We start from the raw sequence: 56,836 nt of genomic DNA on the forward strand, positions 1-56,836 counted from the left end.
CAGCGCTGGACAAAAATGCCGGAGACAATCAGCGAGTCGGAATCGACTACGAGGCCTTGATCACAGACAGCCGCCCAGACGACATTCTGTTACTCGATGACGGGCGAATCGAGTTGAAGGTTCTGAAAGTCGAAGCGACTCAATTGATCTGCGAAGTCCTGATAAGCGGGCCGCTGTCCAACAACAAGGGGATCAATCGCAAAGGCGGTGGACTGTCGGCATCGGCGCTGACCGAAAAAGATTTCGCCGATATCAAGACAGCTGCACACATGCAGGTGGACTACCTGGCTGTTTCGTTTCCACGCGACGCCTCGGATATGCACCTGGCTCGTCGCCTGATGCAGGAGGCGGGAGGGCAGGCCGGCCTGATTGCCAAGATTGAACGCGCAGAAACCGTCAATGACCTGCGAATTCTCGATGAGATCATCGAAGCATCTGAAGGCGTGATGGTGGCCCGGGGTGACCTGGGGGTGGAAATTGGTGACGCGGAACTGGTCGCCGTTCAAAAGCTGATTATCGAACGTGCCCGCACGCTGAATCGTGTGGTGATCACTGCCACTCAGATGATGGAGTCGATGATCACGCAGTCAATGCCGACTCGTGCAGAAGTGTTCGACGTTGCCAACGCAGTGCTTGATGGCACCGACGCCGTGATGCTCTCCGCCGAAACCGCGGCGGGTGCCTATCCCATCGAAACGATCGAGGCCATGCACCGGATCATCATCGGCGCAGAAAAGCATCCTCAGTCCCATCGTTCCAAACATCGCGTCGACCAGGTGTTCCACAAGATCGACGAGTCCATCGCGATGTCCGCCATGTACGCGGCCAACCATCTGCACGGTGTCAAAGCCATCATCTGCATGACGGAAAGCGGCGATACGCCTCGCTTGATGTCGCGCATTCGCTCGCACCTCCCGATCTTTGCGTTCTCTCGCAATCTGGCCACTCAGAATCGCGTCACGTTGTTCCGTGGTGTCGCGACCATTCCGTTCGACAGTGACGACTTCGCTCCTGAAATGGTGAATGAGAAAGCGGTTGAAGAGTTGACCCGACGCGGTGTGGTGAAGGCCGGTGATCACGTTCTGATTACCAAAGGCGATTACGCCAACGCCCAAGGTGGGACCAATTCCCTTCGAGTCGTGTGCGTTGGCGAAGCCATTCGCTGAGTGAGGATGCTCTGATGAGTGAAACCCGTTCAACTGATCACGAAGCCGCGGATAACCACGATTTTGAGTCGTGGCCACGCGATTTCGATTTTCGAGCGCAGTACGCAGAACAGCAGGAGCTGCTGACGCCGCAAGGCGAAGAGGTAACGGCAGTGAACCATTCGAAGGGGACAAATCATGCTTAACAAGAACAGCCGTATCCAACACATCCTTGCCCGTGAAATTCTGGACTCGCGAGGCAACCCCACCGTCGAAGCGGTTGTGACCCTCGCGTGTGGCGTCAGTGCAACGGCCAGCGTTCCCTCCGGTGCGTCCACGGGTTCCCGTGAAGCGCTCGAGCTGAGAGACAATGCATCGCGTTACATGGGCAAAGGCGTGATGCGCGCGGTCGAGAATGTGAACAACCCGATTCGTGAATGCCTGATCGGACTGGATGCCCTGAATCAGCGCGAAATCGACAATGCGATGATTGCCCTGGATGGTACCGAGAGCAAGAGCATTCTGGGGGCCAATGCGATCCTCGCGGTGTCCCTGGCCACCGCCAAGGCTGCGGCTGCGGTCAAGGGTGTTCCGCTGTACGAACACTTGGCTGCGCTGTATGGCTCACCGGGCAAATTCAGCATGCCCGTTCCGATGATGAACATCATCAACGGCGGCGAGCACGCCGATAACAACATCGATATTCAAGAATTCATGATCCAGCCAGTCGGAGCCTCGTCGTTTCGCGAAGGCCTGCGCATGGGCGCCGAGGTGTTCCACTCCTTGAAGAAGGTTTTGTCGGAACGCGGCCTGAGCACCGCGGTGGGGGATGAGGGTGGGTTTGCTCCTTCACTTGCCTCCAATGAAGAAGCATTGATTGTTATCAAGGAAGCCGTAAGTCGAGCGGGTTATGAGCTGGGCAAGGACATCACGCTGGCGCTGGATTGTGCTGCCTCCGAATTTTACGAGGACGGCAATTATGTACTCGCCGGCGAAGACCAGTCATTCAATTCGGCTGGTTTCGCCGATTACCTGGCGATGCTTTGCGACAAGTACCCGATCATTTCCATCGAAGACGGGATGGATGAAAGCGATTGGGATGGCTGGGCGGGACTGACTCAGAAGCTCGGCCACGTGCAACTGGTGGGCGACGACTTGTTTGTGACCAACACCAAAATTCTGCGCGAAGGCATTCAGAAAGGGATCGGTAATTCGATCCTGATCAAGTTCAACCAGATCGGCACACTCAGCGAGACGCTGGACGCCATCCGCATGGCGCAAGATGCCGGTTACACAGCAGTTATTTCCCATCGTTCGGGTGAGACCGAGGACACCACCATTGCCGACCTCGCCGTTGCCACTTGCGCGGGGCAGATTAAGACAGGCTCTCTGAGCCGCTCGGATCGTGTGGGTAAATACAACCGATTGTTGCGTATAGAAGAGGCCTTGCAAGAGCGAGCGCCTTACAACACGGCCGCGCTTCTGAACAGGAAAGCCTGAATCATGCAGACCTCTTCTCACAAAAAGAAACTGGTTATCGGCAATTGGAAAATGAACGGCAGTAGCGTGGCCAATGCATCGTTGCTGCGCAGCTTACTTCCGGTGATTTCACGCTTTGAAAGCGTTGAAACGGCAATTTGCCCACCGTTTCCCTACCTGACGACCGTAGCCGATCTGCTGGATGATTCTGATGTTTCGCTGGGAGCCCAGAATCTCAGCACCCATCTGTCAGGCGCACATACCGGAGAAGTCAGTGCTTCGATGCTCCAGGACATCGGCTGCCGCTATGTGCTCGTGGGGCATTCGGAGCGCCGTGCGCTTTATGCAGAAGATGATGAGCTTGTGGCAAAGAAGTTTGCTACCGCGCTTCGTGCCGGACTCATCCCGGTTTTGTGTGTTGGTGAAACACTTGCTCAACGTCAGGGGGGTGAAACAGAGGCAGTCGTCACCCAACAATTGAGTGCAGTACTGAAGGCAGTGGGCATTCAGGACCTGGTCAAGAGTGTGATTGCCTATGAACCTGTATGGGCCATTGGTACTGGCGAAACCGCGACGCCAGAGCAGGCTCAAGCTGTTCATCGGCACATCCGGGAATGGCTGGCTGAACAGGATCGCCCGGCCGCCACCGATTGCCGGATTCTGTACGGCGGGAGCGTGAAGGCCGAGAACGCCAAGCAATTGTTCGATCAACCGGACATCGACGGTGGCCTGATCGGCGGAGCTTCGCTGGATGCGATGTCCTTTGCTGCCATCTGCTGGGCGGCTCAAACGGCGCCGGCTGCCGAACCCATCGCGATCTGAATTCTATTTGAACGTGCAAAGCACCATGTGCCCGGTTTTTTCTCTCCCGGCACTGCACAGTGTGCACAGAGGTATGAAAAATGACGTTGAACAACCGACTTGAAACTCTCTTCCCGAGCGCGGACGAAATCCCTGCTGCGTTCCGTCCAGGACCTTCCATTGAACAGCGCGAATATCTGGTCAATGGCGAGCTGCGGTTGTGGGACGGCGCGCTCGCTCCCGTCCGCAGCCCTGTATGCCTGAAAAAGGAATCGGGTCATGAGTCCGTAATTTTGGGCAGTACCCCACTTCTGGACGCGCAAACGGCCATGACCGCACTGGATGCAGCGGTGCAGGCCTATGACCGTGGCCAAGGCGTCTGGCCAACCCTGCGTGTGGTTGAGCGTATTCGGCACGTGGAGTCTTTCCTCAGCCGCATGCGTGAACAACGTGAAGCGGTAGTGAAATTGTTGATGTGGGAGATTGGCAAGAATCTCAAAGACTCGGAGAAAGAGTTCGATCGCACCTGCGACTACATCGTTGACACGATCAATGCTCTCAAGGAACTGGATCGTCGTTCCAGCCGTTTCGAGCTCGAACAAGACACCCTGGGCCAGATCCGCCGCGTTCCGCTGGGCGTAACGCTGTGCATGGGGCCTTATAACTATCCTCTGAACGAGACGTTCACGACCTTGATCCCTGCGTTGATCATGGGCAATACCGTCGTGTTCAAACCGGCCAAATTCGGTGTACTGCTGATTCGACCTTTGCTTGAGGCATTCCGTGACAGCTTCCCGGCCGGGGTTATCAACATCATCTACGGCAGCGGCCGGGAAACCGTCAGCGCTTTAATGGCCAGCGGCAAGATCGATGTTTTTGCGTTCATCGGAACCAACAAGGCTGCCAGCGACCTGAAAAAGCTACACCCTAAGCCACACCGTCTGCGTGCCGCGCTGGGCCTGGATGCGAAAAACCCGGGCATCATCCTGCCCGATGTCGATCTGGATAACGCCGTTTCCGAGGCTGTTACCGGCTCGCTCTCGTTTAACGGGCAACGCTGCACTGCGCTGAAAATCCTGTTCGTTCATGAAAACGTCGTTGACGCTTTCCTCGACAAGTTCCAGGCGAAGTTGGCTCAGCTGAAACCGGGTATGCCGTGGGAGTCAGGTGTCGCTTTAACGCCCCTGCCAGAGCCAGGCAAGACTGACTTTCTGACCGGGCTTGTGGCCGATGCTGTCAGCAAAGGCGCCAACGTCGTCAACGCCGGCGGGGGAGAAGTCTGTGAGACGTTCTTCTACCCAGCGGTGCTGTACCCGGTGACTTCCGACATGCGTGTGTACCACGAAGAACAGTTCGGGCCGGTTGTACCTGTGGTGGTTTACCGTGATCTGGAAACAGTCATCGAATACGTCCTCGATTCCGATTTCGGCCAGCAGCTCAGTATTTTCGGCAAGGATTCCGCGCAAGTGGGTCGTTTGGTCGATGCCTTCGCCAATCAGGTGGGGCGTATCAACATCAACGCGCAATGCCAGCGCGGCCCAGACAGCTTTCCATTCAACGGTCGCAAAAACTCTGCCGAAGGGACGCTGTCCGTGCATGACGCCTTGCGCGTGTTCTCCATTCGCACGCTCGTCGCCACCAAGTTCCAGGAAAGCAACAAGGAACTGGTCAGCGACATCATTCGCAATCGCGAGTCGAGCTTCTTGACCACTGACTACATCTTCTAGGGGGCACGATGACTACGCGCTCTTTGATTATTCTTGATGGTGTCGGTATTCGGCAGGCTACTGAATCGAATGCTTTCGCCGCAGCGAGAAAGCCGACGTTTGATGCGTTGCTCAAGCGTTTCGCCCACAGCGAAATCGAAACGTCAGGTCTTGCTGTTGGACTGCCAGAAGGTCAGATGGGGAACTCCGAGGTTGGCCACATGAACCTCGGTGCGGGGCGGGTGGTGTACCAGAGCCTGACCCGAATTGATAAAGCACTCGCGGACGGAGAGTTCTCACACAACCCGGCACTACAGTTGTTGCTCCAAGGGGTAAAGAGTCGCGATGGTGCCGTGCACGTGATGGGCCTCCTTTCTCCGGGCGGCGTGCATAGTCATATCGATCAGATTATCGCGGCTTGTGGTTGCCTGGTTGAGCAGGGTGTCGAGAAAGTTTATGTGCATGGCTTTCTCGATGGCCGAGACACGCCGCCCAAGAGCGCTTTAGCCTCGCTTGAGGCTTTGGAAAACGCGTTTGCGAGACTGGGCGCCGGACGCATTGTTTCGCTGGTCGGTCGCTACTATGCAATGGATCGCGACAACCGCTGGGGTCGCGTGGAATCGGCCTACCGATTGATTGTCGGCGGCGAAGCCGAACATCAGGCTGAAACGGCGTCCGTAGCGTTGTCTGCCGCTTACGAACGTGGGGAGTCGGACGAATTCGTCAAGCCAACCACGATTGGGCAGTCCGTCAGTGTCGGTGCGGATGACGCCATGATCTTCATGAACTTTCGCCCCGATCGGGCGCGGGAGTTGACCCAGGCGTTGATCCAACCGGATTTCACGACCTTCGAGCGGCCGTTTGTGGTGGCCAAGGATCGCTTGCTCACATTGACGCAGTATTCCGAAGAGCTGAGTTGTCTGTGTGCATTCCCTCCCGAAGCTATTCACAACAGCTTGGGGGAACACTTGGCCAGACTTGGGAAAACGCAATTGCGCATTGCCGAAACCGAGAAGTACGCCCACGTGACGTTCTTTTTCAACGGCGGTAGAGAGCAGCCTTTTGAGGGTGAGGAGCGAATCCTGATTCCGTCGCCTGACGTTGCTTCCTACGATCTGCAGCCTGAGATGAGCGCCCCCCTGTTGACTGACGAACTGGTCAACGCGATCGCTGGCGGCAGATTCGATCTGATCGTTTGCAACTATGCCAACGGCGATATGGTAGGTCATACCGGCTCCTTCGATGCTGCCGTCAAGGCGGTCGAGGTGCTCGATGAATGCCTGCGTCGCGTAGTTGAAGCAACCCTCGCAGCTGGTGGTGAATGTTTGATTACCGCCGACCACGGCAACGTTGAGCAAATGCTCGATGCGACGTCTGGCCAGGCCCACACGGCGCATACCTTGAATCCGGTGCCGCTGATTCTGGTCAGTGAGCAACCAGGGCGACACGGTCTGAAGAATGGCCGGTTGTGCGATATCGCTCCAACCCTGTTGCAGATGCTGAGTTTGCCGATTCCGTCTGAGATGGATGGCAACTCGCTTCTCACCGTCTGATTGGCTGACAGGTGCCATCAGTGCATCGCCGCACCGACGATTGGTTTGGTCGCCCCCGTCGAGGCGATGTGGCTTACCACGACTCGCTCATTTGAGCATGCGGGCATCACCGATTTTGGTGATGCCTTTTTTTCTGGGCAATCGAGAGTTTTGACGTTATGGAATGGTTTCTCAATCCGGAAATCTGGATCGCGTTTTTTACCCTGACAGTGTTGGAAATCGTTTTGGGTATCGACAACATCATCATGATTTCGATTTTGGTCAGCCGCATGCCCAAAGCCATGCAGCCCAAAACCCGCTTCTTCGGTTTGGCACTGGCCATGGTTACGCGCATTCTTCTGCTGCTGTCCATCACGTGGATCATGCAACTGACTGCCGATCTGTTTAATGTCTTCGATCAAGGGATTTCGGGGCGTGACCTGATTCTGTTCTTCGGAGGATTGTTCTTGCTGTGGAAAAGCAGCAGCGAAATCTTCCAGGAACTGGAAGGTGGCGAGGAGGGGGAGTCAGAGTTTGGTAAAAAAGGTGCGGGCTTTCTGAGCACCATCATTCAGATTGCGATCATCGATATCGTCTTCTCGCTGGACTCGGTGATCACAGCTGTCGGAATGGTTTCTCATGTACCGGTGATGGTTGCCGCTATCGTCGTGGCTGTACTGATCATGATGCTTGCAGCCGGGGCGATCAGTGCGTTCATTGACAAGCATCCGAGCCTGAAAATGCTGGCCCTGGCATTCCTGATTGTCGTGGGCGTCGTGCTGATTGCCGATGCAATGGGGATGCACGTACCGAAGGGCTACGTCTATTTTGCAATGGCGTTCTCGCTAGCGGTCGAGGCATTGAACATTCGCTTCAGGACGCTGAAGGCTGCGTGAGTCCGTCGCAGACGGGGCAAGGACGCCCCGCTGCGGCAATTTTTTTTCAGATACAGACAGGACAGTCGCCAACGCGTGGCCATCACCTCGACGAAGAGGTTGCACCGTTGGTAGGGTCGCCTTCAGAAAGCATCTGTTTCATGCGTTCACGTTCATCGACGCCGGGCAGTACCCCCGTGGTTGTTGCCTTCAGCACGATGACACCCTGTGCGTTGGAAGCACTGATTTCGGCTTTTGCGTGACCGCGCTCATCGATGTTCACAATAAGCCAGTGACAGCTGATCTGTTCTCCTGGGTAAACCGGTCGTTTGAACTCAAAACTCATTCCTTTGGCCAGCCAACCAATTTGTCCGCCGATTTCGGTAACGAGGCTGGCGGTCAGTAGGCCGTGTGCTACAGGTGCCTTGAACCCGCGAATCGATGCGTAACGCGCGTCGCAGTGAACAGGATTGTAGTCCCGAGAGATCTGCGCGAATCGGCGGACATCCTCTTCCGAAAAACAACGATCGATGGTGAAGCGGTCTCCGACCTGAAGACCCTCGGCAGCACGTTCTCTGAGGCTTTTCATAGCGGATCCTTGGGCTAGAAAGTGTGCTCGGGGCCGGGAAAAGTGCCAGCACCTACATCCAGTGCAAAATCCCTCGCTGCGTTGTGAAGAGCCGAGCGAAGATCGGCGTATTGCTTGACGAAACGCGGCATGCGACCGGTGCGCAGTCCGGCCATGTCCTGCCAGACGAGGACTTGGGCATCGCATTGGTTTCCCGCGCCGATACCAACAGTTGGAATCGAAACCGCTTCGGTAATCGCTCGACCCACATCGCCCGGCACCATCTCGATCAAAATCGCAAACGCGCCTGCGGCTTCAAACGCTTTGGCACTGTCGATCAAGCGCTGTGCATCTTCGCCCCGGCCCTGGACACGAAAGCCGCCCAATTGATGTTCGAACTGTGGCGTGAAGCCGATGTGGGCCATGACCGGTATGCCTGAACTTGTCAGTTTCTCGACCTGGGGCAGCATCTCGATGCCACCTTCCAGTTTGACTGCGTGGGCACCGGCTTCTTTCATGAAGCGCACGGCGGTATGGAAACATTGCTCGGCCGAGGCCTGATAAGAACCGAAAGGCAGATCGGCAATCACCAGGGCTCGCTGAGTGGAGCGACTGACCGCCCGAACCAGCGGAATCAGTTCATCAACGGTTACCGATAGCGTGGACTCATTGCCGTAGACGTTGTTGGAGGCAGAGTCGCCCACCAGAAGAACCGGTATACCCGCTTCTTCAAAAATGGCAGCGCTATACATATCGTATGCAGTGAGCATCGCCCATTTCCGACCTTCCATTTTCATTTGTTTCAGATGCGGTATGCGTACTCGGGTCGCCACTTGCGCGTGAGGTGCGTTGCCGTATGGTGCGGGCTGATCGCTCATGAACATTGCCTCGATGAAAAAAGGATTAATCCAGTATCTGCTCGGCGAGCAGAATGACTGCGATGATGATCATTGCCGCGCCAGAGAAGCGGCTGACGAACCGAGCCGCTGCGGGGCGTGTATGCAAAACGGCCTGAGAACCGAAGCCGACCAAAAGATAGATCACCCCGCAACTGATCGTGTGGATCAGGCCAAGTGCAATCATCTGTAGCGGCACGGGCCAGGGGGCGGAGGCGTGGGCAAATTGCGGTAGTAACGCCAGGAACAACAGAAACACTTTCGGGTTGAGCCCGCTCACGCACAGCCCCTTGATCGCCCAGCGTGTCCAGGAGTTCGAAGCCTGAATATCATCGGCGTGTGGTGTCGAGGGGCGGGCAAGCATGTTGAGACCCAGCCAAAGCAGATAGGCCGCTCCGGCAATCGTTAGCACCGTCAAGGCCAAAGGGTGGTTGGCTACCAGCGTGCCGACGCCCGCGGCCACTACGATGGTTGCAATCAGGTGGCCGGACAGAAGTCCGCCCACGGCAGGTATGACCACCCTCCCTTTCAAACCTGCGGATATGGCGTAGGCCCAGTCTGCGCCTGGGGTTATGACGAATAGAATCGACACCGCCCAGAAGGCAATGAACACACTGAGGCTCATGGGGCCACCCACTTGTTTTGCTGATAACTCATCGTCCTGCTCCGGAAGAAATGGATGCGAGGAAGAATAGTGAAAAGTTGTTAGAATTTATTTTCAAAGATGTTCGGCATATAGCCTGGAGACGGGAGATTCTTCCAAATGGACAGGATTGATCGAAAGATTCTTTCTGAATTGCAAAAGGACGGGCGGCTCTCGGTCACCGAGCTGGCCGAGCGCGTCGGATTGAGCCTTTCCCCTTGCCATCGACGAGTGCGAGCGCTGGAGGAGTCGGGTGTTTTACTCGGCTATAGAGCGCAGTTGGACCCAGGCGCATTGGGCCTCAATTTTTCCGCTATGGTGTTTGCAACGCTCCGCGAGGGCGACAGGCAAGCTGTCGAGGCCTTCGAGACGGCACTCATCGGCATTCCCCAAATAGTCGATGCTCAACGGCTGTTTGGGGAGCCAGATTACCTGCTTCACGTCATTGCCCAGGACTTGCCAGCTTTTCAAAGACTCTACGATGAGAGTCTTTCGACATTGCCCAATGTGCAGCGTTTGACGTCGACACTCGTTATGAAGCGGGTCGTGCAGGATCGACCTCTGCCTCTGTAATGCGAATATTGGCACGAAACCTGTCAACGGCGCTGAGTTCTGCACCCAAAGGAACTGGCTGATAGCGCACTTGCAGCGAGGGTTGGCTCAACGCAGTCTTTATTTTATCGACGATGTCCAGGCACAGATCGATTGCATAACCGCTGGCCTTGTCTTGCTGTGGGTACTGAAAGGGGCGAAGTCAGGTACATCCCCCAAAACGACGGAGTGACTGTTTCGTACCCGCTCAAGGGTATCGGCCCCAGCAATAACAGGCACGAAAGTCAACAGGCATATAAGTAGCAGATTGGTGGCGTTGGTAAGTCGAGCGTTCATTCCTCATTCTCCCGTCAAGAATTTCTTTGCTACTCGCTTCATCCTTCGTTCAGATTTTTTCCGGAGAAACCACCCACACGCTGCAGGGCAACTTGTACAGCAGATGTTCCACCGTACTGCCAACCAGCCGCTCCATGCCGCGATGACCAATGCGTCCCATGACAATCACATCGATGTCATAAGTCTGCGCGTAGCTGGAAAGCACCTTGACCGGATTGCCCATGATCATGTGCTGGTGCTCCGGCGGGATACCGTTGCGCTCAGAAAGTTCGCGAAACGCATCAGCCTGCGCCTCGAACAGCGACTTGGCTTTTCCCGAGGAGAAAAACGCCGATCCATTGCTGAAACCGAATTCGTCCGCACTGATGCTGGAAAGGTCATGGGCGTAGATCACGTCCAGTTCTGCATTACAGGTGCTCGCCAGTTTGGAGGCCTCGCGCAGAATGCTGTCGTTGAAGCCTTCGTATTGCTCATCAGAATGAAAAGGGTCAACGGCGGCGACGATCTTGCGCGGCAAAGCGTTGTGCAAATGACTGACAAAATGCAGGGGCACCGGGCATTCACGTAGCAGGTGGATATCCAATGGCGTAAACATCAGGCGTGACAGCAGCGATTCGTGTTCCAGTGCCTTGATCAATACGGCCATTGGCTGTTCTTTGAGATGAGTGAGGATTTCCTGCAAGGGCCTTTCGACCCAAACGACTTCCGTGGTGACGTGCACACCGATCTTGCGCAGGGGGCGGGCCTGGTCCTCCAGCCACTGGCGATGGCGCTCGACATAGCCCAGTCGCATCTGTTCCAGCGCCTGTCCATTGACCATTCCTGCAGTCGCCAGCCCTTCAAGATAATCGAACGCCACGATGTGCAGGGCAGCACCTGAGGCCTTGGCCAAGGCAGCGGCCCGGTCGAAGGCGGGGCTGTTTTCCATCAAAGGCGAAACGACCAGCATGAAGCGTAATTGATCGGACATGACAGATCTCCGGTAGGTAATCGCTTGCCCCGATGGCTGCGGTGTTATTGGGCAGTGAAGCCTTGAACCTAGCCTGCCACTGTTCAGAGCGCCGGGTTTGATCTTTGTCAAATCGAAGGGAAAGGATCGTATTGCCCGACGTGCGGTAATCCAGGCTTCAACCCATGACCAAATTGTTGACCATTATCAATCTTTCATCCGTCTCCCCGGCGCAGTCTTTGGGCTCTTACAGACCTTGGCTTACATAAGAAAAGGAGGATCACCATGGCAACCATGAGAGCGGCTGTTTTCGTCGAAAAGAACCGAATCGTACTGGAAGACAAGCCCGTCCCTGAAGTCGGACCGCTGGACGCATTGATCCGTATCACCACCACAACTATTTGTGGCACCGACGTACACATCCTGCGCGGTGAATACCCTGTGGCCAAAGGGTTGACCGTGGGCCACGAGCCGGTGGGCGTCATTGAGCGGCTGGGGTCGCAGGTACGTGGATTTATCGAAGGGCAACGGGTGATTGCCGGTGCCATCACGCCCAGCGGGCAAAGTTATGCCTGCCTGTGTGGCTGCGGCTCCCAAGACGGACCAGACACCCGCCATGGCTTTCGCGCAACCGGCGGCTGGAAGTTCGGCAACATCATCGATGGCTGCCAGGCCGAGTACGTGCTGGTGCCGGACGCCCTTGCCAATTTATGCCCGATTCCTGACGAGCTCAGTGACGAGCAAGTTCTGATGTGCCCGGACATCATGTCTACCGGGTTTTCGGGGGCCGAACGAGGCGAGGTGAATATCGGCGATACCGTTGCCGTGTTTGCCCTTGGCCCCATCGGCCTGTGTGCGGTCGCGGGTGCGCGCCTCAAAGGCGCGACGACGATCATTGGCGTGGATGCCGTGGCCGAGCGGATGACTGTCGCACGACAATTGGGAGCGACCCATGTGGTCAACTTCAAGGACGGTAACGTAGTCGAGCAGATCATGGCGCTTACCGATGGTCGCGGTGTCGATGTGTCCATCGAGGCACTGGGTACCCAGGGCACTTTCGAATCTGCCCTGCGCGTACTTCGTCCAGGTGGTCGACTGTCCAGCCTCGGTGTTTACTCCAGCGATCTGCGCATTCCCCTGGACGCCTTTGCCGCAGGGCTGGGGGACTACAGCATTGTCACCTCTCTGTGTCCGGGCGGGAAAGAGCGCATGCGTCGCTTGATGGCAGTGGTGCAAAGCGGTGGAGTGGACCTGTCGCCGCTGGTGACCCACCGTTTCAAACTCGATGATATTGAAGCGGCTTATGAATTGTTTGCGCACCAACGGGACGGAGTGATGAAGGTCGCGATCACCCCGTGAGGGTGTCCTCGTTTACTCGAAGCTGTACGGAGGTCTCTATGATCATTGATATCACGGAAAGACCGGCAAGCCATTGCTGGGTCGTGTGCATGGATGCCTTGCAAGTGAACTTCTACACGCTGGGAGAAGCACAGGCGTTTGTTGGCCAACTCAAGGCGCGTATCGAGGCGCCACATGTCTGGCCAAGTGTTACCTGCCGGGCAGACGGCACAAGACCGATGCCTGACCGTCAAACGGCTTACTCCAATGGCAAGCGGGTCTGCGTCGACCGCGTGGAGTAACAACGTGGACCAGTGCGGGGCGCAGTTCAACCAGATGACGATCCAATGAACGGAGCCATTGGGCTGACAGGCGCAGCCGCAGCGCTGGGGATTGGCATACTCATCGGTCTTGAACTCCAACGGCACAAGGGTCAGGGCGAAACCCGAGCTTGTGCCGGTTTACGGACGTTCGCCATTAAGGCGTTGTTGGGTCAGCGGCGGGCGCCGCTTCGCCGTTTACTTGATTCCGGGCCAGGTGTTGCTGACCCTGGCGTTGAGGACGGGAATGGGGCTGTCCTGAAGGATATCGCGCGCGCATCTGATAAAAATCAAGTGGTCGGAACAAGGAGTAATCAATCTGTGGTTCTACTCCTGGATTGAAATGGCCGTGTGCCGAGGTGCCCCATGTCGCAATCTCAGCGTTTACTCTTGATCGCTCCTGCCGCCATGACCCGGACACCGGCATTCGACCGGGCTGCTGCGCTTGCGCTCGCGATGCAAATGCCGTTGCACATCGTGGCGTTCGACTATTCCCAGGCCCTGGCGGTGGCCGGGTTGTTCGCCCCGGAACAATTCAGTAGGGCTCGGGATGGCTATCTGCAAACCCATTGCCAATGGCTCGTAGATCAGGCCGGATTGATGAGCAAGCAGGGTGTCGAGGTCACCAGCGAAGTGGTGTGGGTACAGCATCCTTATGAGGAGATTCTGAACTTCATCAATGAGATGCCGCTAACGCTGATCATCAAGGACGCCGAGGAAGAATCGGCATTAAAACGAGTATTTTTTACTCCGCTGGATTGGCAGCTGCTGCGCGATTGCCCTGTGCCGGTGCATCTGGTGACTACTGCGCTGAATGCCCGACCACGCAACGTGCTGGCCATCATTGATGTGTTGCGCGATGAAGATCAGGACCGCGTGTTCAACGACCAGGTTATCGACGCCGCGGCGAAACTGGCCTCAGTCTGTGATGCCAGTCTTGAGTTGCTGCATGTGTATGACTGGACGGCTGTATACGTACAGGACATGGGCATTGGCGCATTGCCGCTGGCCAGCGGGATCCATGAAATGTTGGGAGCGGCTCAGCATGAGGCATTTGCTGCCATCGCTGAGCGCCACGGCGTGTCACCGGAGCATCGTCACTTCAGGTTGGGGGCACCCGTACCGAGTATTTGTGAGTTTGTCTTCAAGCACCGCTGCGATGTCATTGTCATGGGCACAGTACAGCACAAGGGCCTGAGCAAATTACTCGGAACCACCGCCGAGCAACTCCTGCATCGGGCACCGTGCAGTGTGCTGGCGATCAAGCCGGGAAGAATGCTGCAATCCTGAGGGCTTGATCGCCCCGCGACGAGCCGGTGGCCGGAACATCGCGCAGCGATTGTCTAAAGGTAAAGACGATGGATCACCTGACGGCTGTCGTCGGGATCATTGTGCGTCTCGAATCCGAGCGCCTTGGCCAGGTCGCGCATGGGGGCATTGCTGGAGGCGTCCACCGAATACATCTGGCGAAAGCCGTTTTTGCGGGCTGCCTTGATCAGATGGTCCATCAGTAACGTGCCCAGCCCCAGATGCATCCATTCATCGGCGACCGTGACGGCACATTCACACTCATGCTCGCGGGTGGCCGCGTAACGGCTGATGCCGATCTCGACCAGATCCCCTTTTTCATGGACCAGGGCGATATAGGCCACACGCTGTTTATTGTCCGTGTCCATCAATTGGTCGAGCATCGCAGCGCCGGGTTCGCTGATCTGCGCGAGAAAGCGCATGTGCCGGGATTCGGGAGACAGCCGTTTGATGAAAGCGTATTCACGGTCGCGATCCGCCTGCGCCAGTGGTCGGATCAAAACGTGGCGACCGTCCCTGAGCGCTTCTATCCAGTATTGGCCGTCGACCGCTGCATAGGTGGCCGCGGCCTGATCATTGTGGTCTTTGACGGTAAGCATGGGGTGTTCCTCCAGTGCGGTTTGCAAGCTTGGCATGGGGTAAAAAAGTCGCGCTTGAGTACTTTTCTACACCGCTGTCGATGCTTGAATCTGATCTGGATCAGATAGCCGTGCCGGCGGCACTGGTTTGCGTGGGCTTGATGTAAATCAAACCGCGCCAGGTGATAGAGCGCAGTCTGGAAAATATGCCGGCACTGTATGACCGGAGTCGAACGGAGGTGTGTGATGGGTCAATATCAACGTTTTCTGCTGATCGCTGACCAAACCCTGCATCAGTCTCCCGCCCAGTTGCGTGCCGTCGCATTGGCCAAGGCAGCCGGGGCCGTACTGGATGTGCGGGTCTTTGTCGAACCGGCACCGGTGGTGCATTTATGGCAAGAAAAAGTCGATGACGCGGAGCAACAGCGGTATTTGCGTCGCTACCGTCGCTGGGAGGCCGAAGAGCTCGATCGACTCAGCGACCTGGGCCTGCAGGTGACGGTCAAAGCCGTCTTCACCACCCATGCGCTGCTGGATATCTTGAAGACGGTCGAGGATCTCAAGCCCGACCTGTTGATCAAGGATGTAACCCTTGAACCTGTGCTCAAGCGAGTGTTCATCACCCCGCTTGATTGTCACTTGTTGCGTGAATGCCCGATCCCCGTGCATCTGGTCAACCACGTTCGTTACAGCTTGCCGCACCGAATCGTGGCGGCAGTGGATCCGTTCGATCCGTCGACACAATTGAGCGGTTTGAACGACACCATCATTCAGACCGCCAACGCCCTGGCCCTGCAATGCGATGCGCCGCTACACCTGCTTTACGCCTATGACCTGTCGCCTGCCTTCAACAGCGACGCGCCATTGGCCGGGGGCGGTTGGGGCGTGGATCTGAGTGAAGAACTGCGTCAATCCTTGCACCAGGCGTTTGTTGCACTGGCGCAGCGCTACGGGGTGCCACCGGAGCGACGGCATTTCGTCATGGGGCTGCCGGTGCCGGTGATCAGTGAGTTTGTCGAGCAATACCTGGCCGATGTCGTGGTGATGGGCACTGCGCATCGTGTGGGGCTCGACCGGTTGATCGGCAGCAACACAGAGCGGGCGCTGTACTCCGTGCCAGGCAGTCTGTTGGTGGTCAGGCCGCATGTCAGGGATTGAGCACTGTCGCACCGTTGAACCGACCTGTGCGCAGCAGCGCCAGCTGGCACAAGGGCACGCATGAAGATTCTCCAGGCTGCAGGTGTCAGTGGAGGTTACGATGGCAGCCCACGTTCAGTTGCTTGAGCCCGTCCATGTTCAGGATCTTGACGTCGCGGCCGTTTATTTCCACCAGTCCCTGGTCTCGCAGGTGCGCGATGCCCCGACAGATGGTTTCAAGGCGCAGGCCCAGGTAGGAGCCAATTTCCTCTCGACGCATTTTCAACACAAAGCTGGTGGACGAATAACCGCGGGTATTCAAGCGCTGCGACCAATTGAGGAGAAAAGCGGCCAGGCGTTCATCCGAGTTCATATTGCCCAGCATCATCAGCATGTCGTGATCGCGAACGATTTCCCGGCTGAGGATTTTGTTCAAGTTGTGCTGCAACGAAGGCAGTTCCCGGGCAAGTTTTTCCAGGTGAGCAAAATGGATGGGGCAGACTTCGCTATCTTCCAAAGCAACGGCATTACACGCATGCAGATCGGTGCTGATGGCGTCCAGACCGAGCATTTCGCCGGGGATCTGGAACCCTGTGACTTGCTCGCGACCATCGACCGACAGCACGCTGGTCTTGAACGAACCGATTCGCACCGCATACAGCGAACGCAACGGGTCGCCTGCGCGGTAAAGCGTCGCGCCTTTTTTGACCTTGAATCGTTGCACGATCAGTGTGTCGAGACGTTCGATTTCCGGACCGGTCAGGCCAAGCGGCAGGCACAGCTCCAGGACGCTGCAGTTGGAACATGCAGACTTGAGGTTTTGACTTTGAAACGGCCTGGCTTCAGACATGATCTAAATGCCCCCGTATGGATGGGCTTAGCATAGGTGCTACCTGCCCAAACCACCGGTTGTTCCGAACTATTGTGGATGTAACAGACAAACGGGTAAAAAACCGCTCCGTCGGCTGGCTCCCATGAGCAATCATCCAAGTGCCGGGCAACTGCAGGCACATGATGTCCAGGCTGAGCCGGCAATGGCCATTGATGGCCAAGTGCTTTTGTCTACACAGAGTCCGCCTGCGTCGAATTTCCACCCCACGGGAGATTTATCATGAGCCAGTATCAAAGCCTGTTACTGATCATCAACCCGGCCTTGCGCCATTCTCCAGCCATGAGTCATGCAGCGGCGCTGGCCAAGGCCAGCGGTGCAAATTTGCATATCGCGGCGCTTATCCCTTCGTTCAAATGGTTATCGCTGCTTGAAGAGGGCGATCGAGAATCGGGTCGGGAGCGCTACCTGCAGGACCATCGCGGCTGGCTTGAGGCTCAGGCCGAAAATTTGCGTGGCAGGGGAATAGAGGTGACCACCGAGGTGGCCTGGGCTGAGGACATGAAGCAAGACATCATTGAACACGTCACGGACTTGCAGTCCGACGTGTTGATCAAGGAGGTTCAGCATGAGTCCGCACTCAAACGGGCCTTCTTCACCCCGTTGGACTGGCACTTGTTGCGTCACTGTCCGGTGCCGGTTTTTCTGGTGGGCGGGAGCAGCTTCGTTTTGCCTCGCAAGGTTGTAGCAGCGGTCGAGGTATCGGATATCGAGTCTACCGACAATGAATTGAACGACCGAATCATCAAGCAGGCTTGCAGCCTTGCGATGCAGTGCAACGCCGAGCTGCATTTGCTGTATGCCTGCGATATCTCGGCCGCTTTTCTGGCGGAAATGGGCGGCCTGACACTGGCTGACCTGACCAAAGAACTTCGCAGAGACCTGGAAAAGTCTTTCATTGAGTTGGCAGATCGGTTCGGAGTGCCCTCCGATCGTCGACATTTGATTGAGGGAAACCCGGTCACGGTGTTGAGCGAGTTTGCCAACGAACACAATGTGGATGTGATCGTGATGGGCAGAGTCCAGTCCCATGGTGTGGGCAAGCTTCTAGGCAGCACGACCGAGCATATTCTGTATCAGGTGCCATGCTGCGTTCTGGCGGTCTAGATCCTGTCTGTACAAGGCTTGATCCAGACGTCAGTTCGATAGTTGAGTCTGATATGAGTCAGAAAGGGGATTATTTGCGCTTCCAGTACTTTTGCATTTCCAGAAACAGGAAGGATGCGGTCCATGTGATGAGCACCAGCCCGGTAAGGGCTTGTAGACCGGTCAGGTATTTGAGGTTGCCCACAGGCGAAATATCGCCGAAGCCGATTGTCGTGTACGTCGTAAAGGAAAAGTAAACGCAGTCCATCAGCGAACCGTCGAAGTTACCCGTCAGGTTGCCCCATTTTCCTGAGTGCACCATCAGGTAATAGACCAGCGCAAAGCACCAGACCTCTATGGCGTGGGCCAGGAGGGCGCCGAATACTCCTACCACGATTCTGAAGCGGTTCCACACCTTGAGCCGGGGCAGCCAGTCATTCAGGCGTAACAGGCATTCGTAGTGGATCACTACGACGATGATGACCACCAGCGTATTGATCAGCGTGACTGCCAGCATGGCAAATCTCCAGCGTTAGGGGAGGTGGTGCATCAGCGTAGTTCTACGCCAGGAAGCCGGAAAATCGTTGAGCTGAATCAACAAGGGTTTAAGTCATCGAAAGCCAGTCGCTCCGTTAACGATAGCTGTTGATTAGTTGATTAAAGTCAGATCTCCCACGGCATAACGCCAAATAATCGAACTGCCGCTTTCCGGTCGCAACCAGTCGACAGGACGATTATGAACACGTATCTGTTCGTTGTATTGCGGGACATTTTTTGCTGACTGCAGTCACGAGTTCGCTCGAAGTAACAAGCATTTGACTCAAGGCCCAGACAGCCAGGCGGGTTTGCACTCAAGCAGGTTTCAGGGCGAGGTATGTGATGCTCAAGCTCAAACGCATTCTATTGATAGCCCCCAGCGAAATGACCCTGACACCAGCGTTTGAGCGTGCACATGCCTTGGCGGGTGCAACCGGTGCCTTATTGCACATTGTCGCGTTCGATTATGTCCAGGCCCTGGCGGTAGCCGGTCTGCTTGACCATGACGCGATGGCACAGGCACGAGAAGGCTATCTGCAGGTTCACCGTCATTGGCTGGAGCAGCAGGCCCGGTTTCAACGATGCGGCGGCATACAGGTGACCACCGAAGTGGTCTGGGCCAAGTCGAGCCTGACAAACCTGCTGGAGTACGTGAACGACTTTCTTCCGGACCTGGTGATCAAGGACACCCATTATGTGCCGGCACTTGACCGTGCCTTTCACCGGCCTGTGGACTGGCGACTGCTTCGCGAGTGTCCGACCCACCTGCACCTGGTGACCAGCGCCAAAAATCCCAAACCCTTGAAAATTCTCGCGGCGATCGATCTGTCCCATCTGGAGGAACTCACTCAGGGATTGAATGACCGAATACTCGACCTGGCCTCTACTCTGGCGGCCAGTTGCGGTGCGCAGTTGCACTTGCTTAATGTCAGTCGTTGGTCAGAGATAAGCGATGCGCCGATGAGTGTACCGACAGGCAGTCTTGATGACAGTTTGAGAGACGCTATCGAGGATGCCCAACAAGAGGCTTTCGATGTGCTTGCCGAGCGCTACTGCATCAAGGATGCCCGTCGACATTTATTGACGGGCTCCCCCCACAAGGTTATCGCACTGTTCGCTCAACAGCATGCTTTCGACATGGTGGTGCTGGGCACGGCTTATCACCATGGGCCTGAGCGGTTTATCGGCGATACCGCCGAGAGCGTGTTGAACCGGGCTCCGTGCAGTTTGATGATCGTCAAACCATTATCGGGGGGCAGGATGTAGGAAGGCGGGAAATCGGGATGGTTTTGTCACACTTTGAGTGTGGTCGTATGTTCGCCAAACCCCGGAAACGACAAAGCCCTGAATAATCAGGTTTTTGTCGTATAAAGATGGCGAAGGCGATGCGGATGCCATCGGCCGTGGCCTTGTTCTTGCGTACATCCTGGCTGGGATTTTCCTTGGTCGTCAGTCCCCATTCCCGCGCAATGTCGAAGAGGGGGAGCGGCTGGAGCAACTGCGTCGGTCGGGAGTGTTGGCTTTCGGAGCAGGAGGTGGGAGGCAACAACAGTCAATGCCCGCTTCGATGAGCGGGCTTTTCATCTAACAAAACAAGCAGAGGCCAGGGAGGGGAGCGGCCAAGGAAAAAGGCGCAGCCCGGACCTACAGCTGACGAGCGATCAGGTCCTTCATGACTTCATTGGCGCCGCCATAGATCTTTTGTACGCGCGAATCGACAAACATCCGGGCGATAGGGTATTCGTCCATATACCCGTAACCACCGAACAGTTGCAGCAGTTCGTCGGTAACCTTGCACTGCATATCGCTGCACCACAACTTAGCCATATAGGCGGCCTGAGGATCGAGCTTGCCGTCGAGCAAGCGCTGGGTACAGTCGTTGACGAATGTGCGGGCGATGTGGGTGATGGTGGCACACTCGGCCAGCTTGAACTTGGTGTTCTGCAGATCAAACAGTTTCTGGCCGAACATCCGGCGTTCCTTGGCGTAGTCTGTGGCCAGCTCCAGCGCACGCTCCATGACCGCCACTGCGGGCACAGCCAGCAACATGCGTTCATAGCAAAGTTGGCTCATCAGCTGGATGAACCCGTTGCCTTCGACCGGGCCGAGCAGATTGGCGACCGGTACGCGCACGCTGTCGAAAAACATTTCGCATGTGTCCGAGCCATGCAGGCCGATCTTTTTCAGCTTGTTGACACTGTAGCCCTTGAGGTTCTCGGTCTCGATCACCACCAGTGAAATACCCTTGGCGCCATCGTCGGAAGTGCGCACGGCGATCACCACCAGATTGCCGCTGTAGCCGTTGGTGATGAAGGTCTTGGAACCATCGATCACGTACTCGTCGCCATCACGGCGGGCGCGTGTGCGCAGGGTCTTGAGGTCGGAGCCGCAATCGGGTTCGGTCATGGCGATGGCGGCGAAGAGTTCGCCGCTGGCCAGGCGGGGAATCCATTTTTGCTTCTGCTCTTCGGTGCCGTAGTCGATGATGTAGTGGGTGGCGATGGAGTGCACCGCAGTACTGGGCGGCATTCCGGCGCGAGCCAGTTCATCCAGGGCGACCAGTTGGTAGGACAGCGGCGCGCCGGCACCGCCGTATTCCTCACTGATCTCCGGCAGCAGAAAACCCATCTCGCCAAAGCCCTGCCAGATCTCGCGCGGCACGTAGCCCTGTTCGCGCCAGGCATCGTTGTGCGGTGTCATCTCATTGGCGATGTAGCGACGTACCTGGTCGCGATAGGCCTCGATGTCGCTATCCATCCAGGAATGTTGGTGCAGTTGGGGCAGCATAAGCTCGGTCTCCGCAATTTTGGGCTTCGCCACCGATGGCAGCGTGCGAAATGCGAGCCTAGAACGAGGGGGCGTGCGCGCACATAGCCGCTGGCCCCAAAGCTGTTGCACTTGGCCTCAATCTGTCAGTTGCCCTTGCGAACCTGGCCCGGAGTCTGGCCGGTCCAGCGCTTGAAGGCGCGCTGGAAGCTGGCGCTGTCGGCGAAGCCAAGTTCCTCGGCCAGCACCGGTGTCGGCAGCTTGCTGGTTTTCAGTCGGTAGATCGCCCAGTCGCGGCGCAGGCTATCGCGGATGTTCTGGAAAGAGGCGCCTTCCTGAGCCAGGTGACGTTGCAATGAACTGGCCGAGCAGTGCAGGGCGGCACTGGTCTGTTCAAGGTCTGGCCAGCCGCTATGGCGCGCGCGTTCTTCACGCAGATAGACCCGCACCCGGTCGCTGACGCGTGCGGGTATGGCGGGCACCAGAAGGTCGAGCAGGGCCTTGGCCAGGTATTCATGCAGATGAGAACTGTCACGGCGTACGGGAGCCTGCAGTGCCTGGGAGTCGAACCAGATAGTCGAGAAGGCTGTGCCGAAGCGCAGTTCCGTAGGGAAGAGCTTGCGGTAGTCGCCAACCGATTCAGGTTGTGTGAATGCCACGTCGATACCAGCGGGGCGCAAGCTCCCGCCTTCCAGCCAGGCCATGACGCGCCAGATCAGTCGCAGAAACAGCACGTGGGCGAAATCGCGGGACTCGACCTGAGTGGTGAGGAAGTGCAGTTCGACCCTTACGTGCCGACCGTCGTCCAGCAGCACCGGGTCAAGGTCGTCTTGCAGGAGCCGCAGGGTGTGGGTGAATTCCCGCAGGGCGCCGAACAGAGTGTCGCCGGTCAGGGCTGAACGCATCATCAGCATGAAGCTGCCGCGGCGCAATTTTCGCGAAAACAGCGCGATGCCTTCGTCATCGAGACCCTTGATGGTCTTGCGCAGCAGCGCAACGTACTGGTCGACGGTGACGTGGTGGTCCAAGTCCTGAGGCTGCTGTGGATCGATCCCTGCGTCGCGTAGAAAACCCTCGATCTCGTAGCCGCGATCACGGGCTGCGGCGAGCAGGGAGGAGACGAAAACGGAGGCGAAGGTAACGGGGGTTGGATTCGACATTGGTGGATTCTGCAAGTCATTTGCGGCGCCATGACATTGGCGGTTTTGCGCACGGCCATCACATTAAGCCCACAAAGTCACACCGTGCCGCAACTTAAATTCAGGAAAGCCGCTATGAGTCGCAATGTCTATGTGATTGGGGTCGGCATGATCCCTTTCGTCAAGCCGGGCGCCAACGCGCCCTATCCGCAAATGGCCGCTGCCGCCTTGCGTGCCGCGATGGTCGATGCCGGCGTGGGTTACGCGCAGGTAGAGCAGGCCTACGTCGGTTACGTCTATGGTGACTCCACTGCAGGCCAGCGCGCGCTATACGAAGTCGGCATGACCGGTATCCCGGTGGTCAACGTCAACAACAACTGCTCCACCGGTTCCAGCGCGCTGTTCCTGGCCAACCAGGCAGTCAGCGGCGGTTCGGCGGAATGTGCCCTGGCGCTGGGTTTTGAGCAAATGAGTCCGGGTGCGCTGGGCACGCTCTTTGGCGACCGCCCCAGCCCCTTCGAGCGCTTCGACCTGGCCACCGATGAGTTGGTCGGGCACGCCGGCATCCCGCTCGCGCTGCGCTACTTCGGTGGCGCTGGCCTGGCGCACATGCAGGAGTTCGGCACCCGCCTGGAAACCTTTGCCAAGATCCGCGCCAAAGCCAGCCGCCATGCCGCCAACAACCCGATGGCGTTGTTCCGTAACGTCGTCAGCGCCGAAGACGTGATGAACTCGCCCGCCGTCTGGCCCGGCGTGCTGACGCGCCTGATGGCTTGCCCGCCGACCTGCGGCGCCGGGGCGGCGATCCTCTGTTCGGAGGACTTCCTCAAGCGCCACGGCCTGAAGGGCGCAGTGCGCATTCGTGCGCAATCCATGACCACCGACACGTCCAGGACGTTCGATGCGAGAGACATGCGCGAAGTGGTCGGTTTCAGCATGACCCGCACGGCCGCGCAGAATGTCTACGAGGCGGCCGGTGTCGGTCCGCAAGATATCCAGGTCGTCGAGTTGCACGACTGTTTCGCACAGAACGAGCTGCTCTCCTACGAGTCGCTGGGCCTGTGCCCGATCGGCGGGGCGGAGCGCTTTGTCGAGGACGGCGATAACACTTATGGCGGCAAGTTCGTCACCAATCCTTCCGGCGGGTTGCTCTCCAAGGGCCATCCACTGGGCGCCACCGGCCTGGCCCAGTGCACCGAGCTGGTCCAGCAGTTGCGTGGCGAGGCGGGTCCACGTCAGGTAGACGGCGCGCGTCTGGCTCTGCAACACAATCTCGGGTTGGGCGGCGCCTGCGTCGTCACCCTCTACGAAAAAGTCTGAGGAGCGACGGATGATCGACAAGAAGTGGATAGGCCACGAACTGGCCGCCACCACGATGACGCTTGAGCGCGGGCGTCTTTGCGCATTCGCCCGGACCATTGGCGAAACCGATCCGTTGTACACCGATCTCGCTGCCGCCCAAGGAGCCGGCTTGTGCGACGTGCTGGTCCCGCCGACATTCCTGTTCGGTGCCGAGCTGGATGCCGGCACCGTAGACAGCATGCTGGCGGATCTGGAAATCCCGATCGCGAAGATTCTTCACGGTGAACAGAGCTTCACCTATCACAAGCCGGTGTGTGCCGGGGAAACGGTCACCGTGAAGTCGCGGATCGCCGATATTTTCGACAAGAAAAACGGCGCGCTGGAGTTCCTGGTCAAGACCTCGCAAGTCCACAACGACAAAAACGAGCTGGTCGCCGAGTTGCGCACCGTGCTCGTGGTCCGCAACTGAGGAGTCCCGACCATGAGTCATTCACTGCAACACGTGAAGGTCGGTGACCGGCTGCCACCCCTGACGCTGGCGGCGGTCGACCGCACCACGCTGGCGCGGTTCGGTTGCGCCTCGGGCGACCTCAACCCGATTCATATCGACGTGGATTTCGCCCGCAAGGCCGGCATGCCGGACGTGTTTGCCCACGGCATGTTGAGTATGGCCTGGCTGGGTCGCCTGCTGACCCAGTGGGTGCCGCAAAGCCGGCTGCGCAGCTTTGGCGTGCGCTTCCAGGGCATCACTCACCTGGGGCACGTCATCACCTGCAAGGGCCAGGTAACCGAGATCGTCGAAGTCAACGGCGAACGCTGCGCCAGGGTCGAGGTGGCCACGGTCAACCAATACGGCCAGGTCAAGATCGTCGGCGACGCGTTGATCGCCATCGCCATCGCCATTGGCTAACCCCCTTTTTTCAACCTTTTGCGGAAGAGACAGATGAGCAAGAAACTCGAAGGTAAAGTTGCCCTGATTACCGGTTCCGGTCGTGGAATCGGCCGTGCCATCGCCCTGAAGCTGGCAGCCGATGGTGCCCGCGTGGTGGTCAATGACCTTGACGCCGAGCCGGCTCAGGAAGTGGTCGAGGCCATCAAAGCCATGGGCGGGGAAGCCGTCGCCTGTATCGGCAGCGTTTCAGCGCCTGACTTCGCCGAGCGCTTCGTCGGCACCGCGGTCGAGCATTACAAGGGTCTGGACATCATCGTCAACAACGCGGGCTACACCTGGGACAGCGTGATCCAGAAGATGACTGACGAGCAGTGGTACGCGATGCTCGATGTGCACCTTACCGCGCCTTTTCGCATCCTGCGCGCGGCGCAGCCGGTCATCCGCAGCCTGGTCAAGGCTGAACAGGACGCCGGCCTGCGTAACATTCGCAAAGTGGTGAACATTTCCTCCGTTGCCGGGCTGTTCGGTAATGCCGGTCAGGCCAACTACTCCACCGCCAAGGCCGGTATCACCGGCATGACCATGACGCTGGCCAAAGAGTGGGGGCGCCTGAACACCACCGTCAACTGCGTGGCCTACGGCTTTATCAAGACTCGTCTGACCGAAGCCACCGCCGACGGTAACGCCACCGCCGAGATCGAAGGTCGCGAGATCAAGGTCGGTATCAACCCTGACCTGATGACCATGCTCGAGCGCAGCATTCCGTTGGGGCGTGCCGGAACCCCGCAAGAAGCTGCCGGCTCGGTGTACATGTTCTGCATCCCCGAGTCCGACTATGTCAGTGGCCAGACGTTGATCTGTAGCGGCGGTCTGACCGGAATCTAAGCGCCACCGCTGTCCGGACAATCCGAAGCATTCAGTCAAAACAACAAGGACAAATCATGAAAGACAAGCGCGCGTGGTTGTCGCGGATAGCCCTGGTGGGCGTCTCGTTGATAGGCCTTTCGGCGACAGCCGGGGCGACGGATAAACCCAATATTCTGGTGATCTTCGGCGACGATATCGGCCAGACCAACATCAGTGCCTATAGCCATGGCGTGGTCGGCTATAAGACACCGAACATCGATCGCATTGCCAACGAAGGCATGATGTTCACTGACTACTACGCGGAGAACAGTTGCACCGCAGGACGTTCTTCGTTCATCACCGGCCAGACGCCGTTGCGTACGGGCCTGACCAAAGTCGGAATGCCCGGGGCGCCAGTCGGCCTGCAGGCGCGCGACATTACCATTGCGCAGGCACTCAAGGCTCGGGGCTATTCGACCGGTCAGTTCGGCAAAAACCATCTGGGCGATCGCGATGAGTTCCTGCCGAGTAATCACGGTTTTGACGAGTTTTTCGGCAACTTGTACCACCTCAATGCCGAAGAAGAACCCGAGCGTGCCAATTGGCCTAAAGATGATCCGGACTTTGTCAAGGCCGCCGCACCGCGTGGGGTCATCCATTCCTATGCCGATGGCAAGATTGAAGACACCGGCGCACTGACCGCCAAGCGCATGGAGACCATCGACGACGAAACCACCGCCGCTGCTCAAGCGTTCATGGAGAGACAAGCCAAGGCAGACAAACCGTTTTTCGTGTGGATGAACACCACCCGCATGCACCTGTTTACCCATGTGCGCGACTCGATGAAAGGCCAGAGTGGCATGCCCGGCAACGAGTACGCGGACGGCATGCTCGAGCACGACGGTGATGTCGGAAAACTGCTGAAAACCCTCGACGACCTGAAAATCGCCGACAACACCATCGTCGTCTACACCACCGACAATGGTCCGAATCAGTTTTCCTGGCCGGACGCGGCAACCACACCGTTTCGCAACGAAAAAAACTCCAACTGGGAAGGCGGGTTCCGTGTGCCGGCGATGGTTCGTTGGCCGGGCAAGATCAAGGCTGGTGAAGTGTCCACTGAAATGTTCTCCGGTCTCGACTGGTTCCCGACCTTGCTGGCGGTAGCGGGTGATACCGACGTCAAGGAACGCCTGCTCAAGGGGGCGAATTTTGCGGGCAAGAACTTCAAGGTGCACCTGGACGGCTACAACCAGCTCGACTATTTGACCGGCAAGGCCAAGAGCGGTGCGCGCAAGGAGTTCTACTACTTCAACGACGACGGCGTGCTGGTCGCGTCGCGTTTCGGTGACTGGAAGGCGGTGTTCTGCGAGCAGCGCAAGCCAGGAGGATTCGAGGTCTGGAGCGAACCTTTCGTTTGTCTGCGGGCGCCGAAGATCTTCAATTTGCGTATGGACCCTTACGAAAGGGCGGACGTTGTTTCCAATCAGTACTACGACTGGATAATCAAGAACGCTTACCTGCTTGGTGTGGCCACGATGAAAGCCGCGAAGTTTCTGCAAACTTTCGTCGAGTACCCGCCCAGCCAGAAACCGGCCAGCTTCAGTATCGACCAGGTACGCAAGCGGGTGGATGCGCAGATCGAAGAGAACGCGCGGCAGCAGAAGCAGCAGTAACCCATCGATGCCACCTCCGGGTGGCATCTTTATTGGCGCGACGAAGATTTCACCCGCGTGTTGTGCCAGGCAAGGCGGCCAGCAACTGAGGTCAAGTGCAATAGCTTTGATGTCTTCGGCTATTTGAAGTCCACAGTGACGGCCATACCCTCTGCTCACGCATCGATACCTGCATGGTTGAACGCGACAGTGGGTGTTGGTGGTCTTCAGTTCAGAGGAATCAAGGCATGATCCAGGAAATGGCGGTTCAGCGAGTGGCCCGCGTGTTCAATACCCAGCGTGAGGCTTTCCGTGCTCAACCTCATTCCTCGCTGGCTGAGCGCCAGGCCAATCTGATCGCACTGCGTACCCAGCTACGGCGTTACCAGGACGCCATTGTCGCGGCGATGAGCGCCGATTTTGGCCATCGCTCCGCCGTCGACACCAAGTTCCTTGACCTGATGGGTTGCATCTTGCACATCAATCACACCCTCAAGCATCTGGGGAGCTGGATGAAGCCAAGCCGACGCCCCACAGAGCTGCTGTTCAAAGGCAATCAGTTGTGGGTGGAATATCAGGCAAAAGGCGTGGTGGGGGTCATATCGGCATGGAATTTCCCGGTTTACATCGCCATTGCGGGTTTGGTCAGTGCGCTCGCCGCAGGCAACCGGGTGATGCTCAAGATGTCCGAGTTCAACCCGCACACCAACGAGGTACTCAAGCGTCTGCTGGCAGAGGTGTTCGACGACTCGCAAGTGGCCCTGGTCGGTGGTGAGCTTGAAGATCCAGGCTTTTTCTCTTCGCTGCCATTCGACCACATCATCTTCACCGGATCCCCCGGGGTCGGGCGTCTGGTCATGCGTGCCGCCGCAGCCAACCTGACACCGGTAACACTGGAGCTGGGTGGCAAGTCGCCTGCGGTGGTACTGGCTGACTACAACCTGAGCGATGCCGCGCGACGTATCGTTCACGGCAAGGGCACCAATGGCGGGCAGATCTGCATCGCACCGGACTATGCCCTGGTTCCCCAGGACGATATCGAGCGCTTCGTCGGCGAAGTCCGCGGTCAGTTCCAGGCGCTGTACGGCGAACGGCCTGCCGCTAACGATGACTACAGTTCGATCATCGATGATCGTCAGTTTCAGCGCCTCCAGGGTCTGCTTGAAGATGCGCGGGCCAAGGGCGCCCGGATCATTGTCTGTGGCGAGGTTGCCCCGGGGCGCAGGATGCCGTTGCACATCCTGACGGGGGTGACGCCGGAAATGCGGGTGATGCAGGAAGAAATTTTCGGTCCGCTGCTGCCGGTATTGGGTTATGACAGCCTCACCGGTGTGGTGGCTCACATCAACAGCGGTCAACGTCCCCTGGCGCTGTACATTTTTTCAACCGACGCGACGAGCATCGATCGATTGCTCAAACGGACCCATTCCGGTGGCGTGACCATCAACGATTGGGGCTGGCACGCTTTCAACCACGGTGCTCCTTTCGGTGGCACGGGAAATTCCGGTATGGGCAACTATCACGCAGAAGAAGGGTTTCGCGAACTCAGTCACGCACGCACCGTGTTCAAGAGGCGAACCTGGTTCCCCACCCATCTCTTCCATCCACCCTTTGGCGGCCGGCTTCAGAGCCTGGCGCTGGCGTTTTACCTGGGCAAGCCGGATGCGGATGTGAAGTCTTGAGGAAGAATGATATGAGTCAGAGTGTGTTCGATTACGTGGTGGTGGGTGGCGGCTCGGGTGGCTGTCCGGTGGCGGCGCGCCTCAGTGAGGATCCTCAGGTCAGTGTTTGCCTGCTCGAGGCCGGTGGCAGTGACAAGAAAGTGTTGATTCAGGCACCACCGGGCGTAGTGGTGATGATGCGCGAAGGTTTCCATAACTGGTCCTACGAAACCGTGCCCCAGCCGGGGCTCAACGGGCGCAAGGGTTACCAGCCGCGTGGCAAGGCGTTGGGCGGGTCCAGCTCGATCAACGGCATGGTCTACGTCCGCGGCCATCGCTGGGACTATGACCATTGGGAGAGCCTCGGCAACCCCGGTTGGAGTTATGAAGAGGTTCTTCCGTTTTTCAAGAAGTCGGAACACAACGAGCGCTTTGGCGAGACCGAGTTCCATGGCGCTGGCGGCCCGCTGAATGTCGCTGAACTGAAGTCGCCGAGCCCTCTGTGCGAAGTCTTCATGAGCGCCGCCGAGGAGCAGGGCATCGCCCGTACTGACGACTACAACGGTCGCCAGCAGGACGGTTGCTTCCGCTACCAGGTGACCCAGAAGGACGGAGAACGCTGCAGTGCGGCCAAGGGCTACCTGTGGCCGATCCTTGATCGGAAAAATCTTCAGCTTTTCCTCAATGCTCCGTTCCACAGCCTGATTTTCGAGGGCAAGCGCTGCGTGGGTGTGCGTTACCACAACGGCAAGGATGTGCAGGAAGTGCGTGCCCGCCGTGAAGTGATTCTCGCCGCTGGCGCCTTTGGTACTCCACAGGCCTTGATGCTGTCGGGTATCGGGCCGGCCGAGGAGTTGACGCGGCTGGGTATCCCGGTGCTGGTGGACCTGCCAGGCGTCGGCCAGAACCTGCAGGATCACATCGACTACACGGTGCCGTACAAGGTCAGTCATCCGGAGGGTTGCCTGGGCCTCACCGTAGGCTCCAGCGTCAAGCTGGCGGCTGCCGCCGTGGAGTGGGCGAGCAAGCGCAGCGGCATGCTGACCACCAATTTCGCCGAGGCCGGCGCCTTCCTGCGCTCCGATCCGGCGCTGGACAAGCCCGACCTGCAGATGGTCTTCGTCACCGCCGTGGTCGACGACCATGGTCGTCACCTGCATTGGGGTTATGGCTACAGCTGCCATATCGAGGTACTGCGCCCGAAAAGCACAGGCATCGTGACCCTGCGCAGCCGTAATCCGCTCGACGCGCCGGTCATCGACCCACGCTTTTTCGATCGACGGGAAGACATCGAGTTGCTGATCCAGGCGGCGAAGACCCAGGCCCGGATCCTCGAGTCCACCCATTTCGCCCGTTTCGGACCGCAACTGATCTATCCCGTCGACTGGAATGACGACCGGCAGATCGAGCAGGACATCCGCCGTCGCGCGGATACCCAATATCACCCGGTAGGCAGCTGCAAGATGGGCCCTGACAGTGACCCGCTGGCCGTGGTCGATGCGCGTCTGCGGGTGCGCGGTGTCGAAGGCCTGCGGATTGCCGACGCCTCGATCATGCCGACCATTCCCGGGGGCAATACCAACGCGCCGACCATCATGATCGGTGAAAAGGCTGCCGCCATGCTCAAGGAAGACGCGCGTCACCTGTGAGCCTGTCTGTGATTCGAGCTACTTCCACGAAGCGATCAAGGCCCCGAGCCACCAAGGGGCCTAGTGTCAAGCATGGGGTGTCACAATGGATAAAAATGATAAAGAGCTCTCCCTGCAAGCCGCCAAGCACACGCTTAGCCTGAATCCAGCGTTCGGCCCTCGTGGGCGCGACATACTCAGCAGCGCTCGCATGGTCCTGCAACAAGTGTTGAAGCAACCCGTGCACAGCGCCCGACACATGGCTGCGTTCGGCATGGAACTGAAAAACATCCTGCTCGACCGTTCGGATCTCAAGCCGGCGGCGGGGGACAAGCGTTTCGATGAGCCAGCCTGGCAGGGCAACCCGCTGTATCGTCGCTATATGCGGGCCTACCTGGCCTGGTGTCGGGAAATGAACGACTGGATCAGTAGCAGCAACCTCAGCGATCAGGATGCCAGCCGTGGCCAGTTCGTCATCAACCTGCTGGCCGAGGCGATGGCGCCGACCAACACCCTGGCCAACCCTGCGGCCCTCAAGCGTTTCTTTGAAACCGGTGGCAAGAGCATTCTGGATGGATTCGCGCACTTGACCCGCGATCTGATTGAAAACGGTGGCATGCCCAGCCAGGTGGACAAGACGGCTTTCGAGGTGGGCGGCAATCTGGGCACGACGCCTGGCGCGGTGGTGTTTCGAAACGAGGTGCTGGAGCTGATTCAGTACAAACCTCGAAGCGAGCAGGTGCTGGAGCGCCCGTTGCTGGTGGTGCCGCCCCAGATCAACAAGTTCTATCTGTTTGATTTGGCGCCGGAGAAGAGCCTGATTCGTTTCCTTCTCGACAGTGGCATCCAGACCTTTGCCGTCAGCTGGCGCAATCCGGGCAAGGCGCAGCGCGAGTGGGGCTTGTCCACCTATGTCGAAGCCCTGAAAGAGGCGGTCGACGCAGTGCTGGCGATTACCGGCAGCACTGATCTGAACACCTTCGGAGCGTGCTCCGGAGGCAGCACCATGTCATCGCTTTTGGGCCACTATGCGGCACTGGGCGAGAGCAAGGTGAATGCCTTCACCCTGGTGGTCAGCATGCTCGATATTCGCCCCGACACCCAGGTCTCGCTGTTCGCTGATGAGAAAACCCTGGAGGCGGCCAAGCGCCGTTCATATCAGGCTGGCGTGCTGGAAGGTCGTGAGCTGGCAAAAGTCTTCGCCTGGATGCGCCCCAATGACCTGATCTGGAGTTACTGGATCAACAACTACCTGCTCGGTAACGAGCCGCCTGCATTCGATGTCCTCTACTGGAACAACGACACCACCAACCTGCCGGCCGCGCTGCACGGCGAGTTCATTGAGATGTACCAGACCAACCCGTTGGCCCGTGCCGGCGCCCTGGAGGTCTGCGGTACTCCAATAGATCTCAAGCAGGTCACCAGCGATTTCTATTGCATGGCGGGCCTGACCGACCACATCACCCCATGGGATGCCTGCTACCGCTCGATGCACCTGTTCGGCGGCCAGGGTGAGTTCGTGGTGTCCAACAGCGGGCATATCCAGAGCATTCTCAACCCGCCGGGTAACCCCAAGGCCCGCTTCATGACCGGCAGCAGCCTGCCGGTTGATGCCCAGGATTGGCTGGAAGGTTCCAGTAAAGAGACCGGCTCCTGGTGGACTCACTGGCTGGCCTGGTTGCAAGCACGCTCCGGTCAGAGCAGGAAGGCCCCCGTCAAGCTTGGCAACAAGGCTTACGTCGCTGCTGAAGCGGCTCCTGGCACCTACGTGCACGTGCGCTGACTCGCTGTAGCCGGACGGGCGCTTGCGTCCCGTCCTGTCCACGTTCCAGATCCCTTGGCCCGGCGCCGCAGAAGGAACCTCCGTAACATGTCACAGCCCTTTGTCTATCGCACCATCGAACTGGATGGCGGGCATCTGCGCGTTGCCATTCGTCCAGGCAAGGCCGATCTGCCGCCGTTGCTAGTCTTCAATGGCATTGGCGCCAACCTGGAGCTTTTGTTTCCATTCGTCCGGGCGCTTGATCCGGACATGGAAGTGATCGCCTTCGACGTGCCCGGTGTCGGCGGCTCCTCCCTGCCGAGCTTGCCTTACCGGTTTTCTGACCTGGCGAAACGGGTTTCGCGCATGCTCGACTATCTGGACGTTGGCCAGGTCAACGTGATCGGCGTGTCCTGGGGGGGAGCGCTGGCACAACAGTTCGCCCACGATTTTCCGCAGCGTTGCAAGAAACTGATCCTGGCCGCCACGTGTGCGGGCATGGCCATGCTGCCGGCCAAACCCAAAGTGCTCTGGAGGATGGCCTCTGCGCGCCGTTACATCCAGCCGTCCTACGGCGCGCGGATCGCGCCGGACATCTATGGCGGCGCTTTTCGCCATGACCCGGCACTGGCACAAGCGTTCGCCAGCAAGGTGCGCTCCGGCGGCAGGCGCGGTTACTACCTGCAACTGTTGGCGGGCCTGGGCTGGACCAGCATTCACTGGCTGCATCGGATCCATCAGCCGACCCTGATTCTGGCCGGCGATGACGACCCGATCATTCCGCTGCCCAACATGCGCCTGCTGGCCAGGCGCATTCCCAATTCGCAGTTGCATGTGATCGGCGATGGCCATCTGTTCCTGGTGGCCCGGGCGCAAACCGTTGCACCGATCATCTCGTCCTTCCTCGCGCAGGAACGACAGCGCGCTAGAATTCATCAAGCGTGACATGAGCAGTTCATTGGTTCGCTAGCCTTATGAAATCCTCCAACACGATACTCATCCGCACCAAATGGTCGCCGCCCCGAATCGATCCCCGGTCGCTGCCGCGCGAGCGTCTGCTGGAACTGATCGAGGCAGGACGCGAGCGCAAGTTGACCTTGATCCTGGGACCTGCGGGCAGTGGCAAGAGCACGCTGGCGGCGCAATGGCGCCAGCGCTTGATCGGTGCGGGGCTGGACGTCGCCTGGTTCAACCTGGGGGCCGACGACGAGACGCTCTGGGCGGCGTATCTGGTCGCCAGTCTGGGGGCCGCGGGCCTGGCTGTCGGCGACGATATCATTGGCCTGAGCGAGCGCACTGACCAGCGTTCGCTGGAGGTGTTGCTGTCGCTGCTGGTCAACGCGCTCTACGAGCATCCTCGATCGATTTATCTCTTCCTCGAAGACCTGCATTTCCTCTCTGCGCAGCCGGCATTGGCGATGATCCAGCGCCTGATCGATCTGGCACCGGACAATTTCCATCTGGTGATCACCACACGCCAGCGTCCGGCGCTCAATCTGTTGGCGATCGGCATCAAGGGGCAGTTGACCCAGATTGATTTTGCCGACTTGCGCCTGACGGCCCAGGAGCAGTTCAGTCTGCTTGAGCTCAATGGTCTCGAAAACCTGTCCGGCGAGCAGCAACAACGTCTGTATGAGCTGACGGACGGTTGGGCCGCGGGCCTGCAGATCGGTGTCCTGTCACTTCGCCACAGCGGTAACTTTGAACAGAGCCTGCGAGCCTGTGGCGGCATGGTCATGGCGATCGATGAATCAGGTCTCGATGCCTACCTGGATGACTGCATCAGTCGTGTGCTTTCTGCCGGGCAAATCGCTGCCATGGTCCAGGTTTCGACCTGCCGACGATTCAATCGCGAGCTGTGCGTCGCATTGACGGGCAGCCAGGAGAACGCGGCGGTGCTTGACATATTGCTCGAGCAGAACCTGTTCCTGTTGCCGATCGACCTCGAGGGGCGCCTGCAGTGGTTCCGTTTCCACCAGATGTTTTCCGGGTATCTGCAACGGCGCCGCAATGAGCTGCCGGTTGTGGAGGTGATTGGGGTCAATCATGCCGCCAGCCAATGGTTTGCTGACCACGGTTTGTACGTCGAGGCGATTCGTCATGCTCAGGCAGCCCAGGATCTTGAGGGCAGCGTGCAGTTGCTGGCACGGGCGGCGAGGTCGCTGATCGGTGACGCGCATTTTGCACAATTGCTGCAGTTGGCCGACGAGTTGCCGCGTGAAGCCTGGTCCAAGCAGATTGACCTGCTCCTGGCGGTTGCCTGGGCAGAGCTCACCTGCAATCGCATGGAGAGGTTCGAGCTCACACTCGCCTCGATCGAAGCTCACCCGGAAGTCAGCCGACCGGAAATAGACACTGAGTTGCAATTGCTGAGGGCCATGTACCTGCTCAGGAGGGACGATACGACAGCTGTACTGGCGCTGCTCGAGCCCTTGATGGCGCAGCCGCCCAGCCAGCGCCACTTTCACCTGCTGATGCTCTATACCCTTGGCGGCGTGGCATTGCTCAAGGCGGGTCGAACAGTGTTTGTACGGGATCTGGTCTACAGCACGCGAGGTCTGCTCCGGCGCGCGCAAGGTCCTCGGGCCCGGCCGTTTTTCGATGCGCTGTGTGGCCTCAGTTTTTTTGTCCAGGGCGATATGAACCAGGCCCGGCGCGATCTCGAAGGTGTCCTGGTGCAAGTGACGCGCAACGAGTCACTGGCGCAGGATGTCGCCATCTTCATCAAGTCCACCCTGGCCTTGACCTGCTATCACTTGAACAGCCTGGAAGCCGCCGGGGATTACGTTGAAGGCTGTTTCGGGGTCGCCGAGGTCCTGGGGACCTCTGACTGCATTTTGTATACCTACCTTGCCCAGGCGCATTTGCAGTGTGCTGCGGGCAGGCTGGAGGCGGCCCACGCCACCCTCGATCGATTGGGCGAGATCGCCGAAAGCATTGGCCTTGATCGCCTGCAGGCGTGGCGTTTTGCCGAGCAGATACGTATTGCCTGCCATCAGCATGATCTGGCCCGCGCGCGCGAGCTGTTTCGCAGACTGCGCGCGCTGGCCATGCCTTACCTGGACAAGCGCGGTTGTGCCTGGGCGGAGATCCCCTTGGCCTGCGCAATGGCACACACGGCCTTGGCTCTGGCCGAAGGCGACTATCGATGCGCGGTCGAGGTAGGGGAAAGCTGGGCACTGCTCTGTCAGGAGTGGGGGCAGTTACAACCAGCTACCGTGCTGCGAATCCGTGTCGCTATTGCCAGGACAGCGCTCCATGAACCACAAGAGGCCCAGCGCCACATGTCCACGGCACTGCGCAATGCCTGCGAATACGGGATGTTCCGGGTGTTTCTTGATGAAGGAGCGGCGGGGCTGCGCCTGCTGCAATCGCTCAGTGTCGATGCGCTGACAGCGCTGGAGCGTGACTACATTCAACACTGTCTGATGCACGGAGCCGATTCGCAGAGCCTCTCGAGCGGGACCGGTGAGGGTGGTCGGGCGCCTGCGCCTGGCAGCGATATCCTCTCGCCCCGTGAGCTTGAAGTGGTCGAACATCTGGCCCGTGGACTGTCAACCAAGAGCATCGCCAAGGCCCTCGATCTTTCGCCTGGAACCATCAAGTGGCACCTGAAGAATATCTTCGGCAAGTTGGGTGCCTTTTCTCGCGAGGATGCAGTGAGCAAGGCGCGGCAAGTCGGCTTGCTTAACTAACGCAGCGTAGCCTTGGCACCCTCGAAAAAGTCCAGGTATTGAATCGGCGAACTGCGCCACCACCCCTCCCTAGATGGGAGGGTTACCAGTATTCACCTTAGGGTAGGGTGCCGGGTAACGGTGGTGAGACCGTGCATGCAGGGTTCATGTGAGCGCAGATGGCTCCAGACCTGCAATGCTCCTGCACCCACGCTGTGAGCGCCCGGTACTGCCGTCTCCTGCCGTCAAGGCACGGACAATAACAATAGCTGCAACTTCAGGAGAGACCATGTACTTCACTCAGCCCTTGCACCGTAATCTACAGTGCGCGCCCGAGCGATTAATGACGATCTACGGCGATCGCAGTCGCACTCTGCAGCAGTTTGTCGAGCGTGTTGCGAGACTGGCCGGAGCGTTGCGTGAGCTTGGCGTACAGAGTGGCGATTGCGTCGCCATGCTGGGTTTGAACTCTGATCGTTACCTCGAATATTGCTTCGCCGTACCCTGGGCCGATGCCGTTCTCAATCTTTGCAACACGCGCTGGAGTGCGGAGGAGAACGCTTATGCCCTGACCGATTCGCAAACCTCGGTACTGTTGGTTGACGAGACTTTCAAGGACATCGGTCTGCGGTTATCCAGGCAGGTTCCTTCGTTGCGTCATGTCATCTACGTCGGTGACGGCACCACGCCGGATGCGATGCTGGATTACGAAACGCTGATTGCCCAGGCCTCGCCCATGGAGGATGCCCGACGTGGCGGCGATTCACTCCTTGGTGTGTTCTATACCGGCGGCACCACGGGTTTCCCCAAGGGCGTGATGATCAGTCATACGGCCTTCTGGAGCAGCCAGATTGCGCTGGATGTCGAGGGCCTGGTGCCGCCTGATTCAGTCATGCTGCGCGCAGCACCGATGTTCCATCTGGCGGACATGTCCACCGGTTATGTCGGTGTGCTTGAAGGCGCGACTCACGTCATTCTGCCGGCGTTCCAGCCGGCCGAAGCGATGGCGGCGATTCAGCGTCACGGCATTCAGGTGGCCATGCTGGTGCCGACCATGATTCAGTTGTTGATCAATCATCCCGAGGTGGGCAATTACGACTTGTCCTCGTTGCAGCACCTGGTGTACGGCGCTTCGCCCATTCAGGAGCAGACGCTGTGGAGCCTGCAGGCCATACTGCCGCAACTGCAGCTGTTCCAGGCTTATGGCCAGACGGAGATGTCGCCCATTGTTTCGCTGCTCGGCCCGGCTCAGCACACCGCGGCGGCCGCCGCTGCCGGAATACTGCGCTCCTGTGGTCGTGCCACCCGGGCGGTGGAAGTCAAGATCGTCGACGACGATGGCCGTGAGGTGCCTCGTGGCTGCATCGGTGAAATCGTCGTTCGGGGCCCGAATGCAATGAGCGGGTACCTGAACAAACCCGAGCAAACCCTGGCGGCTCTGCCTGGTGATGGCTGGTTGCGTACGGGGGACGGGGCCAGGATGGACGAAAATGGCTACATCTTCATTGTCGACCGCCTCAAGGACATGATCGTCACCGGTGGCGAAAACGTGTTCTCGGCGGAGGTCGAGAATGCCTTGTGCAGCCATCCGGATATCGCCATGTGTGCGGTGATCGGGATCCCTAGCGAGCAATGGGGCGAGGCGGTGCATGCCGTGGTGGTACTCAAGCCTGGCACTGAACCGAATGGCGAAGAATTGATCGCCCATTGCAAGCGTCAGATCGCCGGCTACAAGGCGCCGAAAAGCGTGGAGTTCCGTGCTGCGTTACCGCTCTCGGGCGCTGGCAAGGTGCTCAAGAGCGAACTGCGTGAACCGTTCTGGCAGGGCAGTTCGCGGCGAGTTGGTTGAGCGACCCATCTCCGGGCGCAATCGACCATGGATGACTTGAGCCGGCAACTGCCAGGTCATCGATGAGCTCTTGTGGACGGGCTTTGCGCCCCGGCTGTTTCTCCCTTCCTGCTTGATTCGCTCCGGCTGTTGTGCACAACAGCCGGCAGCGGCGTGCGCCTGCATTTCCCATTCGCCAGTGCGGTGTGACTCTCTTTCCTGCCTCCCTCCCAACCCCCTCCCATCTCGGGAGGGTTAAGCGCTGCGCAGTCAATGTTTACTTGTCCGGCCAGTCTCTGGCGGCCGGGTGGTTGGGGAGGGAGGTTTTTCACAGGGAATCCAGGAGCCAAAGAGTGGTGGGTTGAACCGTAGCGTCGGGATTATTTAGGAATGTGAACAATGATAAGAATAAGTTCGCCACAAACAGGCTTTGTCCGGCATCAGCTTGGTCAGGCAGTCGTGCTTGGAATTCTCGGAGTGGGCGCCGGCAATGCCCAGGCATTCAATTTTGATACCGAGAGCGGTTGGTCGGGGAGTCTCGACACCACACTTTCCGTTGGCAGCAGCTGGCGTGCCGAAGGGCGCGATAACGAGTTGTACAGTCGGCTCGACGGACAGGTGATCGGCAAGACCGACGGCCTGGGCGGTTCCAATACCGATGGCGGCAACCTCAACTACGATCGCGGCGACCGGTTTTCTACCATCGGCAAGTTCCTCACCGAACTGAACCTGCACAACGGCGACATGGGCGGCATGCTGCGCGTGAAGGGCTGGTACGACCAGGCGCTGGAAGACGAAGACGTGCACTTTGGCAACCAGGCCAATGGTTACCAGAAAAAGCCATTGTCCGATAACGGCTTTGACGACCTGCAAAGGAACAAAGGCGTTTACCTGCTCGACGCCTACGTCTACGACACCTACCACCTGGACGATCACCCGCTGCAGGTGCGCCTGGGTCGCCAGGTGCTGAACTGGGGCGAGAGCATCTTTGTTCAGGGGCTCAACCAGATCAACCCGATCGACGTTCCTTCACTGCGCCGTCCGGGCACCGAGGTCAAGGAAGCGTTGCTGCCGGTGTGGATGATTTCCAGCAGCTTCGGCTTGAGTGACGGGCTGTCGCTGGAAGCGTTCTACCAGTTCAAGTGGGAGCCTACTGCCGTTGAGGGCTGTGGCAACTACTGGTCGACCACCGAAACCATCATTTCGACTCATCCGGGTGGTTGCACCATGGCCACGTCGCTGCCTAACGTCAGCAACCCGGTCGGCTTTCGCAATGGCATGAACGTCCCACTGAGCACTGGCGATGAAGCCCGGGATTCGGGGCAATGGGGGGTGGCGCTGCACTATCTGGTCGAATCGATCGACACGGAGCTCGGTGCCTACGCCATGACCATCCACTCGCGTACGCCGATCATTTCCGCCCAAAGCGGCGATTGGGGCCGGATCCCCGCCGGGGCGCGGGCACCCTTCCTCAACCCGGTGCAGGTCCATGAAAATCTGCCGTTCGGTGCGACCTCGACGACTGCCTTCTGGGAGTATCCCGAAGACATCCACCTGTATGGCCTGAGCGCCGCCACCACGCTGGCCAGTTGGTCGGTCGGTGCGGAACTGAGCTACTCGCCAAACACGCCGGTACAACGTAACGGCAACGACCTGCTTGCCGCCGCTGCCCAAGGGGTGGGGCCTCAAGGTGCGGGCGCGCGAGCCGCTGGCCCGAATGCCTATATCACCGGGTATGACCGCTTCGATAAAACCCAGTTGCAGATCAACGGCATCAACCTGTTCCCCAACGTTCTGGGCGCATCGAGCTTGCAGGTGGCCGGTGAAGTGGCCTTCCAGTGGAACGACATCCCTCAGGATGACAGCGACATTCGTTACGGTCGCGGTTTCATCTTTGGCCCGGGTTCGGCGCCCAGCTATGGCGGGAACCTCTGCGGCACTGCGACCAACCCGCAACCCGACGGCTGCAAGAACGACGGTTACATCACCGACTTCGCCTGGGGCTACAGATTGCGAGGGCAACTGGAGTACCCGGACCTGTTGGGCGTAGGCGTCAGCACTTACCCGAGTTTGTTTCTGGGGCAGGACGTGGAAGGGGTTTCGATGGACGGTCAGTTCAACGAAGGCCGGTTTACCGTCGGTGCCGGCGTTCGTTTCGACTACCTGAAGGCCCACAGCCTGGAGTTCAACTATGTGACGTACAACAACGACGCCAAGTACGACCCGTTGCGTGACCGGGACTACTACTCGATGAATTACAGCTACAAGTTCTGATGAGGAACAAGGCATGAAAACAATAAAGACTTGCCACACCCCGCGTGCCCTGGCTATTGCCATCGCACTGTTGCTTGGCGGGAACGACGCTTTCGCCAAATTGACCGACGCAGAGGCGGCGCGCCTGGGTAACGACCTTACTCCGGTTGGCGCCGAGAAGGCCGGTAATGCCGATGGCAGCATTCCAGCCTGGCAGGGCGGCCTGACGGCTCCTCCGGCAGGCTGGAGTCCGGAGAAGGGCTACGTTGATCCGTTCCCGCAAGACAAACCGCAGATGGTGATCACCGCGGCCAACGCCGATCAATACAAAGACAAGCTGTCTCCCGGCACCCTGGCTTTGTTGAAGAAGTATGACAACTTCAAGATGCCGATCTACCAGACCCGGCGCACCGCCGCACTGCCGGCTGAAGTCACCGCCAAAGCCAAGACTCAGTCCACTCAGGTCGAGTTGCAGGGTTTCGGTTTGAGCAACCTCAATGGCTCGAACATACCGTTCCCGATCCCGAAGAATGGTCAGGAAGCAATCTGGAACCACTTGGTTCGCTACTTGGGCGGTGGATTCGAGCGGACCTATCACTGGTTCCCGGTACGTAGCAGCGGCGAGTTCTACAAGGTCGGTTTCCGCGAGAACCGCGTGTTCGACCAGAACATGGATCGCAGTATGGACAACCACCTGTTTTCCTTCCTGGGCTACTTCCTCGAACCGGCCACGTTGCAGGGCACAGTCTACCTGGTGCGCGAACCGGTGGACCAGGTCAAGGAAGCGCGCTCGGCCTGGATCTACAACGCCGGTGCACGTCGTGTGCGCCGCGCACCGGATCTGGCGTATGACAACGTCAGCGATGGCACCGAGAGCATGCGGGTGACCGACCAGTACGACGGCTATAACGGCGCGCCCGACCGTTATGACTGGAAACTGGTCGGAAAGCAGGAAATCTATGTTCCGTACAACGACTACAAGTTGTCCGATAAGTCGCTGAAATACGAAAACATCCTGCAAAAAGGCACCGTCAATGCCGACCTGATGCGCTACGAACTCCACCGTACCTGGGTCGTCGAGGGCACGCTCAAGGCCGGGCAGAAGCATATCTACGGCAAGCGCGTGATGTATCTCGACGAGGACAGCTGGACCGTGTTGCTCGAAGACGCCTACGACACCCGCGGCCAGCTATGGCGCATTGGCGTACACCCGACGATCCAGTTCTACGACGTCGGTGTGCCGTGGTACCGCGCCAACATCTTCCATGACCTGAGCAACGGCAACTACATGGTCTCGGGCCTGGACAATGAGGTCAAGCAACCCTGGAAGTTCGGCGTCAAGGGGCGTCAGGCCGACTTCCAGCCCGATGCCCTGCGTCGCGCTGGTCACTAAGCCCTCAGGCAGTCTCAAGGCGACCCGATTGCGGGTCGTCGATTACAAATACAAGAGAGGAGCGGCCAATGGCTATTTTGGGCAAGTCCGTTCACAGGGTGTTGTGGGCGGCACTCATCGCGGCATCTGCTGTACATGCCGAGACGCCTGGCTCGATCCAGACCGGGATCAATTCGCAGCGAATCATCCTGCTCGATATCCAGCGTGTGGGCAGTCAACTGTTCAGTGCCGGCGAGCGCGGCTGGATCCTTCGTTCCGCGGATGATGGGCAACATTGGCAGGGCATTCATACGCCAGCCGATCGAACGCTGACCGGGCTTGCTTTCGCCAACGACCGACTGGGTATCGCCGTTGGACATGGCGCGACCCTGTTGCGCACCACCGATGGCGGTCAGCAATGGACAGCCGTAGGGGTGGACGGTATCGGTCATGATTCGCTGCTCGGTGTCACCTACCTGGGCGGCCAGCATTTCGTCGCCTATGGCGCATTCGGTCACTATCTGGAATCCGTCGACGCTGGCTTGAGCTGGAGCAAGAAAACGGTGATGGGGGAGGACTTTGATCGGCACATCGCCAAAGTGCTGAAGGTCGGTGGTGACCTGTTCCTTTTCGGCGAGTCCGGCACCTTGCTGCGCTCGCGTGACCTGGGGCTGAACTGGGACGCGTTGCAATCCCCTTACGAGGGTTCTTTTTTTGGCGGACTGCAGACGCCAAGTGGTGCGCTGTTGGCTTTCGGCATGCGCGGCAATCTGTATCGCTCAAACGATCAGGGAGATACCTGGCAGCTGATTCCCCTGGACGCCAAGGTTGCACTGCAAGGGGGGCAGGTTTTGTCTGACGGGCGTATCGCCCTGGTCGGCAATGCCGGACTGCTGGCACTGAGTAACGACGATGGCAAAAGCTTTGAGCTGAGTCACGCCGCCCGTGGCGGGCTCTCGCAGATAGTTGCGGTGCCCGGCGGTGCCCTGGCCGTGGGCGATGCCGGTGTTCAGTCTCTGAGCTTGACGCAAGCGACAGCCAATTGAGGTTTCTATGAGTAAGTACCACGACAATCAGGGGCTCGAGCTTGTGGGCGACGTTCAGGTGCTCGACCGCCACCACTTCTCCCGTAGTCTGGTCGGTCAGGTGTCCTGGTGGATTTTTCACTTGCGTCGCCCGCTTCTGATTTTTTTCATTCTATTGACGCTGCTGTTTACCTTCACCGCCACACGGCTGCGTGTGGAGGCGGGCTTTTCCAAGATGATCCCGCTGCAGCATGAGTACATGCAGTCCTTTCTCAAGTATCAGTCGGTTTTCGGCGGCGCCAACAAAGTATTGCTGGCGTTGAAGAACGAAAAGGGCGAGATCTTCGACCCCGGATTCATGGAGAGCTTGCATCAGGTCACCGAGGAAGTTTTCTACATCAAGGGCGTCGAGCGTAGCTCGGTCACTTCGTTGTTCACCTCCAATGTGCGCTACAACGAGGTGGTAGAAGACGGCTTCAGGGGCGGCAACATTGTTGCGGCCGACTTCTCCGGTACTCCAGAGCAACTGAAGGCGGTGCGCGAAAATGTGCTGAAGTCCGATTGGGTCGGCCGTATCGTCTCCAATGACTTGAGCGCCGCCATGGTGGTGGCGAACTTGCAGGAAGTGGACCCGGAGACAGGCTTGCGCCTGGATCTGCAAGCGGTCAGCCAGTCCCTGGAGGCGATTCGCGCCAAGCACGAAAAAGATGGCGTCAGTGTGCACATCATTGGTTTCGCCAAGTCGACCGGGGATATCGCAGACGGTGCCGCCGGGGTGCTGCTGTTCTTCGCCGTGGCGTTCGTGATCACCGCACTGTTGCTTTATTGGTATTGCGGCTCGCTGATGCTGACGTCCTGGGCATTGGTTTGCGCCATGGTCCCGGTGGTATGGCTACTGGGTCTACTGCCGCTGTTGGGGTTGGCCCTCGACCCCATGTCGATTTTGGTGCCGTTCCTGATTTTCTCCATTGGTGTCTCCCATGCGGTGCAGATGACCAACGCCTGGAAACTGGAAGTGTTGCATGGTCACGACAGCATTACCGCTTCGCGCAATTGCTTCCAGAAACTCTTCATTCCAGGTGCCATGGCGCTGCTGGCCAATGCACTGGGGTTTCTGGTAATCGCCTTCGTGCAGATCGAGATGGTGCGGGAACTGGCCATCACCGCGACGTTGGGGGTCAGCCTGATGATCCTCACCAACAAACTGCTGTTGCCGATCCTGCTGTCTTACATGCGCATTTCGGCCAAGGATGCCGAGCGCCTGCGGGGCAAGGAAACCTCTGGGGACTGGTTGTGGGAGCACCTGGGGGGATTGGCAACCCGCAAGGGCAGTGTGCCGGTCATCCTGATTGCGGTGGTTCTGCTCGGTGTCGGCATGTGGCAGGCGGGAAAGTTGAAGGTGGGAGACACGGGGCAGGGTGTCCCGGAGCTGCGTGCCGATTCGCGTTATAACCAGGACGTGGCGATGGTCACCCGTAACTTCGCCATCGGCGTTGACCTGTTGCAGGTGGTGGTTGAGGCAAAGGGCAACGAGTCGCCCTGTGTTGATCGCAACATTCTGGGCAAAGTCGAAGATTTCGAATTCGAGATGAAGCAGACCCCGGGTGTCGGTACGGTGCGAGGGCTGGCGGGCTATGTCGGGCAGATCACCCAGGGCTACGCGGAAACCTTCATCAAATGGCGCACCATTCCCGAGGAGCAGGCGCAAATTGCCCAAGGCGTGGGGTTCGCTACGCGCCTTGGCAATGAACTGATGAACTCCACCTGCAGTGCCATGCCGATCTCGCTGTACACCGAAGATCACCAGGCCTCGACTATCAGCAACATCATCGAACGGATCAAGGCGTTCAAGGTAACCCACGACGGCGATGACCTCCGTTTTCAACTGGCCAGTGGCAATGTCGGGGTAATGGCCGCGACCAATGAGGCGGTCGAGGCGGCGGACAAGTGGGTGAACCTCGCGCTTTTCGGCTCGGTGACCTTACTCTGCCTGCTGAGCTTTCGCTCGCTGCGTATCACCCTGTGCATCATTCTTCCACTGGCGCTGGTCACGGTGCTGTGCAACGGGTTGATGGCATGGCTGGGCATTGGTCTCAAGGTCAACACGCTACCGGTGGTGGCACTGGGCGTCGGGGTCGGCGTGGATTACGGCATTTACCTGTTCGAGCGGATCAAGCACGAAATGCATTCACGTCATTCAGACCTGCGTCAGGCGTTTGTCGAAGCGCTGAAGCAGCGTGGCACTGCCTCGTTGTTCACCGCAATAACAATGACGGTGTCCGTGTCCACATGGGTGTTTTCCACCCTCAAGTTCCAGGCCGACATGGGCGTGCTGTTGGCGTTCATGTTCCTGGTCAACGTTTGGGGCGCCATCCTGTTGCTACCGGCACTGGCGGCATGGCTGCTACCGCCGGTGCACGCCGGCAAGCATCCTGCGCAGCCATCCGCAAACTAACTCCATGCAGTACTTTGGCGGCCTTCGGGCCGTCTTTTTTTTGGGGGGGGAGTCAGGGGGGGCAACGCTTGTATCGTTACGCTTGGGCATCTGCCAGTTTGGCTGCTGCAAAGAAGTGGGCTGAAGTGTGGGCTGGGAAACTTTACCAAACCCCAGAAACGACAAAGCCCTGAATAATCAGGGCTTTGTCGTATAAAGATGGCGGAGGCGATGGGATTCGAACTCATGGACCTGTTACAGTCGACGGTTTTCAAGACCGTTGCCTTAAACCACTCGGCCACACCTCCGTTTGCGTTGCGGGCGCCATAATACCTGAATGAAACACACTGTCAAACTCTCTGCATAGCTAGTTACAGAGTGTCTGTTATGATCTTTGCGACTGAACGTTTCAAACCAACAGGAGTGTCGCCATGCGCGAACAGGATTACGCAGTTAATAACAGCGTGCAGGCTGAGCAGCTAGAGGTTAGCCGCGTCCTGCGCAACACATACGGCTTGCTCGCCCTGACCCTCGCATTCAGTGGTGTGATGGCCTACGTTGCCCAGCAGATGCGTGTTGGCTACCCGAATATCTTCGTGGTGCTGATCGGCTTCTACGGTCTTTTCTTCCTCACCAACAAACTCCGTGATTCCGCCTGGGGCCTGGTGTCGGCATTTGCCCTGACCGGTTTCATGGGTTTCCTGCTTGGTCCGATCCTCAACCGTTACCTGGGTATGCAGGGCGGCGCTGAAGTGGTCAGCTCGGCCTTCGCGATGACCGCGCTGGTGTTCGGTGGCCTGTCGGCCTATGTGCTGATTACCCGCAAGGACATGAGCTTCCTCGGCGGTTTCATCACGGCAGGCTTCTTTGTGCTGCTGGGTGCGACGCTGGCGAGCCTGTTCTTCCAGATCAGCGGCCTGCAACTGGCGATCAGCGCAGGTTTCGTGCTGTTCTCCTCGGTGTGCATTCTGTTCCAGACCAGCGCCATCATTCACGGCGGTGAGCGCAACTACATCATGGCCACCATCAGCCTGTATGTATCGATCTACAACCTGTTCGTCAGCCTGTTGCAGTTGTTCGGCATCATGAGCCGTGATGACTGATCGTCGGCCTTGAAGTAAAAAACCCGCTCAGGCGGGTTTTTTATTGCCTGGAAACCAGGGTTACTCGGTAATGACAATGCTGCCGTCAGCTTGCTGGCGGTAGATGGTGTATGGCAGCAGCAAGGTGTCCATCGCCCCGGACACGACCACGTCAAGCAGCACGACGGCGGGGGCGGGGCCATGTATCTGTGCATCCCGACCCTCTTCGAGGGGCGCGTTCAGCATGCAAAAGTCGTAGGTCACGCCGCTGTAGATTCGCGGTACCGCGCCGCAGTAACTCTTTTGTTCCTTGAGACTTTTCGACGCTACTTCATCACTGCGCACAACCGTCTGAATCGTGCCGCAACCCGCAAGCATCATAGCCACCAGTAGCATTGCCTGAGTTTTCATACCGTCAATCCTTCGCCGGAAACCATCAATCTACTGCAGCCTGAAACAAATATCACTCACGCCATGGGCGGTAACCGGCGCTTGACCGGGGTTTTCTTGACGATGGCCGTGTTGGTTTCAGCGTGGGTGTTGAGGCGGTCGAGCAGGGTGTCCAGTTGCTCCATCGAGCGCACGTGCAGGCGTGCGATGAAACAGTCGTCGCCGGTCACCTTGTCGCACTCGGTGAATTCGGGAATGGCCATGATTTGCCGCTCCACCTCTTGCAACTGGCCCGGCAACGGGCGAATACGCACGATGGCCTGGAGTTGATAGCCGAAGCTTTTCGGGTCGATTTCAACGGTGTAGCCCTTGAGCACGCCGCGCTCTTCCAGGCGGCGCAGGCGCTCGGCGACGCTGGGGGAGGACAGGCCACTGATTTGCGCCAGGGCCTTGAGCGAGCGTCGCGAGTCTTGCATCAGGGCCGTGATCAGCACTTGGTCGATGTCATCGGTCATGGCGAAACCCTCTGTTAGGCATTTTTTCAAAACCGCCTTTATAAAAAAGGCAGATTCAGAGTTTAGCCTGCTTTTTGCTATGGAGTGGCGCTGTGGTGCATTGGCATACTTTGGCCACAAACACAGGAGTCTGATGATGGACAAAACCCTACGCCGCGGTTCGTTTGAAATGACGGCCGCCATGCTGATCTCCGGCACCATCGGTTGGTTCGTGCTGGTGTCCGGGCAACCGGTGCTGGATGTGGTGTTCTGGCGCTGCCTGTTCGGTGCCGGCACCTTGCTGCTGATTTGCGCCGCCTTCGGCTTTCTGCGCCCCGGCATTCTGACCCGCACCACGTTTTTGCTCGCCGTGCTCAGCGGGGTGGCGATCGTCGGTAACTGGGTGTTGTTGTTCGCGTCCTATTCCCGGGCGTCGATTGCCATCGGCACCGCCGTCTATAACGTTCAACCGTTCATGCTGGTCGGGCTGGCGGCGCTGTTTCTCAACGAAAAGATCACCGCGCAGAAAATGCTATGGCTGGGCGTGTCGTTTCTCGGGATGCTGGCCATCGTCAGTGCTCATGGCAGCCAGGGCGAGAGCGGCAGCGATTACCTGACGGGCATTGCCCTGGCACTGGGCGCGGCGTTTCTCTATGCGATTGCCGCGCTGATCATCAAGCGTTTGACGGGTACGCCACCGCACCTGATTGCGCTGATCCAGGTCAGCACCGGCGTGTTGTTGCTCGCACCATTGGCGAATCTTTCGACACTGCCGCAGGCGCCGAGCGCATGGGCCAGCCTGGTGACACTGGGCATGGTGCACACCGGTGTGATGTATGTGTTGCTGTACGGCGCCATTCAAAAACTGCCGACTGCGCTGACGGGGGCGCTGTCCTTCATCTATCCGATCGCGGCGATTTTCGTCGACTGGTTTGCCTTCGGCCATCGTCTGGAGCCACTGCAATGGATCGGCGTCGCGGCGATTTTGCTGGCCGCCGCCGGTATGCAGCAAGGCTGGTCGCTGAAGTTTCGGCGCACGGTGACGCCGTAACCCGCTTCGCCGGCGTCAGATGTTCCAGCGCGGCGCGTTCCTGGCCAGGCGCTGGCGCATCTCGCCGATGTTGGCAGCCAGTTGTCGGGTCAGCAGGCGATAGCCGTCCAGTGTGTTGTAGACCGGCGCATCGAGGCTGACCAGCGGCACCTCCATGGGCCGATCGAGGCGCTGGACGGCGCCTGATTTCAACGCCCGGGCCATGCCGATCAATTGCACGCGGATCTGGCGATGCTCGGCGTTCAATGCCGTTTGCAGGAGCGTCATGGCCTCGGGGTCATTGGCATCCGGTCGGGTATTGCCAAGGATTTCCAGGGTGCTGACGCACATGCGCAGGTTGCGCTGGATGGCATCGAGCTCGGTCATGGAAATCTTCACTTCCTTGGACACCGACGGCATCAGTGAGCGCAGTTGCACCATCGCCGCATTCAGGCGCGTCATGAGTTTGAGGTGTTCGTCGGCGGTGATGGCCTGGCCGTCAATGATGCGCCCGTAGACTTTCGCGCAATCACGCAGGGCATCGGCCAGGTTGTAGCGCCAGGAATACACCGCGTACAGCGGCAGGGCGAAGGAAAACGCCAGGGCCAGGGCAATGCCGATCAGGATATCCACCCCGCGCCACAAGCCATCGGTGACCGGGTTGTCGCCATGCCCGGCGACGATGAACACGGTAATCGCCGACAGCAGTGCGGTGTAGCCGCCCTTGCCGATGGCGTGATACGAGAAGAACCCGCAGACCACCGACATCGCGAAATAGGTCAGCCAGGGCATTCCGAGCCAGGCCTGTTGTGCCACCAACGCCAGGCCGACACCGGCGCCGATCAAGGTGCCGATGGCACGCTCGGCGGCTTTCTTGCCGATGTTGCCGTGGTGCTGCAAGCCGCCGATCACCACCAGCATGGTCACCGACGCCCATTCGCCGTGGGGCAGTTTGATCCCGGTGGTCAGCAGGATCGTCGCCAGCAAGCCGAGCGACACCCGCACCGCATGGATCACCCGGGCGTGGCGGTAGCGCCGGTACGGGTCCAGCAACGGACGCAGCAATCGGCGCAGCAGCGGTGGCAGTCGATCGGCTCTGGATGTACTCAGGCTGGCTCTCCTCAGAAGATGTAGTCGGTGGTCAGGAAGCTCGAACTGCGGCCACTGATGATCTCGCTGATCAGGTCCTTGTTGGTCTCCTGGAACTTGGTGGCCACCAGCGTGCGGATCGAAAACACCCGCAGTGCGTCATGCACCGACAGGGTGCCTTCGGCCGAGTTCTTGCGACCATTGAAGGGGTAGGTGTCCGGGCCACGCTGGCATTGGGCATTGAGGTTGATGCGCCCGACCTGGTTGGCAAAAGTGTCCACCAGCCGGCCGACCGCCACCGGATTGGTGCCGAAGATGCTCAACTGCTGGCCGAAGTCCGACTCCAATACGTAGTCGATCACGGTATCCAGATGACGGTACGGCACGATGGGGATGACCGGGCCGAACTGTTCTTCCTGATAAACCCGCATCTGCGGTGTGACCGGGTACAGCACCGCCGGGTAGAAGAACGACGCCCGGGCCTCGCCGCCGTTGGGGTTGACCACCCTGGCGCCTTTGCTCTCGGCATCTGCCACCAGGGCATGCAGGTAGTCGACCTTGCCCGATTCCGGGAGGGGCGTCAGGGCTACGCCACTTTCCCAGGGCATGCCGGGCTTGAGGTTGGCGAGCCTGGCATTGAATTTGTCGATGAAGGACTCGACCACGTCTTCGTGGACAAACAGGATCTTCAGGGCGGTGCAGCGCTGGCCATTGAAGGACAGCGAACCGGTCACCGCTTCACTGACCGCATTGTCCAGATCCACTTCCGGCAGGACGATGCCCGGGTTCTTCGCATCCAGGCCCAGCGCCGCGCGCAAGCGGTGGGGCTTGGGGTGGAGTTTTTTCAGGTCGCTGGCGGCCTTGTTGGTGCCGATGAAGGCAAAGATGTCGATCTTGCCGCTGGCCATCAGCGCACTGACCGTCTCGCGGCCGCTGCCATAGATGACGTTGATCACTCCGGCCGGGAAGCTGTCGCGGAAGGCTTCCAGCAGCGGGCGAATCAGCAGCACGCCGAGTTTCGCCGGTTTGAACACCACGGTGTTGCCCATGATCAGCGCCGGGATCAGCGTGGTGAAGGTTTCGTTCAATGGATAGTTGTAAGGCCCCATGCACAGGGCGACGCCCAGCGGCACACGGCGGATCTGGCCGAGGGTGTCCTGTTCCAGTTCGAAACGGCTGGAGCGGCGGTCGAGCTCTTTGAGCGCGTTGATGGTGTCGACGATGTAGTCGCAGGTGCGGTCGAACTCCTTTTCCGAGTCCTTGAGGTTCTTGCCGATTTCCCACATCAGCAGCTTGACCACGGCGTCGCGCTGCTCGCGCATGCGCCCGAGGAAGGTTTCGACGTGCTGGATGCGCTCGGCCACGCGCATGGTCGGCCACAATCCCTGGCCGCGGTCGTAGGCGCGCACGGCAGCGTCGAGGGCGGTCAATGCGGTGTCGGCATCGAGCAGCGGCGTGCTGCCAAGGATCACTTGCTCGTCGCCGTTGGCACCGGTCAAGTACACCGGGCTGCGGACTTGGGCCAGTGGCCCGTTCCAGGTTCTCAGGACGCCATCGACCAGGTACTCACGCTGTTCGGTCTGGCCTTCAAGGCGATACTTTTCCGGGACGTCGGCGGGGCTCGGGAACAGGTTCTGGAGAATATTGGCTGTGGTCATGTCGTTACCCCTCTGGATTGGGTGATGCACTGATGAATCGTTTTAGCAGACCTCAGCAACCCTTGTCATGACTCATCTCAGCGTTTTTGCCGTCCGCGGGTTTATCGGTGCCCTGCGTCATGGCCTCAGAAGCGCCCCTTGTTGGCCCCTAATGCCCTCAACCCGCCCGCCTGGCATTGGTAGGAGCTTTTGTGGTGGGTGGACTTCTGTGGTGAGTGGGCTTCTGTGGCGAGGGGGCTTGCCCCCGTTGGAGCGCGCAGCGCTCCCCCTACATTTCCAGTCATACCGAAGCTGCAGGTTTTGGGGCTGCTTCGCAGCCCAACGGGGGCAAGCCCCCTCGCCACAGAAGCCACTTGCCATATTAGTCCACTTACCACCGAAGCCCCTTTGCCACAGGTTCCTGGCCTCCGACGGCACACAAAACCTCACACACCGGTTAAACTCCATGCTCTTTTTCAAGGAGTTCATATGAGTCATTACCAGCCGGGCATTCTCGCCACCCCCGTTCCGCCTCAAGCCCGCCATATGTTCTTCGCGCTCGAATCCGCCGCTGCACTGCCGGCTGCGCTCGATAACCTGCAAGGGCTGGTGGACGGCAAGTCGGTGGTGGCCGGCTTCGGCGAGTCCCTGGTCAAGGCGCTGGACGGGCAGATCGAAGGTCTGCGGCCGTTCCCGGCGCTGACGGGCGTCGGCGTCGACAATCCGTCGACCCAACACGCGCTCTGGTGCTGGCTGCACGGTGAGGACCGTGGCGAGTTGCTCAACCGCAGCAACGCCATCACAGCGGCACTGGCCCCGGCGTTGCGCCTGGTGCAGATGAACGAAACCTTCCGCCACATGACCGGCCATGACCTGACCGGCTACGAAGATGGCACCGAGAACCCGCATGACGAAGCCGCAGTGGCTGCTGCACTGGTGGCTGAAGGCGCGGACGGCCTGGTGGGTGGCAGCTTCGCCGCGATCCAGCAGTGGCAGCATGACTTGAAAGGTTTCCATGGGCTGTCGGCGGATGAGAAAGACAACATCATGGGCCGTCGCCTGAGCGATAACGAAGAGATCGACGATGCGCCGGTTTCCGCCCACGTCAAACGCACCGCCCAGGAAAGTTTTGCGCCCGAGGCCTTCGTGGTGCGCCGCTCGATGCCGTGGATCGAAGGTGACCGTGCCGGCCTGATGTTCCTGGCCTTCGGCTTCTCCCTCGACGCCTTCGAAGCCCAACTGCGGCGCATGAGTGGCCTGGAAGACGGCATCACCGACGGCCTGTACCGCATCAGCCGTCCGGTCACCGGTGGCTACTACTGGTGCCCGCCGCTCAAGGACGGTCGACTGGACCTGCGTGCATTGCGTATCGACTGAACGGCAAGGAGAGCCTATGAACCTGGTGCGCTGGGGCATGATCGGTTGTGGCAGTGTCGCTGAACGCAAAAGCGCACCGGCCTTCTACAAGGCTCCCGGATCGGCGCTGGTGGCGGTGATGGGGCGGCGCCTGGAAGCCGTCACCGACTACGCCGCGCGCCACGGCATCGCGAGGGTTTATACCGATGCGCATGCGCTGATCAACGATCCCGAAGTCGACGCCGTGTACATCGCCACACCGCCCGACAGCCATCACGCCTATGCCTTGCAGGTGGCCGCCGCCGGCAAGCATTGCTGCGTCGAGAAACCGATGGCGCTCAACGCCGGGCAAAGTCGCGAGATGCAGCAGGTGTTTGCCGATGCCGGGTTGCATCTGTTCGTGTCCTATTACCGGCGTTCGCTGCCACGCTTCCGGCAAGTGCGGCAATGGCTGGAGGAGGGGCGGATCGGCGAGGTCCGGCACTTGAGCTGGACCCTCACCAAAGCCCCGTCGGCAGCGGATCTGGGTGGCGCGAACAACTGGCGTACCGATCCGGCGATTGCCGGTGGTGGCTACTTCGCCGATCTGGCCAGCCATGGCCTGGACCTGTTCCAGTACCTGTTCGGCGATATCGTCGAAGTCGCCGGGCTCACTGCACGGCAGGCCGGTTTGTACGCGGCCGAAGATGCCGTCAGCGCCACTTGGCGGTTTGCCAGCGGGGCACTGGGGATGGGCTGCTGGAACTTCGTCGCCGATCGCCGCGAAGACCGGGTCGAAGTGATTGGCAGTCAAGGCCGGATCACTTTTTCAGTGTTCGATGAGCACCCGGTCGAGTTGCACGCCGACGAAAACCTCAGCCTGACCATCGAGCATCACGCGCACATTCAGTGGCACCACGTGTTGGGCATGAATGCGCATATTCGTGGTGAGGCGCAGCATCCGGCGGTAGCCGCAGAGGCGCTGAAGACTGATTGGGTGATGGACCGGATTCTCAAGCGCCACTGATCCTTCAGACCAAAACATAGTCCCCTGTGGGAGCGAGCCTGCTCGCGAAGACATTGTGTCAGGCAATATGTTGTTGGCTGACACACCGCTTTCGCGAGCAGGCTCGCTCCCACAGGGACGGTGGTGAATCTAACCTTATGCGCATTCGGTATTTCTCAAGCGTGTCATAACCTCTCTAAGATCACGTCATAACTCGTTATAACAAGTGATCTGCCATGCCCGATAACGTTCTATCCCTGAGCAGCGTCCCGCTGCACACCCAGCTGCGAGACGTGCTGCGCGCCCGCATCCTCGACGGCCAATACCCGCAAGACAGCCAGATGCCTTCCGAAAGCGAGCTTGGCGCCTTGTTCAAGGTCAGCCGCATCACCGTGCGCCAGGCCTTGGGTGACCTGCAAAAGGAAGGGCTGATCTTCAAGATCCACGGCAAGGGCACTTTCGTCGCCAAGCCGAAAACCTTCCAGAACGTCAGCACCCTGCAAGGCCTGGCCGAGTCCATGACCGGTCGCGGCTATGAGGTGATCAACCGCCTGCGCAGCTTCAAATTCATTGCAGCCGACAAGCTTGTCGCCGAGCGTTTGCAGGTCGAGGAAGGCGAGATCGTGGCGCAGATCAAGCGGGTGCGCCTGATCAATCGCGAGCCGATTTCCCTGGAAATCACCTACCTGCCCAAGGCCGTTGGCGAGCGTCTGGAAAAGGCCGATCTGGTCACCCGCGACATTTTCCTGATCCTGGAAAACGACTGCGGCCTGGCACTCGGTCACGCTGACCTGGCCATCGATGCGGTACTGGCCGACAGCGACCTGACCCAGGCACTGAACGTCGAACCTGGCTCGCCGATCATGCGCATCGAGCGTCTGACCCACGACGCCGAAGGCCGGCCAGTGGACTTCGAACACCTTTACTACCGTGGCGATGCCTTCCAGTACCGCCTGCGGATCGACCGGCAAAAAGGGGAGCAGGCATGACGCGCAGCACGTTGGAGCAGGAATACGACATCGTCGTGATCGGCGGCGGCACCGCCGGGCCGATGGCGGCGATCAAGGCCAAGGAACGCAACCGCGACCTGCGGGTGTTGTTGATCGACAAGGCCAACGTCAAGCGCAGCGGCGCGATCAGCATGGGCATGGACGGCCTGAACAACGCGATCATTCCCGGCCACTCGACACCGGAGCAGTACACCAAGGAAATCACCATCGCCAACGACGGCATCGTCAACCAGGCGGCGGTGTACGCCTATGCCACCCACAGCTTCGAGACGATCGAGCAACTGGACCGTTGGGGCGTGAAGTTCGAGAAGGACGAAACCGGCGACTACGCGGTGAAAAAAGTCCACCACATGGGCGCTTACGTGTTGCCGATGCCGGAGGGGCACGACATCAAGAAAGTCCTGTACCGCCAGCTCAAGCGCGCGCGGGTGAGCATCACCAATCGGCTGGTCTGCACCCGATTGCTGACGGACGAGGAGGGCGCGGTCAACGGCGTGATGGGTTTCGACTGCCGCACGGCGGACTTCCATGTGATCAAGGCCAAGGCGGTGATCCTCGCCTGCGGCGCCGCCGGACGCCTGGGTCTGCCGTCCTCGGGCTACCTGATGGGCACCTACGAAAACCCGACCAATGCCGGCGACGGCTACTCGATGGCCTACCACGCCGGGGCCGAGCTGGCGAACCTGGAATGCTTCCAGATCAACCCGCTGATCAAGGATTACAACGGCCCGGCCTGCGCCTACGTCACCGGTCCCCTGGGTGGCTACACCGCCAACAACAAGGGCGAGCGCTTCATCGAGTGCGACTACTGGAGCGGGCAGATGATGTGGGAGTTCCATCAGGAGCTGGAAAGCGGCAACGGCCCGGTGTTCCTCAAGCTCGATCACCTGGCCGAGGAAACCATCCAGAACATCGAAGAGATCCTGCACAGCAACGAGCGTCCGAGCCGTGGCCAGTTCCATACCAATCGCGGCACCGACTACCGCACGCAGATGGTTGAGATGCACATCTCGGAAATCGGCTTTTGCAGTGGGCATTCGGCGTCGGGGGTGTGGGTCAACGAGAAGGCCGAGACCTCGGTCAAGGGCTTGTACTCGGCGGGGGACATGGCGGCGGTGCCGCACAACTACATGCTCGGTGCGTTCACCTATGGCTGGTTTGCCGGCAACAACGCGGCGGATTTTGTCGACGGGCGTGAGTTTTCCGCGCTGGATGCCGCGCAGATCGAAAGCGAAAAACAGCGGGTCTATGCACCGCTGGACCGCGAACACGGCCTGCCACCGGCCCAGGTCGAGTACAAGCTGCGGCGCTTCGTCAACGACTACCTGCAACCGCCGAAAGTGACAAAGAAGATGCAGATCGGCCTGCAACGCTTCAGCGACATCCAGCGCGACCTCGACCAGATCAAGGCCCACAACGCCCACGAACTGATGCGTGCCATGGAAGTCAGCATGATCCGCGACTGCGCCGAAATGGCCGCCCGCGCTTCATTGTTCCGCGCCGAAAGCCGCTGGGGGCTTTACCACCATCGCGTCGATCACCCGCAACGCAACGACCGCGACTGGTTCTGCCATTGCCACTTGAAGAAGGACGAAAACGGTTTGATGAGCAGTTTCAGGAAAGCCGTCGAGCCTTACATCATCCCGCTGGATGCCGACGAGATGCAGGCCTACCACCGGCTGCGGGTCGGTGCCGATGCAGCTTGATGCCGACAACCCGAGAGAGACCGAACATGGCTTACCAACCCCAGGAAATCTTCTTCCGCTCCAACGCACCGGTCACGGTCGATGAAGACAAATGCATCGCCCACAAAGGCTGCACCGTGTGCGTCGACGTCTGCCCGATGGACCTGCTGGCGATCAACCCGGCTACGCAAAAGGCCTACATGGCGTTCGACGAATGCTGGTACTGCATGCCCTGTGAAAAGGATTGCCCGACCGGGGCGGTGAAAGTGGAGATCCCTTATTTATTGCGCTGATTGACAGGACGCCATCGCTGGCAAGCCAGCTCCCACAGGGATTTGTGGTGAGCCTTGATTTTGCAGATACCAGAGAAACCTGTGGGAGCTGGCTTGCCAGCGATGAGGCCCGCCCTGACAACCCAAAAAGCCATCCGGCAACCACCGGACGCCTGATCCAGAACACCCCTCGTTTCCCACCACGCCCTGATCGTGGCGGAGACGAACATCCAATAAATGATTCGAGGGGAAACACTCATGATGTTGCGTGCAGCTTTGGCCGGTCTGGTACTGGCTTCCTTCACCCTGTCGGCCTCGGCCGAAACCATCCGCATTGCCATCGGCACCCAGGACACCACCATCAACTGCGCCGCCGGCGGATTGTTGATTCGCGAGCTCGGCCTGCTGGACAAATACCTGCCCCACGACGGCCCCTACAAAGACGCCCAATATGACGTGCAGTGGAAAAACTTCACCAGCGGCGCACCGCTGACCAACGAGATGGTCGCCGGCAAACTCGACTTCGGCGCCATGGCCGATTTCCCCGGTGCGTTCAACGGCGTGGCCTTCGAAACGGCGGGCAAGCACAGCCTGTTCATCAGCGTGTTGTCGGGCAGCACCAAGGGCAGTGGCAACGGCATCGTGGTGCCGAGTGCATCGGGCGTGCAGTCGCTGGCCGAACTCAAGGGCAAGACCATTTCCGTGCCGTTCGCTTCCACCGCCCATGGCATGCTGCTGCGCGCCGTCGCGGCCCAGGGCTGGGACCCGCTCAAGGACGTGAACATCATCGCCCAGCCGCCGGAAGTCGCCGGCTCCGCGTTGCAGGCCGGCAAGATCGATGCTCATGCCGACTTCGTACCCTTCGCCGAGCTGTTCCCCAGCCGTGGTTTCGCC

Annotated in this window: 50 protein-coding genes and 1 tRNA gene (2 of these 51 running past the window's edge); 37 read left to right on the forward strand and 14 right to left on the reverse strand. The window is 59.0% G+C overall.

Annotated features, from left to right (window positions below):
* The 7 genes from pyk to Q8X48_RS13755 all read left to right on the forward strand — a co-directional run.
* Positions 1–1,166, forward strand: the 3' portion of a protein-coding gene (gene pyk / locus Q8X48_RS13725) for a pyruvate kinase (RefSeq protein WP_407801586.1). The gene continues 283 nt to the left of window position 1, outside the view; the window shows 1,166 of its 1,449 coding nt (coding positions 284–1,449); its start codon lies off the left edge, out of view; its stop codon occupies positions 1,164–1,166.
* 14 nt (positions 1,167–1,180) lie between these two features.
* Positions 1,181–1,351: a hypothetical protein gene (locus Q8X48_RS13730; RefSeq protein ID WP_407801585.1), complete on the forward strand. Its 171-nt coding sequence runs from the start codon at positions 1,181–1,183 to the stop codon at positions 1,349–1,351.
* Positions 1,344–2,645, forward strand: a complete 1,302-nt coding sequence (gene eno, locus Q8X48_RS13735; RefSeq protein ID WP_407801584.1) for a phosphopyruvate hydratase — start codon at positions 1,344–1,346, stop codon at positions 2,643–2,645. Before Q8X48_RS13730 ends, eno begins: the two co-directional genes overlap by 8 nt.
* Positions 2,646–2,648: 3 nt before the next feature.
* Entirely contained in the window at positions 2,649–3,446 is a 798-nt protein-coding gene (tpiA, locus tag Q8X48_RS13740) for a triose-phosphate isomerase (protein ID WP_407801583.1), read from the forward strand.
* An 80-nt stretch (positions 3,447–3,526) separates the two neighbouring features.
* Positions 3,527–5,152 carry an NADP-dependent glyceraldehyde-3-phosphate dehydrogenase gene (locus Q8X48_RS13745; protein WP_407801582.1) on the forward strand — a complete coding sequence of 542 codons (1,626 nt, stop codon included), beginning with the start codon at positions 3,527–3,529 and terminating at the stop codon, positions 5,150–5,152.
* 8 nt (positions 5,153–5,160) lie between these two features.
* Entirely contained in the window at positions 5,161–6,684 is a 1,524-nt protein-coding gene (gene gpmI, locus Q8X48_RS13750) for a 2,3-bisphosphoglycerate-independent phosphoglycerate mutase (protein WP_407801581.1), read from the forward strand.
* A gap of 158 nt (positions 6,685–6,842) precedes the next feature.
* Positions 6,843–7,559 (forward strand): TerC family protein, encoded by a 717-nt coding sequence (locus Q8X48_RS13755; protein WP_407801580.1) that lies wholly within the window; start codon positions 6,843–6,845, stop codon positions 7,557–7,559.
* Positions 7,560–7,641: 82 nt separating this feature from the next.
* Here the strand turns inward: Q8X48_RS13755 and Q8X48_RS13760 are convergent, their stop codons facing one another.
* Genes Q8X48_RS13760 through Q8X48_RS13770 form a run of 3 tightly spaced genes read right to left on the reverse strand, consistent with a single transcriptional unit; the run spans position 7,642 to position 9,627 of the window.
* Positions 7,642–8,127: a MaoC family dehydratase gene (locus Q8X48_RS13760; protein WP_407801579.1), complete on the reverse strand. Its 486-nt coding sequence runs from the start codon at positions 8,125–8,127 to the stop codon at positions 7,642–7,644.
* Positions 8,128–8,141: 14 nt separating this feature from the next.
* Positions 8,142–8,984, reverse strand: a complete 843-nt coding sequence (gene panB, locus Q8X48_RS13765) for a 3-methyl-2-oxobutanoate hydroxymethyltransferase (protein ID WP_407801578.1) — start codon at positions 8,982–8,984, stop codon at positions 8,142–8,144.
* A gap of 25 nt (positions 8,985–9,009) precedes the next feature.
* Complete coding sequence (locus Q8X48_RS13770; RefSeq protein ID WP_407801577.1) at positions 9,010–9,627, reverse strand: LysE family translocator; 618 nt, start codon at positions 9,625–9,627, stop codon at positions 9,010–9,012.
* Between the two features lie 138 nt (positions 9,628–9,765).
* Between Q8X48_RS13770 and Q8X48_RS13775 the strand changes: the two genes are divergently transcribed.
* A complete protein-coding gene (locus Q8X48_RS13775; protein ID WP_407801576.1) occupies positions 9,766–10,218 on the forward strand; it encodes an Lrp/AsnC family transcriptional regulator in 453 nt (150 codons plus the stop codon).
* Between the two features lie 364 nt (positions 10,219–10,582).
* Here Q8X48_RS13775 and Q8X48_RS13780 read toward each other — a convergent pair whose 3' ends face one another.
* A complete protein-coding gene (locus Q8X48_RS13780; protein WP_407801575.1) occupies positions 10,583–11,503 on the reverse strand; it encodes a universal stress protein in 921 nt (306 codons plus the stop codon).
* Positions 11,504–11,767: 264 nt separating this feature from the next.
* On the opposite strand from Q8X48_RS13780, the gene Q8X48_RS13785 reads away from it, so the two are divergent.
* From Q8X48_RS13785 to Q8X48_RS13795, 3 genes are all read left to right on the forward strand, one after another.
* Positions 11,768–12,841, forward strand: coding sequence for an NAD(P)-dependent alcohol dehydrogenase (locus Q8X48_RS13785; protein ID WP_217838123.1), 1,074 nt, complete (start codon positions 11,768–11,770; stop codon positions 12,839–12,841).
* Between the two features lie 38 nt (positions 12,842–12,879).
* Positions 12,880–13,122, forward strand: a complete 243-nt coding sequence (locus Q8X48_RS13790; RefSeq protein ID WP_126045545.1) for a hypothetical protein — start codon at positions 12,880–12,882, stop codon at positions 13,120–13,122.
* Between the two features lie 384 nt (positions 13,123–13,506).
* Positions 13,507–14,430, forward strand: coding sequence for a universal stress protein (locus tag Q8X48_RS13795; RefSeq protein ID WP_407801574.1), 924 nt, complete (start codon positions 13,507–13,509; stop codon positions 14,428–14,430).
* Positions 14,431–14,483: 53 nt separating this feature from the next.
* Here Q8X48_RS13795 and Q8X48_RS13800 read toward each other — a convergent pair whose 3' ends face one another.
* Entirely contained in the window at positions 14,484–15,047 is a 564-nt protein-coding gene (locus Q8X48_RS13800; protein WP_015094828.1) for a GNAT family N-acetyltransferase, read from the reverse strand.
* Positions 15,048–15,272: 225 nt separating this feature from the next.
* Between Q8X48_RS13800 and Q8X48_RS13805 the strand changes: the two genes are divergently transcribed.
* Positions 15,273–16,184 (forward strand): universal stress protein, encoded by a 912-nt coding sequence (locus Q8X48_RS13805; protein ID WP_407801573.1) that lies wholly within the window; start codon positions 15,273–15,275, stop codon positions 16,182–16,184.
* Between the two features lie 85 nt (positions 16,185–16,269).
* Here Q8X48_RS13805 and fnr read toward each other — a convergent pair whose 3' ends face one another.
* Positions 16,270–17,013 carry a fumarate/nitrate reduction transcriptional regulator Fnr gene (gene fnr, locus Q8X48_RS13810; protein WP_407801571.1) on the reverse strand — a complete coding sequence of 248 codons (744 nt, stop codon included), beginning with the start codon at positions 17,011–17,013 and terminating at the stop codon, positions 16,270–16,272.
* Between the two features lie 261 nt (positions 17,014–17,274).
* Between fnr and Q8X48_RS13815 the strand changes: the two genes are divergently transcribed.
* Positions 17,275–18,159 carry a universal stress protein gene (locus tag Q8X48_RS13815; RefSeq protein ID WP_407801570.1) on the forward strand — a complete coding sequence of 295 codons (885 nt, stop codon included), beginning with the start codon at positions 17,275–17,277 and terminating at the stop codon, positions 18,157–18,159.
* 70 nt (positions 18,160–18,229) lie between these two features.
* Here the strand turns inward: Q8X48_RS13815 and Q8X48_RS13820 are convergent, their stop codons facing one another.
* On the reverse strand, positions 18,230–18,655 hold the full coding sequence (locus tag Q8X48_RS13820) for a potassium channel family protein (protein WP_126045552.1): 426 nt from the start codon (positions 18,653–18,655) through the stop codon (positions 18,230–18,232).
* A gap of 362 nt (positions 18,656–19,017) precedes the next feature.
* Between Q8X48_RS13820 and Q8X48_RS13825 the strand changes: the two genes are divergently transcribed.
* On the forward strand, positions 19,018–19,941 hold the full coding sequence (locus Q8X48_RS13825; RefSeq protein WP_407801569.1) for a universal stress protein: 924 nt from the start codon (positions 19,018–19,020) through the stop codon (positions 19,939–19,941).
* A gap of 378 nt (positions 19,942–20,319) precedes the next feature.
* Here the strand turns inward: Q8X48_RS13825 and Q8X48_RS13830 are convergent, their stop codons facing one another.
* A complete protein-coding gene (locus Q8X48_RS13830; protein ID WP_407801568.1) occupies positions 20,320–21,462 on the reverse strand; it encodes an acyl-CoA dehydrogenase family protein in 1,143 nt (380 codons plus the stop codon).
* A 125-nt stretch (positions 21,463–21,587) separates the two neighbouring features.
* Positions 21,588–22,601 carry an AraC family transcriptional regulator gene (locus Q8X48_RS13835; RefSeq protein ID WP_007973383.1) on the reverse strand — a complete coding sequence of 338 codons (1,014 nt, stop codon included), beginning with the start codon at positions 22,599–22,601 and terminating at the stop codon, positions 21,588–21,590.
* 114 nt (positions 22,602–22,715) lie between these two features.
* Between Q8X48_RS13835 and Q8X48_RS13840 the strand changes: the two genes are divergently transcribed.
* From Q8X48_RS13840 to Q8X48_RS13910, 15 genes are all read left to right on the forward strand, one after another.
* Positions 22,716–23,900, forward strand: a complete 1,185-nt coding sequence (locus Q8X48_RS13840; protein ID WP_095967155.1) for a lipid-transfer protein — start codon at positions 22,716–22,718, stop codon at positions 23,898–23,900.
* A 10-nt stretch (positions 23,901–23,910) separates the two neighbouring features.
* Positions 23,911–24,351: a MaoC family dehydratase N-terminal domain-containing protein gene (locus Q8X48_RS13845; protein WP_007973380.1), complete on the forward strand. Its 441-nt coding sequence runs from the start codon at positions 23,911–23,913 to the stop codon at positions 24,349–24,351.
* Positions 24,352–24,363: 12 nt separating this feature from the next.
* Entirely contained in the window at positions 24,364–24,792 is a 429-nt protein-coding gene (locus Q8X48_RS13850; protein WP_407801567.1) for a MaoC family dehydratase, read from the forward strand.
* A 33-nt stretch (positions 24,793–24,825) separates the two neighbouring features.
* On the forward strand, positions 24,826–25,659 hold the full coding sequence (locus Q8X48_RS13855) for an SDR family NAD(P)-dependent oxidoreductase (protein ID WP_008059174.1): 834 nt from the start codon (positions 24,826–24,828) through the stop codon (positions 25,657–25,659).
* Positions 25,660–25,715: 56 nt separating this feature from the next.
* Complete coding sequence (locus Q8X48_RS13860) at positions 25,716–27,296, forward strand: arylsulfatase (RefSeq protein ID WP_407801566.1); 1,581 nt, start codon at positions 25,716–25,718, stop codon at positions 27,294–27,296.
* A gap of 227 nt (positions 27,297–27,523) precedes the next feature.
* Positions 27,524–28,957, forward strand: coding sequence for a coniferyl aldehyde dehydrogenase (locus tag Q8X48_RS13865; protein ID WP_407801565.1), 1,434 nt, complete (start codon positions 27,524–27,526; stop codon positions 28,955–28,957).
* 11 nt (positions 28,958–28,968) lie between these two features.
* Positions 28,969–30,585 carry a GMC family oxidoreductase gene (locus Q8X48_RS13870; protein WP_015094838.1) on the forward strand — a complete coding sequence of 539 codons (1,617 nt, stop codon included), beginning with the start codon at positions 28,969–28,971 and terminating at the stop codon, positions 30,583–30,585.
* 85 nt (positions 30,586–30,670) lie between these two features.
* Positions 30,671–32,347, forward strand: a complete 1,677-nt coding sequence (phaC, locus tag Q8X48_RS13875) for a class II poly(R)-hydroxyalkanoic acid synthase (protein ID WP_407801564.1) — start codon at positions 30,671–30,673, stop codon at positions 32,345–32,347.
* 87 nt (positions 32,348–32,434) lie between these two features.
* Entirely contained in the window at positions 32,435–33,271 is an 837-nt protein-coding gene (phaZ, locus tag Q8X48_RS13880; RefSeq protein ID WP_015094839.1) for a poly(3-hydroxyalkanoate) depolymerase, read from the forward strand.
* A gap of 29 nt (positions 33,272–33,300) precedes the next feature.
* On the forward strand, positions 33,301–36,021 hold the full coding sequence (locus tag Q8X48_RS13885; RefSeq protein ID WP_407801563.1) for a LuxR C-terminal-related transcriptional regulator: 2,721 nt from the start codon (positions 33,301–33,303) through the stop codon (positions 36,019–36,021).
* A gap of 268 nt (positions 36,022–36,289) precedes the next feature.
* Positions 36,290–37,849 (forward strand): acyl-CoA synthetase, encoded by a 1,560-nt coding sequence (locus tag Q8X48_RS13890; RefSeq protein ID WP_407801562.1) that lies wholly within the window; start codon positions 36,290–36,292, stop codon positions 37,847–37,849.
* 378 nt (positions 37,850–38,227) lie between these two features.
* Positions 38,228–40,102 carry a DUF1302 domain-containing protein gene (locus tag Q8X48_RS13895; protein ID WP_015094842.1) on the forward strand — a complete coding sequence of 625 codons (1,875 nt, stop codon included), beginning with the start codon at positions 38,228–38,230 and terminating at the stop codon, positions 40,100–40,102.
* Positions 40,103–40,115: 13 nt separating this feature from the next.
* Entirely contained in the window at positions 40,116–41,474 is a 1,359-nt protein-coding gene (locus Q8X48_RS13900; protein WP_102674736.1) for a DUF1329 domain-containing protein, read from the forward strand.
* 68 nt (positions 41,475–41,542) lie between these two features.
* The gene (locus tag Q8X48_RS13905) at positions 41,543–42,499 is read left to right on the forward strand and encodes a WD40/YVTN/BNR-like repeat-containing protein (RefSeq protein WP_015094844.1); all 957 of its coding nucleotides are present in this window, start codon (positions 41,543–41,545) and stop codon (positions 42,497–42,499) included.
* Positions 42,500–42,506: 7 nt separating this feature from the next.
* Positions 42,507–44,933, forward strand: a complete 2,427-nt coding sequence (locus Q8X48_RS13910; RefSeq protein WP_407801561.1) for an efflux RND transporter permease subunit — start codon at positions 42,507–42,509, stop codon at positions 44,931–44,933.
* A 199-nt stretch (positions 44,934–45,132) separates the two neighbouring features.
* On the opposite strand, the gene Q8X48_RS13915 is transcribed toward Q8X48_RS13910, so the two are convergent.
* Positions 45,133–45,220: transfer RNA gene (locus Q8X48_RS13915), tRNA-Ser, on the reverse strand.
* 123 nt (positions 45,221–45,343) lie between these two features.
* Here Q8X48_RS13915 and Q8X48_RS13920 point away from each other — a divergent pair.
* Positions 45,344–46,015 (forward strand): Bax inhibitor-1/YccA family protein, encoded by a 672-nt coding sequence (locus Q8X48_RS13920; protein WP_015094846.1) that lies wholly within the window; start codon positions 45,344–45,346, stop codon positions 46,013–46,015.
* A gap of 60 nt (positions 46,016–46,075) precedes the next feature.
* On the opposite strand, the gene Q8X48_RS13925 is transcribed toward Q8X48_RS13920, so the two are convergent.
* Together Q8X48_RS13925 and Q8X48_RS13930 are read right to left on the reverse strand one after the other, a co-directional pair.
* Positions 46,076–46,405, reverse strand: a complete 330-nt coding sequence (locus Q8X48_RS13925; protein WP_015094847.1) for a YceK/YidQ family lipoprotein — start codon at positions 46,403–46,405, stop codon at positions 46,076–46,078.
* A gap of 56 nt (positions 46,406–46,461) precedes the next feature.
* Positions 46,462–46,899, reverse strand: a complete 438-nt coding sequence (locus Q8X48_RS13930; protein WP_015094848.1) for an Lrp/AsnC family transcriptional regulator — start codon at positions 46,897–46,899, stop codon at positions 46,462–46,464.
* Positions 46,900–47,035: 136 nt separating this feature from the next.
* Between Q8X48_RS13930 and Q8X48_RS13935 the strand changes: the two genes are divergently transcribed.
* On the forward strand, positions 47,036–47,929 hold the full coding sequence (locus tag Q8X48_RS13935) for a DMT family transporter (RefSeq protein WP_015094849.1): 894 nt from the start codon (positions 47,036–47,038) through the stop codon (positions 47,927–47,929).
* A 15-nt stretch (positions 47,930–47,944) separates the two neighbouring features.
* Here Q8X48_RS13935 and Q8X48_RS13940 read toward each other — a convergent pair whose 3' ends face one another.
* Together Q8X48_RS13940 and Q8X48_RS13945 are read right to left on the reverse strand one after the other, a co-directional pair.
* The gene (locus Q8X48_RS13940) at positions 47,945–48,985 is read right to left on the reverse strand and encodes an FUSC family protein (protein WP_407801621.1); all 1,041 of its coding nucleotides are present in this window, start codon (positions 48,983–48,985) and stop codon (positions 47,945–47,947) included.
* Positions 48,986–49,029: 44 nt separating this feature from the next.
* Positions 49,030–50,655 carry an NADP-dependent glyceraldehyde-3-phosphate dehydrogenase gene (locus Q8X48_RS13945; protein ID WP_407801560.1) on the reverse strand — a complete coding sequence of 542 codons (1,626 nt, stop codon included), beginning with the start codon at positions 50,653–50,655 and terminating at the stop codon, positions 49,030–49,032.
* A gap of 468 nt (positions 50,656–51,123) precedes the next feature.
* On the opposite strand from Q8X48_RS13945, the gene Q8X48_RS13950 reads away from it, so the two are divergent.
* The 6 genes from Q8X48_RS13950 to Q8X48_RS13975 form a co-directional block, all read left to right on the forward strand.
* Positions 51,124–52,011 (forward strand): Dyp-type peroxidase, encoded by an 888-nt coding sequence (locus tag Q8X48_RS13950; protein WP_015094852.1) that lies wholly within the window; start codon positions 51,124–51,126, stop codon positions 52,009–52,011.
* A gap of 16 nt (positions 52,012–52,027) precedes the next feature.
* Positions 52,028–52,996, forward strand: a complete 969-nt coding sequence (locus tag Q8X48_RS13955; protein WP_407801559.1) for a Gfo/Idh/MocA family protein — start codon at positions 52,028–52,030, stop codon at positions 52,994–52,996.
* A 215-nt stretch (positions 52,997–53,211) separates the two neighbouring features.
* Positions 53,212–53,964, forward strand: a complete 753-nt coding sequence (locus tag Q8X48_RS13960) for a GntR family transcriptional regulator (RefSeq protein ID WP_407801558.1) — start codon at positions 53,212–53,214, stop codon at positions 53,962–53,964.
* Positions 53,961–55,691 carry a fumarate reductase/succinate dehydrogenase flavoprotein subunit gene (locus Q8X48_RS13965; protein WP_407801557.1) on the forward strand — a complete coding sequence of 577 codons (1,731 nt, stop codon included), beginning with the start codon at positions 53,961–53,963 and terminating at the stop codon, positions 55,689–55,691. Before Q8X48_RS13960 ends, Q8X48_RS13965 begins: the two co-directional genes overlap by 4 nt.
* Positions 55,692–55,717: 26 nt before the next feature.
* On the forward strand, positions 55,718–55,963 hold the full coding sequence (locus Q8X48_RS13970; RefSeq protein WP_003180418.1) for a 4Fe-4S dicluster domain-containing protein: 246 nt from the start codon (positions 55,718–55,720) through the stop codon (positions 55,961–55,963).
* A 237-nt stretch (positions 55,964–56,200) separates the two neighbouring features.
* Positions 56,201–56,836: the beginning of an ABC transporter substrate-binding protein gene (locus tag Q8X48_RS13975; protein ID WP_407801556.1), read on the forward strand. 771 nt of this gene lie beyond the right edge of the window; only the first 636 of its 1,407 coding nucleotides appear in the window; its start codon is at positions 56,201–56,203; its stop codon lies beyond the right edge, outside the window.

Origin of the sequence: Pseudomonas sp. QLc11A, assembly GCF_052112305.1 — a bacterium.
In the GTDB taxonomy this organism is placed as follows: Bacteria; Pseudomonadota; Gammaproteobacteria; order Pseudomonadales; family Pseudomonadaceae; genus Aquipseudomonas; species Aquipseudomonas laurylsulfatiphila.

What these genes read in the sequence shown, in the direction of transcription:
- eno (WP_407801584.1), top strand. Translation starts at nt 1,344, where the DNA reads ATGCTTAACAAGAACAGCCGTATCCAACACATCCTTGCCCGTGAAATT.
- Q8X48_RS13845 (WP_007973380.1), top strand. Translation starts at nt 23,911, where the DNA reads ATGATCGACAAGAAGTGGATAGGCCACGAACTGGCCGCCACCACGATG.
- Q8X48_RS13855 (WP_008059174.1), top strand. Translation starts at nt 24,826, where the DNA reads ATGAGCAAGAAACTCGAAGGTAAAGTTGCCCTGATTACCGGTTCCGGT.
- Q8X48_RS13820 (WP_126045552.1), bottom strand. Translation starts at nt 18,655, where the DNA reads ATGCTGGCAGTCACGCTGATCAATACGCTGGTGGTCATCATCGTCGTA.
- Q8X48_RS13785 (WP_217838123.1), top strand. Translation starts at nt 11,768, where the DNA reads ATGGCAACCATGAGAGCGGCTGTTTTCGTCGAAAAGAACCGAATCGTA.
- Q8X48_RS13920 (WP_015094846.1), top strand. Translation starts at nt 45,344, where the DNA reads ATGCGCGAACAGGATTACGCAGTTAATAACAGCGTGCAGGCTGAGCAG.
- Q8X48_RS13930 (WP_015094848.1), bottom strand. Translation starts at nt 46,899, where the DNA reads ATGACCGATGACATCGACCAAGTGCTGATCACGGCCCTGATGCAAGAC.
- Q8X48_RS13900 (WP_102674736.1), top strand. Translation starts at nt 40,116, where the DNA reads ATGAAAACAATAAAGACTTGCCACACCCCGCGTGCCCTGGCTATTGCC.
- Q8X48_RS13835 (WP_007973383.1), bottom strand. Translation starts at nt 22,601, where the DNA reads ATGTCGAATCCAACCCCCGTTACCTTCGCCTCCGTTTTCGTCTCCTCC.
- Q8X48_RS13965 (WP_407801557.1), top strand. Translation starts at nt 53,961, where the DNA reads ATGACGCGCAGCACGTTGGAGCAGGAATACGACATCGTCGTGATCGGC.
- Q8X48_RS13790 (WP_126045545.1), top strand. Translation starts at nt 12,880, where the DNA reads ATGATCATTGATATCACGGAAAGACCGGCAAGCCATTGCTGGGTCGTG.
- Q8X48_RS13925 (WP_015094847.1), bottom strand. Translation starts at nt 46,405, where the DNA reads ATGAAAACTCAGGCAATGCTACTGGTGGCTATGATGCTTGCGGGTTGC.
- Q8X48_RS13850 (WP_407801567.1), top strand. Translation starts at nt 24,364, where the DNA reads ATGAGTCATTCACTGCAACACGTGAAGGTCGGTGACCGGCTGCCACCC.
- Q8X48_RS13890 (WP_407801562.1), top strand. Translation starts at nt 36,290, where the DNA reads ATGTACTTCACTCAGCCCTTGCACCGTAATCTACAGTGCGCGCCCGAG.
- Q8X48_RS13770 (WP_407801577.1), bottom strand. Translation starts at nt 9,627, where the DNA reads ATGAGCCTCAGTGTGTTCATTGCCTTCTGGGCGGTGTCGATTCTATTC.
- Q8X48_RS13945 (WP_407801560.1), bottom strand. Translation starts at nt 50,655, where the DNA reads ATGACCACAGCCAATATTCTCCAGAACCTGTTCCCGAGCCCCGCCGAC.
- Q8X48_RS13825 (WP_407801569.1), top strand. Translation starts at nt 19,018, where the DNA reads ATGCTCAAGCTCAAACGCATTCTATTGATAGCCCCCAGCGAAATGACC.
- Q8X48_RS13865 (WP_407801565.1), top strand. Translation starts at nt 27,524, where the DNA reads ATGATCCAGGAAATGGCGGTTCAGCGAGTGGCCCGCGTGTTCAATACC.
- Q8X48_RS13760 (WP_407801579.1), bottom strand. Translation starts at nt 8,127, where the DNA reads ATGAAAAGCCTCAGAGAACGTGCTGCCGAGGGTCTTCAGGTCGGAGAC.
- Q8X48_RS13805 (WP_407801573.1), top strand. Translation starts at nt 15,273, where the DNA reads ATGGGTCAATATCAACGTTTTCTGCTGATCGCTGACCAAACCCTGCAT.
- Q8X48_RS13830 (WP_407801568.1), bottom strand. Translation starts at nt 21,462, where the DNA reads ATGCTGCCCCAACTGCACCAACATTCCTGGATGGATAGCGACATCGAG.
- tpiA (WP_407801583.1), top strand. Translation starts at nt 2,649, where the DNA reads ATGCAGACCTCTTCTCACAAAAAGAAACTGGTTATCGGCAATTGGAAA.
- Q8X48_RS13795 (WP_407801574.1), top strand. Translation starts at nt 13,507, where the DNA reads ATGTCGCAATCTCAGCGTTTACTCTTGATCGCTCCTGCCGCCATGACC.
- Q8X48_RS13955 (WP_407801559.1), top strand. Translation starts at nt 52,028, where the DNA reads ATGAACCTGGTGCGCTGGGGCATGATCGGTTGTGGCAGTGTCGCTGAA.
- Q8X48_RS13730 (WP_407801585.1), top strand. Translation starts at nt 1,181, where the DNA reads ATGAGTGAAACCCGTTCAACTGATCACGAAGCCGCGGATAACCACGAT.
- Q8X48_RS13960 (WP_407801558.1), top strand. Translation starts at nt 53,212, where the DNA reads ATGCCCGATAACGTTCTATCCCTGAGCAGCGTCCCGCTGCACACCCAG.
- Q8X48_RS13775 (WP_407801576.1), top strand. Translation starts at nt 9,766, where the DNA reads ATGGACAGGATTGATCGAAAGATTCTTTCTGAATTGCAAAAGGACGGG.
- Q8X48_RS13905 (WP_015094844.1), top strand. Translation starts at nt 41,543, where the DNA reads ATGGCTATTTTGGGCAAGTCCGTTCACAGGGTGTTGTGGGCGGCACTC.
- Q8X48_RS13815 (WP_407801570.1), top strand. Translation starts at nt 17,275, where the DNA reads ATGAGCCAGTATCAAAGCCTGTTACTGATCATCAACCCGGCCTTGCGC.
- Q8X48_RS13870 (WP_015094838.1), top strand. Translation starts at nt 28,969, where the DNA reads ATGAGTCAGAGTGTGTTCGATTACGTGGTGGTGGGTGGCGGCTCGGGT.
- Q8X48_RS13755 (WP_407801580.1), top strand. Translation starts at nt 6,843, where the DNA reads ATGGAATGGTTTCTCAATCCGGAAATCTGGATCGCGTTTTTTACCCTG.
- Q8X48_RS13780 (WP_407801575.1), bottom strand. Translation starts at nt 11,503, where the DNA reads ATGTCCGATCAATTACGCTTCATGCTGGTCGTTTCGCCTTTGATGGAA.
- fnr (WP_407801571.1), bottom strand. Translation starts at nt 17,013, where the DNA reads ATGTCTGAAGCCAGGCCGTTTCAAAGTCAAAACCTCAAGTCTGCATGT.
- Q8X48_RS13840 (WP_095967155.1), top strand. Translation starts at nt 22,716, where the DNA reads ATGAGTCGCAATGTCTATGTGATTGGGGTCGGCATGATCCCTTTCGTC.
- Q8X48_RS13935 (WP_015094849.1), top strand. Translation starts at nt 47,036, where the DNA reads ATGGACAAAACCCTACGCCGCGGTTCGTTTGAAATGACGGCCGCCATG.
- Q8X48_RS13860 (WP_407801566.1), top strand. Translation starts at nt 25,716, where the DNA reads ATGAAAGACAAGCGCGCGTGGTTGTCGCGGATAGCCCTGGTGGGCGTC.
- Q8X48_RS13910 (WP_407801561.1), top strand. Translation starts at nt 42,507, where the DNA reads ATGAGTAAGTACCACGACAATCAGGGGCTCGAGCTTGTGGGCGACGTT.
- Q8X48_RS13745 (WP_407801582.1), top strand. Translation starts at nt 3,527, where the DNA reads ATGACGTTGAACAACCGACTTGAAACTCTCTTCCCGAGCGCGGACGAA.
- phaZ (WP_015094839.1), top strand. Translation starts at nt 32,435, where the DNA reads ATGTCACAGCCCTTTGTCTATCGCACCATCGAACTGGATGGCGGGCAT.
- phaC (WP_407801564.1), top strand. Translation starts at nt 30,671, where the DNA reads ATGGATAAAAATGATAAAGAGCTCTCCCTGCAAGCCGCCAAGCACACG.
- Q8X48_RS13895 (WP_015094842.1), top strand. Translation starts at nt 38,228, where the DNA reads ATGATAAGAATAAGTTCGCCACAAACAGGCTTTGTCCGGCATCAGCTT.
- Q8X48_RS13800 (WP_015094828.1), bottom strand. Translation starts at nt 15,047, where the DNA reads ATGCTTACCGTCAAAGACCACAATGATCAGGCCGCGGCCACCTATGCA.
- Q8X48_RS13885 (WP_407801563.1), top strand. Translation starts at nt 33,301, where the DNA reads ATGAAATCCTCCAACACGATACTCATCCGCACCAAATGGTCGCCGCCC.
- Q8X48_RS13950 (WP_015094852.1), top strand. Translation starts at nt 51,124, where the DNA reads ATGAGTCATTACCAGCCGGGCATTCTCGCCACCCCCGTTCCGCCTCAA.
- gpmI (WP_407801581.1), top strand. Translation starts at nt 5,161, where the DNA reads ATGACTACGCGCTCTTTGATTATTCTTGATGGTGTCGGTATTCGGCAG.
- panB (WP_407801578.1), bottom strand. Translation starts at nt 8,984, where the DNA reads ATGAGCGATCAGCCCGCACCATACGGCAACGCACCTCACGCGCAAGTG.
- Q8X48_RS13970 (WP_003180418.1), top strand. Translation starts at nt 55,718, where the DNA reads ATGGCTTACCAACCCCAGGAAATCTTCTTCCGCTCCAACGCACCGGTC.